Raw genomic sequence first — 54,310 nt, forward strand, 5'->3', positions numbered from 1 at the left:
GCGACGGCCTGCGGCGCCGCCGTCGTGAGGTCGGTCGTCCGCGACGCGAACGCGAACACGGCGCCCATGGCGGACGCGCCGGTGACGAGCCCGAGGTTGCGCGAGAGGGTGAGCACGCCGGAGACGACACCCCGCTCATCGGGGTGGACGCCCGCCATGACGGCGGTGTTGTTGGCCGTCTGGAACACCGCGTAGCCGGCCGTGACGACCGCGAGGGGCACGACGTAGCCGAGGACGCCGGAGGTCTCCGGCGTCAAGGACAGGGCGAGGGCGCCGACCGCCGTCGCGCAGAGCCCGGCGGCGGTCGTGCGCCGGGCGCCGCACCGGTCCACGACGCGGCCGGCCGGTACCCCGGTGAGCGCGGCGACCAGCGGACCGGCCGACAGCACGAGTCCTACGAGGACCGCGTCGAGCCCGAGCGTCCGGGACAGGTAGAAGGGCCCGACCACCAGCGTCGCCATCATCACCGTGGAGACGAGCGCGCTCGTGGCGAGGCCCGCGCGCAGCACGGGATCGCGGAACACCGTCCTGCGGATCAGCGGCGCCGCCGCTCGCGCCTCGGTGCGCACGAAGAGGACGATTCCCAGGGCGGCGGCCCCCAGCAGGGCGAGGTTGAGGGGGCCGAAACGGCCGTGGCCGAGGGTCATGGCCAGCGCGTAGGCCGCGAGCGTGAGCGCCAGCAGCAGGGTCCCCAGGCGGTCGAAGGGGGGTCGACCCGCGCCCGCCGCCCGCTGCCGGTCGGCCGGCAGATGGCGGTGGGCCAGGAGGAAGGTCAGGAGGCCGAGCGGCACGTTGACGAAGAAGATCGCCCGCCAGCCCAGCCCGGAGATGAGGACCCCGCCCAGCGAGGGGCCCAGAGCGGTGCCGACGGCGGACATCGTGCCGAGCAGTCCCATGGCGCTGCCGGCCCGGGCCCGCGGGACGCTCTCCCCGACGAACGCCAGGGTGAGGGCCGTCATGACGGCCGCGCCGAGCCCCTGCGCGGCCCGGGCCGCGATCAGCAGCCAGAGCGTGGGCGCGGCGCCGCACCCCACCGAGGCCACGGTGAACAGCAGGATCCCGCCCAGGAACAGCCGGCGGCGGCCGATCAGATCGCCGAGCCGGCCGACGCTCACGATCAGGGTGGTGATGGCGAGCAGATAGGCGAGGACGATCCACTGGACCTGCGGGAAGGTCGCGGAGAACGCCTGCGCCAGGGTCGGCAGGCCGACGTTCGCGATGCCGGTGCCGAGCGAGGACAGCAGCATCGAGAGCGACAGGGCGGCCAGCGCCCCGCGCACCGCCGGTGCCCGACGCCCGGCCGCCGCGGTGGCGCCGGCGGACCGCTGTCCCCGGGCGGGTCTGGAAACACTGTGTGGGCTCATGGCCGGAGCGTGCGCGCCCCGGCGCTCGTCCGGCAAACCTTGTTGCCGTTTCCGGGACGGCGCGGTGCAATGGCCGCATGGAGAACGACCGCACGCACAAGCCGGCGCCCCACCAGGCGGTACTCGACGAGGTGGCCCCCCGGCTGCGACGGCTGCGCGCCCGGCGGGGCCTCACGCTGGCCGCGCTCTCCGAAACGACGGGCATCTCGAAGAGCACCCTGTCCCGTCTCGAATCCGGACAGCGCCGCCCCAGCCTGGAACTGCTGCTGCCGCTCGCCGGCGCCTACGGCGTGCCCCTGGACGACCTCGTCGGCGCCCCCGAAGTGGGGGACCCGCGGGTGCGGCTGAAGCCCCGCGCCATGCCCGACGGCGGTACGGCCGTCCCGCTCACCCGCACCATGGGCCCCCTCCAGGCCTTCAAGATGCTCATCACCGACCGGGGCACCGAGCCGGACCTCCGTACCCACGAGGGGTACGAGTGGCTGTACGTGCTCGACGGCCGGCTCCGGCTCGTCCTCGCGGACCACGACCTGGTCCTCGGCCCCGGCGAGGCCGCCGAGTTCGACACCCGGCTGCCCCACTGGTTCACGAGCGCGGACGGGCGCCCCGTGGAGATCCTGAGCCTCTTCGGGCGCCAGGGGGAGCGGATGCACCTCCGCGCCAAACCACGCGCGTGACGCAGGCGCACGCTCGGCCACCGGCGCGATTTGGCATCCGATGTGTCAAGAGGGATGAACGGAGCGCGAAATCGCCCTAAGGTGCGCCCGTACGCATGGTCGCGCACGGCTGTTCGGCTGTTTTCGGCCATGGCTCTCCCGGCCGTGCCACACGGCCGTACGCCACACCGAACTGGGGGGTTCATGCGTAGAACCAGAACGTCGGCGGTCGCCCTCGCCCTGTCCCTGGCCGGAACCGGCGCAGCGCTGGGCCTCGGCCTCGTCCCCCAGGCGGCGGCCGTCACCCCGCCCGTCGCCTTCACCGCCGACCCGCTGTCGACCTGGCAGCCCGACGGCGTCGTCTGGGCCCTCGCCGAGGCGGGCGGCCAGGTCTTCGCCGGCGGGACCTTCTCCACCGTCCGTCCGCCCGCGGGCGGCGCCGGCAGCGAGCAGTCGGCCGTGAACTTCGTGGCGCTCGACGCCGCGACCGGCGCCCCGACCTCCTGCAAACTGTCCTTCACCATCGCCGCCGGCAGCGCCACGGTCCGCGCTCTCGCCCTGTCCCCGGACAAGACGACCCTGTACGCGGGCGGCTACTTCGGCGCCGTCAACGGAACGGCCGTGTCCAGCCTGGCCGCCATCGACGTGGCGAGCTGCACGGTGAAGACCGGGTTCCGCCCGGCCTTCGCGGCCACCGTCCGCGCCCTCGCCGTCACCGACGACACCGTCTACGCGGGCGGCGACTTCCTCAGCGTCGCCGGCCGGCCGCGCGAGCGCTTCGCCGCCGTCGACGCGGCCGACGGCGCCCTCAAGCCCTTCACCGCCGACGCCGACGAACCCGGCCGCGCCGTCGAAGTGACTCCGGACGGCCGGAACGTGGTCCTCGGCGGTGACTTCTTCACCGTCAACGGTACGAACACGCACGCGCTGGCCGTCGTCGACGCGACGAGCGGCGCGCTCACCACGTCATACGCCGGCTTCATCGAGACCAACTCCGTCGTCAAGGACATCGCCACCGACGCCACCGGCTTCTACACCGCCAACGAGGGCACCGGCGGCGGCGTCTTCGACGGCCGGATCGCCCTCAACCTCACTGACTTCGGCCAGCGTTGGCGCGACACCTGCCTCGGCGCCACCCAGGCCGTGCTGCCGTACCAGAGCGTGCTCTACAGCGCCTCGCACGCGCACGACTGCTCCAGCGTCGGCGAGTTCCCCGACGGCCAGCGCCACCACCTGCTCGCCCAGCCCACCAGCGGCACCGGCAAGCTGGGCTGGGCCCCCGACACCAACGACGGCATCGGCGAGGGCATCGGCCCGCGCGTGATGACGGTCGGCTCCAAGGGCGGCGTCCAGTACCTGTGGGTCGGCGGGGAGTTCACCACCGTCAACGGCGCGGCGCAGCAGAGCCTGACGCGCTTCGCCTCCACCGGGGACACCGGCGCGCCCACCGTGCCCGTCGCGAGCGCGGTCAGCTTCAGGCCCGGCGAGGTCCAGGTGCGCTGGCGCACCAGCCTCGACCTCGACGACAGCGCGCTGACCTACAGGATCTACCGCAACGGCGCGGCCACGCCCATCGCCACGGTCACCGCCGACTCGCTCTTCTTCAAGCGCCCGCAGGCCTCCTGGACCGACACCACCGCGGCGGCGGGCCAGTCGTACACGTACCGGGTGACGGCCACCGACGCGGCCGGCAACACCAGCGCCCTGTCGGCGACGGCGAGCGTGACCGTCCCGGCCCAGGTGGACGGCTACCCGAACCAGGTCCGCGCCGACGGAGCCCAGCAGTACTGGCGCTACGACGAGGCTGCCCTGCCCTTCGCCGCCGACTCCTCCGTCTCCGGCAACCAGAGCGGCGTGCACCTGAACGCGCCCGCCCTGCGCCAGAGCCCCGGCGCCGTCTCCGGCGCGAGCACGGCGATCGGCTTCAACGGCACCGACACCCAGGTGTACGGGGACAAGCGGCAGACGGTGGGCAGCACCTACACCATCGAGACCTGGTTCAAGACGAACACCACGCGGGGCGGCAAACTCCTCGGCTTCGGCAACAACCAGGCACGCGGCAGCAGTCAGTGCGACAAGCACATCTACATGACCAACGACGGCCGGCTGGTCTACGGCGTCTACACCGGAGCCACCCGCACCGTCACCACCAGCGGCGCGTACAACGACGACCAATGGCACCACGTCGTCGCGAGCCAGGGCCCCGGCGGCATGACCCTGTACGTGGACGGCGCCCAGAAGGGCACCTTGAACGTCACCACCCACGAGAACTTCTCGGGGTACTGGCACGCCGGCGGCGACAGCCTCGGCGGCTGGCCCGACCGCCCGACCAGCGAGTACTGGGCGGGCCGGCTCGACGAGACCGCCGTCTACCCGACCGTCCTCAGCGCCGCGCAGGTCCAGCACCACTACGCCCTCGCCACCGCCCCCGCCGACTCGGTCGTCCAGGTCACCGCCGCGGAGGACACCTACGCCAACGCGGGCGCGCCCGCGACCACCTACGGCACCTCGTCCTCACTGGCGGTGCGCGGCACCTCCTTCTACGCGAGCTACCTGCGCTTCGACCTGCCGGCCGCGCCCGCGGGCACGGTCCTCAAGTCGGCCACCCTCAGCGTGAAGACCAGCACCATGAGCGGCGCCGGTACGGCGGACACCGTCTCGGTCGTCCCGATCACCGGCTCGTGGAGCGAGGGCGGGACCACGTACAACAACCGCCCCGCCCTCGGCGGCCCGGCGCTCGGCGGCTTCGCGGGCATCCCGGACGGCAGCGCGGTGCACACGACCGCCCTCACCACCGCCACGGTCGCGGCGGCGCTCGGCGACGGCTACGGCCTGGCACTGACCAGCAGCGGTACGGACGCCCTGTGGCTGTGGTCCTCCGAAGCACAGGCCAACGAGGGCACACCGCAACTGACACTGACCTTCGGCGCACCCTGACCCGGAGGCAGACCGCGCACGCGGGGGTGCGGGCCGGTCCGGCCCGCACCCCCGCGTGCGTGAAGGGCCCGGCGGACGGTGCGGACGCCACGCGCGCATGGGCCCGGGCCGGCAGGGAACGTGCAGGGCGTGACCGACATCCCCCGCACCGCACCCCGTAGAGGCGGCGGCCCTCCCGCCCCTGCCGCCGCCCTTGTGGCGCGCACCAGCGCCGTGTTGCGGAGTACGGCCGTCCGCGTCTGGACGGACAACCTCGCCGACCACGCGGCCGCCCTCACCTACTACTCCCTCCTGGCGCTGCTGCCCGCGCTCGTCATCGCCGTCTCCCTCGTGGGGCTGCTGGGCGGCGCGACGAGGGACCGGCTGATCACCGACATCACCGCCTACGCCCCCGCGCAGTCGGCGCAGGTGCTCCAGGAGGCGCTCGAAGGCCTCACGGCGGAACACTCGTCGATGTGGGCCCTGCTCGCCAGCGGCGTGGCGAGCGCACTGTGGTCGGCGTGCAGTTACCTGGCGGTGTTCCGCCGCGCCCTGCACACGATGTACCGGGTGCCCGATACGCGACGGCCGCTGCGTGCGGCCCACATGCTGCTCCTCAACGCCGCCCTGCTGCTGACCCTGCTCGTGGTCGCCGCCGCGGGGCTGGTCATGTCCGGGCCACCGGCCCGATGGGCCGCGCGGGCCGCCGGGGGAGGCCCGGACACGATCGCGCTGCTGCGCTGGCCGGTGCTGCTGGTGGTCGTGACCCTCCTGGTGCTGGTCCTCTTCCGCACCGGCCCGGCCCAGACCCGGGGCGTCCGTCGGGGTCTGGCCGGCGGCGTCCTGGCGGCGCTGCTGTGGCTGGCCGCCTCGGCGCTCTTCACGCTCTACACGGAGCTCGACACGTACGGCCGCCTGTACGGTTCGCTGGCCGGCATCGTGGTCTTCGTCGTCTGGCTCTGGTTCGCCAACCTGGCCCTGCTCACCGGCGCCCAGTTCAACGCCGAACGGGCCCGGACGCTCTCGCACCCGGCTGCCTCCGACCAGCTCGCAACTGCTTCGAACAGCTCTAACTACTTCTGACGCCCAGCCCGTCGCGCCCGTTGGGCCTTCCCGGCGAGCGCGGCGGCGGCCAGGACGCCGGCCATCGTGGCCAACACGGTCCGGTTGGCCCGTGCCACCGCCGCGGCCCGGCCGGCCCCGGCCCGCACGGGGGCGAACCTGCCGTCCCCGGCGAAGCGTTGGGCACGGGCTGCCGTGCCGTGCACGCGCCGGGCCGTCCGGACCGCCCGGGCCAGGACGGGATCGGGCGTCCGGGCCTCCACGAGATGGCCGACCTGCACGGCGGTGTCCCGCAGCCGACCGGCGGCCCGCGCGGCCTGCCGGCGGAACTCGGTCGAGGTGGAAGCGTTCTTGCCCTGCGATGTCATCGTCATCGGGGTGCCCTCTCCGTCAGGTTCTCCGTGTTCGGGTGCTGCGCGGGTACCCGCGATCGGGTGACCGACGCGAGTGGAACGGCGGCCCTCGGGGTTTCGGACGCCCCATCGCGGCCACACGCGCAAGAGAGAGACGGACTTCGACGGAAGGAGCACCCCCATGACGACGATGGTCCTGCTGATCGCGCCCTTGGTGTTGGCCCTGCTGCTCGTCCAGCGCAAGGACGGCCACCACCGGGCCCGTCACCGGGCGAGCCGGTTCTGACCCCCGTCCGGCGACGCGCGTCTTCCGAGACGCGTCCGACCCATCCGATCCATCCGATACGTCCGGCCCGTCCGGTCCGGCGTCCCACGAGAGCGCGAGCGAGGTGAGCGCGGTGTCCGTACGTGCCAAGGGGTGGGCCACGTCCTTCCCCGTAGACCGAGGCGTGCGCGAGGCGCGCCGGTGGACCGCGGAACACCTGGACTCCCTGCAGTGGACGACGGACGCCCCCGACACCGCCCACTCCGTCCTGCTGACGGTGTCGGAGCTCGTCACCAACGCGCACATCCACGCCCGCAGCAGCGCCGGACTGGTGCTCACCTGGGACGGGCGGTGCCTGCACGTCAGCGTCGCCGACGGCGACCCGTGCCTGCCCGCCCCGCGCGACCCCTCACGCGAGGCGACCTCCGGGCGGGGACTCGCCATCATCGACGCCCTGGCCGACGAGTGGGACGCCCATTCCTTCCACGGCGGCAAGACGATCACCGCCTGTTTCCACCCCCGGCGCACACCCGCCCCGCACGCGGGGACCGAGGCGTGACGGCGGCCCGTTCGCGTGCGGTGGGGTGAGCTCCGCACACGCGGTCATCCGGATCCGGTCCGTTCGTCCGCGGACGCGGGCCGGCCGGATGTCCCGAGGGCCGGCTCGGGCGCGGCCGCGGAGATCTCGGGCTCCAGCCCCTCCCCGGGTCCGGTCCGGCGGCGCCCGATGTCGGCCCGCCAGGCTTCGAAGACGAGCGTCGTGGCCGTGACCACGACGAGCCCGAGGAGCCAGCCCCCGACGACGTCGCTCACCCAGTGCACGCCCAGCGCCACACGGGTGTAGCCGACGCCGAGCACGCTCGTTACGGCCAGCGCCCAGGGCAGGGGCCGCCAGGCGGGCGGCACCAGCGGGAGCAGGACCAGGAGCAGCACCGCGCAGGACACCATGGCCGTCATGGCGTGCCCGGAGGGGAAGGAGAACCCGGGTGCGTGGGCGACGGGGTCGGGCAGGTGCGGGCGCGCCCGTTCCACCGCGTTCTTCGTCAGGAACCCCAGGAGGGCGCCGGCCGTCGTGGTGACGGCGGCCCAGGCCGCCAGGCGCCACGCGCGGCGCTTCAGGAGCCACACCACCAAGGCGGCCACCAGGAGCCGCATGGTCACCGGGTCCCACACCACGTCCGTGAGGAAGCCCAACACCTCTACCCGCCCCGGGTCTTCGAGGGCGGCACGGTGGAGCCGTTCGGCGGTGTCGCGGTCGAGCCGGTAGAGCGGCGGCCACCGGGATTCGACGAGCACGAGGGCGAGGACGAACGGCACGGTCACGGCGGTCGTCGCCGCCACCGTCAGCAGGAGTCTCGTCCCGAAAGCCGCATCGGGCCCGGAGCGGCCGGCCAGGAAGGCGCGGACCGTGCGACGTCGGGAGCGGGGCGGGCGTTGTGCCATGGGTACGCGGCTTTCGGTCGGGGTCGTTCGGGCGGTGGGCGGCAGGAGGTGGGCGGGGGGCGGTGCGCGGTGGGCGTCAGACTCCGGGGTCCCGCGTGACGGGTTGCCGTACGCCGGCTCGTACGGCCTCCAGCTGGGCGGCGAAGGAGAGGCCCAGGAACAGGGCCACGGAGGTCAAATAGGACCACAGCAGCAGCGAGACGAGGGCGCTGAGGGGCCCGTACACGCTGGTGAAGGAGCTGCTGGCGCCGACGTACAGGCTCAGCGCCCAAGTGGCCGTGATCCACAGTCCCAGGTAGACGACGGCGCCGAAGGCCAGCCAGGTGTAACCCGGTTGGTCGCGGCGCGGTGAAAGGCGGAAGATCGCGCTGGTGGCCAGCACGGCCAGCAGGACCCCGACCGGCCACCGCAGGACGTCACAGGCGTGGATGGCGCTCGGCCCGAGGTGGTAGACCTCGGCGAAGGCGCGGGTGAGGTCGGCGCCGAGGACGGTGATGACGAAGCTGAGCCCCAGCGGAAGCCCCGCGAGGGCCGCCATGACGAGCCCGCGGGAGTACTTGCGCAGGAAGGGCCGGTCGCGTTCGTTGCCGTAGATGCGGTTGGCGCCGCGCTCGACCTGGCACAGGCTCGTGGTGACGTTGACCAGGGAGAAGAGCAGGCCCAGCCAGAGGGCTGCCTGGCCGCCGTCGCCGGCGTGGCGGCGGCTCTCGCGCAACGCCTCGTCGACCACCTCCCGGCTGGGGCCGCTGGTGATCCGTCCGATCGTCAGCTCGGCCACGCGGCCGATGCCCTCCGCGTGGAGGACGCTGGACAGGCCGATGGCGGCGATGGCCAGGGGCACGATGGACAGGACGGTCTGCAGGGCGAGCGCGCGGGAGTGGCTGAAGCCGTCCGCGTAGCGAAAGCGTACGAAGGAGTCGCGGACCAGGCTCCAGCCCCCGTAGCGGCGCAGGGCGGACCAGGCCTCGTCGGCGGACAGTTCCTCGCCGACCACGTCACGTCTCTGCGGTACTCGGCTCGCGGTTCCCATGGGATTCCTGACGGTGTGGGGCACCGGTGCGCGGCGCACCGGCACGGGTTCAGTGGCGGGGGGTACGGGAGGCGTGCACGGGGCTCCGCGGGAGGGAGACGCTCGCGGTGCTTCCCGGGACCCGGGGAAGGAAGATCCGCAGGGCGCCCGGTTCGACCTCGGCGAACAGTCGGGAGCCTTCCGTCATGGTGTCTCCGTCGACCTCGCGGGCCTGCGCGTCGGCGAAGCGGATCTCGATCCGGTGGGCGCTGAAGTACTCCAGGGCCCCTCCGGCCACGGTCCGGCCGCCGGCCGGCGAGGCGTGGGGCGCCGCGTGGAGCTCCGCGTCCGGCGTGCGCGTGCCCCTGCGGACGAGCCGGGAGGCGAGGTGACCGGCGGCGGCGAGCCAGCCGGCCGCGCCGCGGGGGTCGAACAGCACGAGCTCCAGGCGTCCGCTGTCCGGCCGGGCCCGCGGCAGGAGTTCGAGTCCGCCCTGGAGTGCGCCGACGTTGCCGATGACGACCATCCGCGCCCGACGGCGGCGGGCCCGGCCCCCGTCCACCCGTACGGACAGGCGCATGCCCGGGTCTCCCAGGTGCCGGGCGGCGGACAGGGCGTAGGCGGCCCACCCCAGGCGGGACTTGAGCGCGGGCGAGGCGTCGCGGACCGTGGCGGCGTCGAACCCGGCCCCCGTCATCACGGTGAACCGCGTCGACGGGAGGTCGTCGCCCCACACCCGCCCCACGTCGATCGGGAAGACGTCGCCGGCGAGGGCCGTTTCGAGGGCGGCGAGCGGCTCGAGCGGCAGGTGCAGGTTGCGGGCGAGGAGGTTGCCGGTCCCGCAGGGCACGAGGGCCAGCGGCGTGCCGGTGCCGGCCAGCACGTCGGCGCCGGCGCGGACCGTGCCGTCCCCGCCACAGATGACGACCAGGGCGACTCCGGGCTCGGCGCACTCCTCGGCGAGGTCCCCGCAGGGCCGTTCGACGGAGGTGGCGGTCCACCGCTGGTCGTCGTATCCCTGGCGGTGGAGGATCAGGCGCACCCGTTCGGCGAGGTCGTCGCCGCAGCCGTGCGGGTGGCGCACCACGACGGCCCGCAGACCGGAACGCTCCGCGGTGCTCTTCTCGGCAGGCCCGTGAGCGGGCTCGTGGCCGGCCTCGTGGCCGGCCTCGTGGCCGGCTTCGTGGGCGGCCTCCGCACCGTGAGTGCCCTCCGCGTCACGGGTGCGGTCGGACAGGAACGCCGACCCGATGACGAGCAGCGTGGCGATGCCGTTGAGCAGACCGCCCGCCACGTCGGAGGGGTGGTGCATGCCCCGGTACATACGGGACAGCCCGACCGCCGGCGGGACCAGAACCAGGACCGCCGCCGCGACGTACCGCCACGGGCCGCGAACGCGGGTCCACACCAGTGCGGCCAGCCCGCCGTACAGGGCCACGGCGGCGCCGACGTGGCCGGACGGGAAGCTCGACGTGGGCGGCGCGCCGTCCAGCTGGGGCACGTCGGGGCGCGGGCGTTCCACGCACATCGTCACGACGAGGAAGACGGCGGACTGTACGGCGACCGACGCGCCCAGAAAGACCGCGTCGGCGCTGCGCCGGGTGCGTGGCAGCACGAGGAGGGTGATGACGCAGATCAGTGCCACGCCGACGATGCCCTCCGTGGAGGCCATGACGGACAGCCACTGCGTCACGGAGTCCGCCCACGGGGTCCGGTGCCGGGCGAACGCGTCCGTGACCCGGTCCTCCGGCGACACCAGCCGGCGGCCCACGGGTACGGCGGTCACGAACAGGCCCAGTGCCACCATCACGGCGGCCTGGGCCGGTACGAGCCAAAGGAACCGTGGGCGTCTCGCGGCGGTGCCGCTTCGCGTCGTCATGCCAGCCGTGTTGCCCGAGACGGCCCGATGATGCCCGCCACCCAGCGCGTGCCTGAAATGTCCGTTTATCTCCCTATCTCCCATGGGGGTGACGGGGAGTGACTCCAGTCACTTCCAGTGACGTTTGGGACATGGCTTCAGAAGGCCTGGGCAAGGGCGCACGAGCAGCACCACCGCGGGTAGGCCGCGGTGTCGGAATCGGAGGTACAGCGCGTCGTGTCCGAGCAGACGACCATCCACATCGCCGGGGCCTGGCGTTCCGCGGTCTCAGGAGCCACCCGAGAGATCCTCGACCCGGCGGACGCCACGGTCCTCGCCGTCGTCGCCGAGGGGGGCGTCGCCGACACCGACGCGGCCGTCAGCGCCGCCCGCGCCGCCTTCGACGGCGGGGAGTGGCCCGGGACCTCCGTCCAGGAGCGGGCCGCACTGCTGCGCCGCACCGCCGACCTGCTCCACCGCGACCGCGAGATCCTCGGGCTGCTGGAGAGCCGTGACGCGGGCAAGACCCTGGAAGAGGGCCGTGTCGACGTGGACTGCGTCGCCGACGCCTTCCGCTACTTCGCCGACCTCGTCGTCGGCGAGGGCGCCGGCCGGGTGGTCGACGCCGGCACCCCCGACGTCCACAGCGTCGTCGTCCACGAGCCCGTCGGGGTCTGCGCCCTGATCACCCCGTGGAACTATCCGCTCCTCCAGGCCTCCTGGAAGATCGCCCCGGCCCTCGCCGCCGGCAACACCTTCGTGCTCAAGCCCAGCGAGATCACCCCGCTGTCCACGGTGGCCCTCATCGGCCTGCTGGCGGAGGCCGGACTGCCGGCCGGCGTCGCCAACCTCGTCACCGGACCCGGCGACCCCGTCGGCGCGCGCCTCGCCGCCCACCCCGACGTCGACCTCGTCTCCTTCACCGGCGGTCTCACCAGCGGTACGAAGGTGATGCGCGCCGCCGCCGACTCCGTCAAGAAGGTCGCCCTCGAACTCGGAGGCAAGAACCCCAACGTCGTCTTCGCCGACGCCTGCACCACCGAGGAGGGCTTCGACACCGCCGTCGACCAGGCCCTCAACGCCGCCTTCATGCACAGCGGCCAGGTCTGCTCCGCCGGCTCCCGGCTCATCGTCGAGGAGAGCGTCGCCGAGCGCTTCGTCGCCGAACTCGCCCGCCGCGCCGATCGGATCCGCCTCGGCCGCGGCACCGACCCGGACGTGGAGTGCGGACCGCTCGTGTCCGCCGCGCAGCGCGAACGCACCGAGGAGTACGTGGCCTCCGCCCTCGCCGAGGGAGCCGTGCTCCGCTCGGGCGGCCGACGGCCCGACGGGCCCGGCTACTTCTACCGGCCGACCGTGCTCGACGGCTGCCACCGCGGGATGCGCGTCGTACGGGAGGAGGTCTTCGGGCCGGTCCTGACCGTGGAGACCTTCCGTACCGAGGCCGAGGCCGTCGCGCTCGCCAACGACACCGAGTACGGCCTCGCCGGCGCGGTGTGGACCTCCGACCCGGGCCGCGGACGCCGCGTGGCGGGCCGGCTGCGCCACGGCACCGTCTGGATCAACGACTTCCACCCGTACCTCCCGCAGGCGGAGTGGGGCGGCTTCGGCAAGTCCGGCATCGGCCGCGAGCTCGGCCCGTCGGGCCTGGCGGAGTACCGGGAGACCAAGCACGTGTACCAGAACCTCGCCCCGCGCCCCGTGCGCTGGTTCGCGGGCTGAAGGAGGAGCACAGCCATGAACACCCCCACGCAACCCCCCACACAGGAGCAGCGGGAGCAGCAGGAGCAGCAGGAGTACGACTACGTCGTCGTCGGCGGCGGCACCGCCGGCTCGGTGATCGCCTCCCGCCTCACCGAGGACCCGGACGTCACCGTCGCCGTCATCGAGGGCGGCCCCAGCGACGTCGACCGGCCGGACGTGCTCACCCTGCGCCGATGGATGGGCCTGCTCGGCGGCGAACTCGACTACGACTACCCCACCACCGAGCAGCCCCGCGGCAACTCGCACATCCGCCACAGCCGCGCCCGCGTCCTCGGCGGCTGCTCCTCGCACAACACCCTGATCGCCTTCAAGCCGCTGCCGTCCGACTGGGACGAGTGGGAGCAGGCGGGGGCCGAGGGCTGGCACGCGGCCGCCATGGAGCCGTACTTCGACAAGCTCCTCAACAACATCGTCCCGGTGGCCGAGAAGGACCGCAACGCCATCGCGCGGGACTTCGTCGACTCCGCGCAGAGCGCCCTGGGCGTCCCGCGCGTCGAGGGCTTCAACCGCAAGCCCTTCCACGAGGGAGCCGGCTTCTTCGACCTCGCCTACCACCCCGAGGACAACAAGCGCTCCTCCGCGTCGGTGGCCTACCTCCACCCCGTCATGGACGAGCGTCCCAACCTCCGGATCCTCCTGGAGACCTGGGCCCACCGCCTGGAACTCGACGGTTCCCGAGCGCGCGGGGTCCACGTACGCTCCGCGGACGGTACGGAGTCCCTCGTCACCGCACGCCGCGAGGTCCTGGTCTGCGCCGGCGCCGTGGACACCCCGCGGCTGCTGCTGCACTCGGGCATCGGCCCGCGCGCGGACCTGGAAGCCCTCGGCATCCCGCCGGTGCACGACCTGCCCGGCGTGGGGGAGAACCTGCTCGACCACCCCGAGTCGGTGATCGTCTGGGAGACCGACGGCCCGATCCCGGAGAACTCCGCGATGGACAGCGACGCGGGCCTGTTCGTCCGGCGCGACCCCGAATCCGCGGGACCCGACCTGATGTTCCACTTCTACCAGGTCCCCTTCACCGACAACCCCGAGCGCATCGGCTACGAACGCCCCGCGCACGGCGTGTCGATGACCCCCAACATCCCCAAGCCCCGCAGCCGCGGCCGCCTCTACCTGACCAGCGCGGACCCCGAGGTCAAACCGGCCCTGGACTTCCGCTACTTCACGGACGAGGACGACTACGACGGCCGCACCCTGGTGGACGGCATCAAGCTCGCCCGGAAGATCGCCGCGACCGAGCCGCTCGCCGGCTGGCTCAAGCGCGAGGTGTGCCCCGGCCCGGAGATCACCGGCGACGAGGAGCTGAGCGCCTACGCCCGCTCCGTCGCGCACACCGTCTACCACCCGGCCGGCACCTGCCGGATGGGCGCCGTCGACGACCCCGGGGCCGTCGTCGGCCCGGACCTGAAGATCCGCGGCCTCGAAGGCATCCGCATCGCGGACGCCTCCGTCTTCCCGACGATGCCCGCGGTCAACCCGATGATCGGAGTGCTCATGGTCGGCGAAAAGGCTGCCGAACTGCTCGTCCGGGACGGTGGTACCCGATGACCACCCTCCCCACCGCGCCCGCCACCGACCCGGCCGCGTCCCCCGTCTTCTCCGTGGACGGCCTCTGGAAGGTCTTCGGCCCCGACAAGGCCGCCGCGAAGGTCCCGGGCTCCGCCGACGCCGACCTGTCCGCCGCCGAACTGCGCGAGCGCACCGGTTGCACCGCGGCCGTCCGCGACGTCAGCTTCGACGTCCGCAAGGGCGAGGTCTTCGTCGTGATGGGCCTGTCCGGCTCCGGCAAGTCCACCCTCGTGCGCTGCCTCACCCGGCTCATCGAGCCCACCGCCGGACGCCTGGCCATCGACGGCGAGGACGTCCTCGCCATGGACGCCACCCGGCTGCGCGCCCTGCGCCGCCACCGCGCCGCCATGGTCTTCCAGCACTTCGGCCTGCTCCCGCACCGCACCGTCCTCGACAACGTCGCGTACGGACTGGAGATCCAGGGCGTCGGCCGCGGCGACCGCCGGCACAAGGCCGCCGGGCTCGTCGCCAAGGTCGGCCTCGAAGGCCTGGAGGACCGCCGCCCCGGCCAGCTCTCGGGCGGCCAGCAGCAGCGCGTCGGCCTGGCCCGCGCCCTCGCCGCCGACCCCGAAGTCCTCCTGTTCGACGAGCCGTTCAGCGCTCTCGACCCCCTCATCCGGCGCGAGATGCAGGAGGAGGTCGCCCGGCTCCACCACGAAGTGGGCCGCACCATGGTCTTCATCACCCACGACCTCGCCGAGGCCCTGCGCCTGGGCGACCGGATCGCGCTGATGCGCGACGGCCGCATCGTCCAGCTCGGCACCCCCGAGGAGATCGTCGGCTCGCCCGCCGACGACTACGTACGGGACTTCGTCCGCGACGTCCCGCGGGAACAGGTGCTCACCGTCCGCACCGCGATGCGCCCCGCCACCGCCGGCGAGGCCGAACAGGGCCCCGCCCTGAACCCCGCCACCACCGTGTCCGAGGCCATCCACGCCGTCGCCGTCAGCGGCGGTCCGGCCCGCGTGGTCGACCACGGCCGCTGCCTCGGCGTCGTCGACGACGCGGGACTCCTCGCCGTCGTGGCCGGACTCCCCGCCACGACCGGACGGGGGGTGGCGGCATGACCGGCCCGGCCCGCCCCGCGACCCCCGTCGCCGATGCCCGGAGGTCGTGCGCGTGACCGCGACCCCGACCCACGCACCGGACCGCACACCGGCCCGCACCCGCGCCGCCGCGCCTTCGCAAGCCCCGCGGCCCTCCGAGCGGACCACCGGCGCGCCTCCCTCCCGCACCGAGTCCGCTCCCCAGGACCGTCCCCGCGCCCGCCCCCGCAGAGCCCTGCCCGGCCTCGCCGGGCGCCGCGGACTCCTCCCGCCCCTGGGCATCGCCGCCGCCCTGCTGATCCCGCTCGCCCTCGTCTTCCCGGGCGCCGGCAGCTGGCCCGCGGCCCTGGCCGTCGACCTGTCCGGCCCCCTCGGCCGCGCCGGCGACTGGATCATCGACCACCGCGACAACCACTGGCTGTTCCTCTACTTCTTCGGCCACGTCAGCAACGCCGTCGTCGTGTCCGTGCGCGCCGTGTACGTGGTCCTCCTCGCCGCCGGATGGACCGGGGTCACCGCCCTGGCCGCCCTGGTCGCCTGCCGCCTCGCCGGCGTCCGCCTCGCCCTGACCTGCGCCGCCGCCTTCGCCGCCTGCGGACTGCTGGGCATGTGGGTGCCGACCATGCAGACCCTCGCGCTGATGGTCGTCGCCGTCGCCGCCTCCGTCGTGCTCGGCGCCCTGCTGGGCCTCGCCGCGGGACTCTCCCCGCGCGCCGACCGCGTGCTGCGCCCCGTGCTCGACACCATGCAGATCCTGCCCGCCTTCGCCTACCTGCTGCCGATGGTGCTGGTCTTCGGCATCGGCGTGCCCGCCGCCGTCCTCGCCACCGTCGTCTACGCCGCCCCGCCCATGGCCCGCCTCACCGCCCTGGGCCTGCGCGAGGCCGACCCGGGCGTCCTGGAAGCCGCCGCCTCGCTCGGCGCCACCGGCCGCCAGCGGCTGCTGACCGCCCGCCTTCCCCTCGCGCGCCGACCGCTCCTGCTCGGCGTCAACCAGGCCATCATGACCGGCCTGTCCATGGCCGTCATCGCCTCCGTCATCGGCGCGGGCGGCCTCGGCGACCGCGTCTACCAGGCCCTCGCCTCCGTGGACGTCGGCGCGGCCCTCGCCGCCGGCATACCGATCGTGCTGCTCGCGGTGGTGCTGGACCGTACCGCCGACGCCGCCGGCCGCCGCTTCGGCGCCGACCCCGTACCCGCCCGCGAACAGCACCTGCTGCGCCGGGTCTTCTCCGGCTGGTACGGGCGCCTGCTGACCCTCCTCGCCGCCGTGGCCGCCGCGGTCGCCGGCCGCATGGCCGGCAGCTCCCTGTGGCCCGAGTCCTGGACCGTCTCCCTCGCCGACCCCGTGAACTCGGCCGTCGCCTGGATGACCGACCACCTCTACTCCGGCGTACCCGTCGTCGGCGGCACCGCGGACTGGGCCGCCCACTTCACCGGCTGGATCCTCGACCCGCTGCGCGCCGGCCTCCAGGCCGCCCCCTGGTGGCTCCTCCTGCTCGTGGCCTGCGCGCTCGCCCTGCTCGCGGGCACCTGGCGCACCGCGCTCACCGCCGTCCTCGCGCTGGCCGCCGTCGGCGTGCTCGGTGTGTGGGAAGCCTCATTGGACACGCTCTCCCAGGTCCTCGCCGCCCTCGCGGTCACGCTCGTCCTGGGCTTCGCGATCGCCGTGGGAGCCGCCCGCAGCGCCCGCGCCGAGCGGCTGCTGCGGCCCGTCCTCGACCTCTGCCAGACCCTGCCGCAGTTCGTCTACCTCATCCCCGTGGTCGCGCTGTTCGGCGTCGGCCGCGCACCGGCCGCCGCGGCCGCCGTGGTGTACGCGCTGCCGGCCGTCGTCCGGATCGTCGTCCAGGGCCTGCGCGAGGTCGACCCGACCGTCGTGGAATCGGCCCGCTCCCTCGGCGCGACCCGCTCCCAGCTGCTACGGCAGGTCCAACTGCCCCTCGCCCGACCCGCTCTGCTGCTCGCCGTCAACCAGGCGGTCGTCCTGGTCCTCGCCGTCGTCATCATCGGCGGTCTGGTCGGCGGCGGCGCGCTCGGCTACGACGTCGTCCTCGGCCTCGCCCAGGGCGACCTGGCCACCGGCCTGGTGGCCGGCGCCGCGATCGTCTGCCTCGGCCTGCTCCTCGACCGCGTCACCCAGCCCGCGAAGGAGGCCTGACATGCGCGACGCACATCCCCAGCGCCCCCGGCGCTCCCTGCGCCCGCTGCGCCCGCTGCGCTCCGTGAGTCGGCGGCGCGGCGCGGCCGTCCTCGCCGCCGTGACCGGACTCGCCGTCCTCACCGGCTGCGGGGCCGCCGACATGACCCGCCAGTTCTCCCCGTACGCCGCCGCACAGGGCACGAAGACCGTCACCCTCTCCGTCCAGTCGTGGGTCGGCGCCCAGGCGAACACCGCCGTCGCCTCCTACCTCCTCGAACACGAGCTGGGCTACCGCGTGGACACCGTCCAGGTCGACGAGGTCCCCGCCTGGGACGCCCTCAGCCAGGGCCGCGTCGACGCGATCCTGGAGGACTGGGGCCACCCCGAACAGGAGAAGCGCTACGTCGAGGGCAAGAAGACCATCACCCCCGGCGGGGATCTCGGGGTGACGGGCCACATCGGCTGGTTCGTCCCCACGTACTTCGCCGAGGCCCACCCGGACGTCACCGACTGGAAGAACCTCGACAAGTACGCCGACCAGCTGCGCACCCCCGAGAGCCGCGGCAAGGGCCAGGTGATGGACGGCTCCCCGTCCTACGTCACGAACGACAAGGCGCTGGTGAAGAACCTGGGCCTGGACTTCGAAGTGGTCTTCGCCGGCTCCGAGGCCGCCCAGATCACCCAGATCAAGCAGTTCGCGAAGGAGCACAAGCCGTTCCTGACGTACTGGTACGAGCCGCAGTGGCTCTTCGAACGCGTCCCGATGACCGAGGTGAAGCTCCCCGAGTACACCGAGAGCTGCGCGGACGATCCGCAGAAGGTGGCGTGCGCCTACCCGCAGACACCCCTCCAGAAGTACCTCAACACGCGCTTCGCGGAGTCGGGCGGCAAGGCGGCCGCCTTCCTGAAGAAGTTCCGCTGGACCAAGGAGCAGCAGAACGAGGTGTCGCTGATGATCGCCGAGGAGAAGCTGTCGCCGCAGCAGGCGGCGAAGAAGTGGGTGGAGCGGCACGAGGACGTGTGGAAGCCCTGGGTGGAGTGACCCCTTCCGCCGCCCCCGTCCCTCCTGAGAGGGGCGGGGGCTGCGTTCAGGCGTACCGGCTGAACAGGGACTCGATGTATCCCTCCAGCCTTCGGGTCAGGACCTCCGCCGTCAGATCGACGCGTCCCAGCTCACGCCAGGGGCCGGCGACCTTCTCCGCGTCCGGGGCGAAACCCAACGCGTCCAGCACGCCCCAGTAGAGACGGGCGGCGCCGTCCTGCGCCAGGGTTCCGCCCGCGGCGACGTAGCGATCGGCGAAGCGGATGCCCGCGGGAACCCCGTGCAGCAGGGCGAGGGCCGTCGAGCAATGGGCCACGTCCAGGTCGGCCGGCCCCCAGGACGTCTCCACCCAGTCGACGACACCGCTCACCCGAAGGTCACTGCCGGTACCCGTGAAGAGGACGTTGCCGGGGTGGAAGTCCCGGTGCAGGAAGCACCCCTGATGGGCCGGCGGCTCCTGGCGGATGACGTCGACAGCCCGCCGCCAGAGCTCAGCACGCCCGGTGACGGTGGCCGCGGGCACGGTCACTCGTTCGGGAGAGGCCCAGGCCTGGTAGGCGCGAGGCCGCTGTCGCGCGGTGACCGGCAGCCGGTGGATGCGTACCAACTGCCGCGCCAGCAGTTCCGCGCGGTCGTCGGCGCCCTGATCGTCCAGGCGCACGGTCCCCGGCAGCAGGGACATCAACAGGGAGGGGTGATCGCAGTGCTGCGCCGTCGCATCCACCCCGGCGAGCGTGGCCGCCGGCACGTCCGTACCGCCGAGCAGGCGCAGGACGTTCGCCTCGCGGGTCAACAGACCCTCCGCATGGCGACGGTAGAAGGGCTTCACGAAGGAACGCAGGACGAGCGAGCGCCGACCCTCCGGACCGCGGAGGTCCAGACGGCGCATCTCGGAGGTCCAGCCACCGCGCAGCCGCACGGCCCTCTCGATGCGCTCCGCCTCGGGCAGCCCCTTCTCCACCCAGGCGCGCGTCGCGCCCCAGCCCCGACCGTCCCGTTCCGCGCCGAAGTCCTCGGTCGCCCCCGCACCCGAACCCACGGGACCAGACTAGTCGTCACGAGCGGACGCGAACCTGATGACCGACGAGGACCACACGGACGTCGCCAAGGCCTGGGAACAGCGCCTGCTCACCCTGGAGTCGACGGGCCGCACGGGCTTCGGGCTCCACGTACGCGGCTGACCGGCGGGGCGCGTACCCGACGGGGCCGGTCAGCCGAGCGGCAGCCGGGACTCGGCGCGCACCTTGAGGGTGATCTCGGCGATCCTGGCGAGGTCGACGGCCCCGGGCTGCTGCCGTGCGATCTCCGGGGTGAAGACGGCTACCGAGGCGCCGGTGTTCTCGTCCGCCCAGGCGCACATCGGCAGAGTGCTCTTGACGCTTCCCTTCTTCATGGTCAGCACCTCGCACGACACGGTGATGTCGGAACCGGCGGGAGTGACGTCCCGGGCGGGGACCGCCACGGAGGCTCCTTCGGCGTCCTCCGCGCCGGCCAACATCTTCCTGCGGGCACCCTCGGGGTCCTTGAACCGGCCGTACATCCCGGCCATGACGAGGGCGCTCCCCGGACCCGGAACATCAGAGGAGTACTGGGCGACGACCGGCTTCGGATCGCGTATCCCCGCATCGCGGCTGCCCTTGAGCGCCTGCTCGCCCTCGGTGTCCGACAGGTCCTGGGCCAGGGCGTACGTGCCGTCCACCACGGTCTTGGGAACGGTGAGCCGGTACTTCGCCTCGGGGAACCCGCGGCCTCCGCTCGCCACGGCCGACACGACGGAGCCGAACACCACCAGCGAGCCCACGACGATCCCGACCACCATGCCCGTGCGGTTCCTGCGCGGCGGGCCCAACGGGGGCTGACCCCAGGCACCTTGACCGGGGTACGGCTGCTGGTGCGGGTGGGACGAGGGCTGCGGGGCGTGGTACTGCCCACCGTACGGCTGCGGAGGCTGCGGGGCCCCGTACGGGCCGGGGGGGTGCTGGGATGGTGGCATGGTCATGCCTGAACGCTACGTGAGTGTGCGCGCGGGAGCCGATCGACATCCTCCGGCCCCGGTGGGGCCGGTCCGTGGGGCCGACCGCATTCCCCTCGCCCCGCCGTCGCCTCGCGGGCACAATCACCCAGTGGACCTTTCCCCGCTGCTGGCCGCCGTCGCGCGCGGCGACGACCGTACGGTGTTCGACCTCCTCGACGATGTACCGGAGGACGAACTCGGCGGTGACGACGGCGTCGCCCTCCTGGCCGCCGCCGCGTACGCCGAGCGCGACGAGGTCGTCTGGCGGCTCGTCGAGGCGGGCGTCGACGTGACCCGTCCGTGGGCCGGTGGTGTCGACCCGGTGACGTGGGCGGCCGGCCGCGGCGCGTTCCCGGTCCTACAGGCCCTGTTGATCCGTAGCGGTGACCCGCGGGGCGCCGACAGCCCACACCGTCGTGCGCTGCGCGTGGCACAAGCCGCCATCGCATCCGAGGCCGTGGGGGAGGAGCAGGGGCCGCCGCCCGCCCACCGCGCGATCGTGAGCCACCTGGAGGCCGTACTCGGCGTCCACCGCTCGCCGGACGAGCTGATGGCGCGCGCTCTGGTGCACGCGCGCCCGGACCACGACGACTGGTGCGAGTCGCTCCTCCAACTGGGATACCGCGCCGACCAGGAGGTGTTCGGCTGGGCGCGCGACGTCGCAGGCGACCGGTCCTCGCTCGACCGCAGACGCTTCGGGCTCGGTGTGCTGAACTTCATCGGCTTCGGACTCGACTCGCCGTACGACCCGGACGTGCACCGGGAGGACGAGGGGCCACTGCCCTTCCGGCAGGACGCGGCCGCGTTCCTCCGGCCGTTGCTGGACACCGAGAAGGATCCCCACGCCCTGGGCAGCGTCATCGCCGCCTTCACCTCCTACTGCTCCCCGGAGGAGGCCCTGGCCGTCCTGGTCCACGCCGACCACGCCGACCCCGGCGTCCGCCGCTGCGTCGCCTCACCCCTCGCCCACCACAGCCTCCTCGTCACGGCCGACCACCCGGACGTCCTCGCTGCTCTCGTCCGCCTGGCCGAAGACCCCGTACCCGATATCCGGGAGACCGCGCTCTGCGGGCTGGCCATGTCCCACGTCGACACGGCGGAGCTGCGCGCTGTCATGGCGGCCCACTTGGCGGACCCGCACTTCGACGCGAGGCTCGAAGCCGCCGCCGGGCTGGCCCTTCGGGGCGACGAGCGCGGCCACCGGGTACTCGACGAGGTCCGCCGTGGCATCAAGAACCACCGCAGCCCGGGGGCGGGCCGCCTCGGCGACATCCACCACCTGACGCGCGCCCGCGAGGAAAATCGCTGTTCGATCACCGGGGGACGGTGATAGACATCCGGCGTGGAAAAGAATCTTGAGTTCCCCGACCTGCTGCGACTGATCGATGAACGGTCGGCCGCTTTCCGTGCCGCGGTCGCCGCCGCGCCCGATCTCGACATACAGGTGCCGACCTGTCCCGAGTGGACCCTGTTCGATCTGGTGAAGCACCTGGGTGGGGGAGACCGCTTCTGGGCCGCCATAGTCGCCGCGGGGCCTGCCGACGCCGCCCCGGCCGAGGCCACCGCTGCGCGCGCCGCTCTGGAAGTGCCGCGGGAGCTTGAGGCTCTGCTGGCGTGGCTGGCCGAGTCGACGCAGCTTCTGCTGGACGCCCTGCGGGAGGCGGGCCCGGATGCCGGCTGCTGGGCGTGGTGGACTGCGTTGCAGAACCCGCGGACCGCTGGCGGAGTCGCCCGGCACCGCGTCCAGGAGAGCGCGGTGCACACCTACGACGCCCTGCTCGCCGCGGGTGCCCCGCAGCCGCTGCCGACCGAGGTCGCCCTCGACGGTGTCGAGGAGTTCCTGTTCACCTGCGTCGCGTCGCCCTTCGCCTGGCCGCACAAGCCCACGGCCTTCGACTTCCACGCCACCGAGGGCCGCTCCTGGCGGCTCACGGTCGACGGTGACGGCGCACGCTCCACCCGCATCCCCGCGCCCACCGCCGCGACCAGTGAGGGCTCGGACGCAGCCGGCGCCTCCATCCACGGCACGGCCAGCGAGTTGGTCATCTACTTGTACGACCGCATTCCGGCCGAATCCCTGCGCGTGGACGGAGACGCAGGGCTGTTCGACCTGCTCCGCGCCTGGGAACCGGGGCACTAGGACGTAGCGGGGGCGGTCGGCCGCGCCGCAAGCCGTCGGCACGTGGCTCGCCGTCGGCGACGACGCGTACCCCGTCGCCTGCCGCCCCCGCGTACTCTTCTCCCGGCTCCGCGGCCCCCCTGCCCTGGCCGGCGTGGCCAGGCCGCCACCGCCGACGTCACGGCGAGGGTCGCGTCACGCGACGGCGGTCCCCTCCAGCTCGACCATCAGGCCGGGGAGCGCCAATCGCGTCACCCCGAGCATCGTGGAGGCCGGCGCCACCCCGGCGGCTCCCAACCGCCCCGCCAGCACGCCGTAGTGCCGGAAGAGCACATCGACGTCGGTCGTGTAGACGTTCAGCCGTACGAGGTTGGCGAGGGACATGTCGGACGCGGCGAGCACGGCCTCCAGATTGTCGATGCTCAGCGCCAACTGCCCGGCCATGTCGCCGTCGTGCCGGAGCTTGCCGTCGGCGCCCGTCGCGGTCTGCCCCGAGACGTACAGGGTCCGGGTGTGCCCCGAGACGAGCTCACCCTGGTTGAACCCCAGCGCCTGCGACCACGTCACCGGGTTGACCGCTGTTCGCTCCACTGCCACATCAGCTCCATTCGATTCGATGAGTTCCCTTGCCGGCACGTACGTCCACCAGCCGTCCGAACGACCGGCTTTGACGTCGCGTCGACGAGCCTCGCACCGCATCACGACACCTTCTGTCATGTATTCCTCTCACGTCCTCTAACGTTCTCGTATGCGTGCCGACAGGCTGGTCTCCCTGGTCCTGCTCCTTCGTCAACGCGGTCGGCTGACGGCGGACACACTGGCCCGCGAGCTGGACGTGTCCACCCGTACCGTGCTGCGCGACATCGAGGCGCTGTCCGCGGCCGGCGTCCCGGTCTACGCCGAACGCGGCAGGCACGGTGGTTTCGCGCTGTTGCCCGGTTTCCAGACCAAGCTCGCCGGACTGAACCACGACGAGGCGCTCGCCCTGCTGACCGCCGGAGCGGGCCGCGGCGAGCAGGGCTTCGGGCTCGGCCCGGCGCTCGCCTCGGCCATGCGGAAGGTCGTCGACGCGCTCCCCGAAGACCACCGGACCTCCGCGAACGACGCGGCCCGGCGCTTCCTCGTCGACCCGGAGACCGACCTGCTCTCGCGCCGCCGGCCGGTCACCGAGGAGGTGCCCGGCGCCACCATGGTCGAGGTCAGGCGCGCGGTGCTCGCCGGCCACAAGCTGCGCATCCACTACGCGGCCACGGGTCGGGCGCCGCAGTGGCGCACGGTGGACCCGATCGGCCTGGTCACCGTTCGGGACCGGGGCTACCTGCTGGCCACGAGATCCGGCGAGGACCGTACCTACCGGCTGTCGCGGGTGCTGGCAGCCGAGGAACTCCCCGAACCGGCACAGCGGCCCAACGGGGTGGATCTCGACCGGATCTGGCAGGAACGCTCCGCGCGGTTCCTCTCCGGCGGAGACCACCTCACCGTGCTGGTACGGATGAACCCGGCGCGGCGGGAGGAACTGCTGAACACCGCGCTGGCCGTCCGAGCGGAAGAACCCGACGCCGACGGCCGGCTGCGGCTGGAGGTCACCTTCCACGACTTCCGACACGCGGACTGGGCCCTGTGGCAGCTCGGCACGGACGCGGAAGCCCTGGCTCCCCAGTCGCTGCGCACCTCCCTGCGCAACCGAGCCGAGGCGATGGCCACCCGCTACGCACGCTCACCCCGGGAGGCAGACGCGCAGGCACCGCACGCCGACCCCGGCCGGTCCACGGAACCGTCGCGATAGGGTTGCGCGCATGGACGACGAGCGCGGAACAGGGCCAACGGGCTTCAGGTAGCCCGCCAGGAGGTACCTGGCGGTTGCCGCGAACGGAGTTCGTCCCGTGACACGCACCGCTCACCATCTTCCCCCCGCACCCACCCGGAGTGCACACGAGCGCACCTCAGGAGATCCCTGGCGTTCCGTGGTCCTCTACGACCTCAGGTACAGCGCACACACCTTCAGCGTTGCGGCGCGAGAGTCCAGGAAGCCGCAACCCCGTAGGGTGCGCCGCACGGTGGCCGTCTACGCGTTTCCCCGACACCAGCAGGACCGCTCCGTCGCCCGGTGGTCCGCGCAGGAGGAACGCCGGGCGCGACAGCGGCTGCGCGCCCAAGTGGGGACCCTCCTGCGGCTGGTGCGTTCCACCTCCGATGAACTCGCCCTCGATGCCGCGGACATGGTGGACATACCGCCGGCACGGCACCGGCGTAGCTCGCTCTGGCTCGCGTAGTCACCCGTAGCCCGGGCCGGCCGACGCCTCGCGCCTCGGCCGGCTCAGCGGGCCGAGCGGCCCCACCTTCCGCCGTGCACCGGGCCCGGTCAAGTTCCCGCCGGGCGTCACGGCCGGGCATCGGCCTTCCCCGGCGGGTCCCGCTTCCACTCCTGGACGAGGAGTCCGAGTACCACGTCGTCCAGGAACTCGCCCATCACCCAGGCCGAGGACCGCAGCACGCCCTCGCGGACGAAACCGTTGCGCTCGGCGGAGCGGAGCATCGCGGCGTTGTCCGAGAGCGTCTCGATCTGCAGCCGCTGCAGGCCCCGGACGATGAAGCCGTAGTGACACATCACCGCGACCACGTCGGTTCCGTAGCCCTTGCCGCGGGCGGACGGCCGCAGCCCGAGCCCGATGTGCGCGGACCGGTTGTGGAGGTCGATGCCCCACAACGTGGCGTTACCGACGAGCGTGCCGCCGTCCAGCTCCACCACGGAGAACGAGACGTGCCCCTGCTCGTTGTCGTCCACCACGAGCCGCGAGTCCTTGGAGCCGGGCGTGATCGGCCGCCACGGCCGCAGTTCGGACCGCGAGTAGGTGACCACGTCGTCGTGGAGTTCCGTCTGCAGGACCGGGATGTCGTCGTCGTGCCGGGCTCTGAGCCCGACCTTGCTGCCCCTGAGCATGCAAGCTTCCTATCCGACCAGGCGGGCGGGCAGCAAACGATTTCCTCGTCGTCGAAGCGCCGCCCTCGGCCACTGCCTCGGACGACCGGCGAGCCGCGGATCACGGGCGGGCGGTGGGGTGTGCCTCCATCTCCGACTTGAGCTTGCGCAGGGTGGCTCGGATGTTCTTGCGCTGGAACTCGGCGAAGGTGTGTCCGCTCGTCGCGATCCTGTCGAACGTGTTGGCCACCGCGTCGGGCCAGCCGCGCCGGTCGTCGGTCCACGTCTCCGTCACCTCGGTGCCCCCGGGTACGGCGGCGAAACGGTACTCCCAGGTGGCGATCGGGCCGCGCAGCCACGGGCGGCGCAGGCCGATGGCGTGGACCTTGAACCGGAAGAGCTCGTCCGGGTCGGCGGCCGTCACCGTGCAGCGGGTCGTCCAACGGAACGGGCCGCGCTTGTTGCGGCCGTCGAAGACCATCCCGACCCTCGTCGCGGTGCCGGGTCCCTCGGCCGGGGTCGCGCCCAGGTTCTCCGGGCTCCAGCGGCCCATGAGAGCGGGATCGGAAACGTGCTGGTAGACCGTTGACGGGTCGGCCGCGACGATGATGGTGTCGCAAACGCTGAACGTGCGGGGCATGTGGCTCCCTCCTCGGACACGACGGTAGCGGTCGCCGCCCGGCCCGCACCCGGGGCCCCCGCCGCGGCATCCCTCGCAGGTCCCGAGCCGACACCGGCGCAGCCCCACGCAAGGGCGCGAAGCCTTTCCAGGAGCAGGAGCAGGAGCAGGAGCAGGAGCAGGAGCAGGAGCTCTCGTCGTCCGGGCACTCCGGTGAGCCTGCGGTGAGCGTCCGGTGAGCGCCCTCCGCGACTGTCGGGTCATGGCCGGATCCGCCGCGGACCGGCCACCGAACAGGGAGCGACGATGAACGATCTGACCGGCAAGACGGCACTGGTCACCGGCGGCTCGCGGGGCATCGGCCGGGCGGTCGCGCTGCGGCTCGCGGCCGAGGGCGCGCTGGTCGCCGTCCACTACGCAGGCAACGACGAGGCGGCCAAGGAGACCGTGGCACGGATCGAGGAGGCGGGCGGACGGGCGTTCGCGATCCGGGCGAGGTTCGGCGAGGACGGCGCGGTGGACCGGCTGTTCGAGGAACTGGTCGCGGGGCTGGCGGGAGCCGGGCTGGACATCCTCGTCAACAACGCGGGCATCAGCTCGGGCAACCCGATCTCCCAGGTCACCCCCGAGGAGTTCGCCCGACTGCTGGAGATCAACGTCGTCACCCCGTTCTTCGTGATCCAGCGCGCGATGGCGCTGCTGAACGACGGCGGCCGCGTCGTCAACATGGGCTCCACGGCCAGCAGGTTCGCGGTCTCCACCCAGATCGGCTACACGATCACCAAGGCGGCGCTGGAGTCGATGGCGCCGTCGCTGGCCAACGAGCTCGGCCGTCGCGGCATCACGGTGAACACGGTCGCGCCCGGAGCGGTGCGCACCGACATGACGGCGGGCTACACCTCCATCCCCGAGGTGGTCGCCGGGCTGGAGTCCATCACGGCGCTGGGGCGGCTGGGCGAGCCGGAGGACGTCGCGGACGTCGTCGGGTTCCTGGCGGGCCCGCAGGGCCGCTGGGTGACCGGCCAGACCGTCGACGTGTCGGGCGGAACGTTCCTCGGCCCGATCGCCCCGTGACCGTGACCGTGACCGCGGCCCCGTGACCTCGCCCGGTGACCGCCCGCCGCGCCCCTGACCGCCGCCGCCGCGCCGCGCCGTGAATAATCAACCGCCATGAGGTTCGGCATACTTGGCGAGACCCGGGCATGGCACGGCGGCGGCGAGGTCCCGCTGGGCGGTCCGGCACGGCGGGCGCTGCTCGCCCTGCTGCTCGTGCGCCCCGGGAAGGTCGTCTCGGTTGACCGGCTGGCCGAGGAGATCGACCCCGCCGGGACGCGGTCGGCGCATTCGCTCCAGTCCCAGGTGTCCAGGCTCCGGGCCGCACTGGGGGACGGGGCCGCGTTCGAACGCGCCGGGACGGGCTACCGCATCCTCGTGGACCCGGAGGACGTGGACGCCTGCCGGTTCGAGCGGCTGGCCGGAGAGGGCCGTGCGGCGCTGGCCGACGGTGATGCCGGGCGGGCGGTCGTGCTGCTGCGCGAGGCCCTGGAGTTGTGGCGGGGACCGGCGTTGGCCGACGTGCCCGAGAGCGAGACGGCCCAGGCAGCCGCCGTACGGCTGGAGGAGCACCGGCTCGGGGCGCTCGAAGACCGCATCGAGGCCGGCCTCCGACTCGGCGAGCACCGGCCGGCCGTACCGGAGCTGCGCGAACTGGTCGCCCGCCACCCGCTCCGGGAACGCCTGGCGGGGCTCCTGATGCGGGCGCTGTCCGCAGAGGGCGGGCAGGCCGAGGCCCTGGTGATGTTCGAGGAGACCCGGCGGCACCTGGCCGACGAGCTGGGCGCCGACCCCTCGGCCGAGTTGACCGCCCTGCACCGGGAGCTGCTGAGCGCCGACCCGGAGCCGTCGCCCGCCGCGCCCCCCGCGCAGCTGACGAGCTTCGTGGGCCGCGCCGCCGAGGTCGCCGAGGTCGCCGAAATGCTGCGGGTGGCCCGGCTGGTCACCCTGATCGGGCCCGGGGGCGTCGGCAAGACCCGGCTGTCGGTCGAGGCCGCAGGTCTCGTGCGCACCGGCGGCGCCGCGGGCGGCGGGGGCGCGGCGGACCAGGTGTGCTTCGTGGAGCTGGCCCCGTTGCGCGACGGTGCCGGGCTGCCGCAGGCCCTGCTGGCCGCCCTCGGCCTGCGGCAGAACGGGCTCCAGATGGACGGCGGCGCGACCACGCCCGTCGACCGCCTGATCGCGGCGCTGTCCGACCAGGTGCTGCTGCTCGTCCTGGACAACTGCGAGCACCTCGTCGACGAGGTCGCCGGGCTGGCGGCGCGACTGCTGGCGACCTGCCCGCGGCTGCGCGTGCTGGCGACGAGCCGGGAGCCGCTCGGCATCATCGGCGAGCACCTCTTTCCCGTACGGCCGCTCGACGCCGACGCGGCCGTACGGCTGTTCACCGAGCGGGCCGCGGCCGTGCGGCGCGGCTTCGCCGCCGCCCCCGCGACCGTACGGCGGATCTGCGCGGCACTCGACGACCTGCCGTTGGCCATCGAGCTCGCGGCGGCGCGCTCGCGCACCCTGGACATCGACGACCTCGCGGAACGCCTGGACGACCTGCTCGGCGTCGCCCGCGGAAACCGTACGGCCGACGAGCGGCACCGCACCCTGCGCTCGGTGGTCGCGTGGAGCTGGGACCTGCTGTCCGAGGCCGAGCAACGGGCCGCACAGCGGTTCACGGTCTTCGTCGGCGGCGCGACGGCCGAGTCTGCGGCGCGGGTGTGCGGCATCGACGGCGAGACGCTGGAGTCGCTGGCCGACAAGTCGCTGCTCGACACCGCGGACGGCCGCTACCGGATGCTGGAGACGATCCGGGCGTACGGCGCCGAACGGCTCGACGCGGCGGGCGAACACCACTTCGTACGGCGGGCCCATGCCCAGCACCTCCTGGAGCTGGTGCGCACGGCCGATCCGCGTCTGCGGCGGTCCGAGCAACTGGACTGGCTGCCCGTCGTCGCCGCCGAGCACGGTGACCTGCTGGCGGCGCTGCGCTGGGCGGTCCGCGAGCCGGACGTGAAGACGGCCTTCGAGCTGCTCGCCGCCGCGTTCAACTACCTGTGGATCCGGGGCGCGTCCGCGTCCGTCGCGCCGACGGCGATCGAGCTGCTCACGGCCGTCGGCGAGGCGGTCCCCGACGGGCTCGGCGAGGAGTACGCGACGTGCGTGCTGCTCGCCGCGTCGGCGTCGGGCGACGCCGGGGAACAGCTGTGGCAGCTGCACCGCGCCGCGGCCGGCAAGGCGCTGGCGGCCGCGTGGCCCGGCGACCGGCGGGGCCGCTACCCGGTCACGCTGTTGCTGTGGATGATGCGGAACGCGGTCGGGTCCGATCCGCAGGGAGCGTACGAGCTCGTCTCCGCCCAGCGGGACTGCCCCGACCCGTGGGCACGGGCCGCCGCCCACTACGTGTCGGGCTTCGGGCACCTCGGCAAAGGGGACCGGGAGGCCGCCGAGGACGCCTTCGGCCAAGCCCTGGACGGATTCCGTTCCCTCGGTGAGCGCTGGGGCGTCGCCTTGGCCCTGGGCACGCTGGCCGACGCGGCCGGCGCGCGCGGCGACCGGACGCGCGCGATCGCGCTGACCGACGAGGCCCTCGTCCTCACCGGACGGCTCGGCGCCCTGGAGGACAGCGCCGACCTCCTGGTCAACCGGGGCGACCACCTCGCCGGGGACGATCCGGCAGCGGCCCGTACCGACTACGCCGAAGCGGCCGCGCTCGCCCGCCGCGCCGGCAGCTCCACCTACCTGGCGGCGGCCCAGCGCGGCCTCGGCGACCTCGCCCTGGACGAGGGCGACCTCGCCCTGGCGGAACGGCTGTACACCGACGCGCTGGAACGGATCGACCCGCACTGGATCAAGAGCCTCGGGCCGCGGGTACGCACGCTCACGGGCCTCGGCCGCGTCGCCGCGGCCCGGAGCCGGCACGCCGAGGCGCGCAAGCGCTACCGGCAGGCCGCCGAGGTCGCCGACACGGTGGGCGCGCCCGTACCGGAGGTGCTGCGCATGTTGGGGCTGTCGCAGGACGTCGTCGAGTCCGTCCTCAAGGCCGCGGCATCGGGCCGGTGAGGGCGGCGTGCACACCGGGGCGGGCACCGCCTTCCGGCCGCGGTGAGCGCGGGGTGAGCCCGCGGTGAGCGCCCCCCGGCAATCTCCGGGGCATGACGAACCTCAAGGTACTGATCTCCGGCGCCTCCGTCGCCGGCCCCGCGCTCGCCTACTGGCTCCACCGGCACGGCTTCCAGGCCACCATCGTGGAGCGGGCCCCCGCCCTGCGCGACGGCGGCTACGCCGTCGACTTCCGCGGCGAGGCCCACCTGACGGTCCTGCGCCGCATGGGCATCCTGGCCGACCTCGAAGGCGCCCGGACCGGCACGGGCTCGATGTCGTACGTCAACAGCGCGGGCAAGCCGCAGGCCAAGCTGCCGGCGGACCTGTTCGCCGGGGACATCGAGGTGCTCCGCGGAGACCTGGCCCGGATCCTCTACGACGCGACCAAGGAGCACACCGAGTACGTCTTCGGCGACTCCATCACCTCGCTCACCGAAGACGCCCACGGCGTGCACGTGAGCTTCGAGCGCGGCGCGCCGCGCCGGTTCGACCTGGTGATCGGAGCCGACGGGCTGCACTCCCACACGCGCCGCCTGACCTTCGGGCCCGAGGAGCAGTTCGTCAAACACCTCGGCGTGAACTGCGCGATCTTCACCACCGCCAACCACCTCGGCCTCGACCACACGGGGCACGCCTACCGCACCGCGGGCCGGCTCGTCGGCATGTACAGCGCCCGCCACAACACCCAGGCCAAGGCCGTCTTCTACTTCGCCTCCCCGCTACTGGACCTGGACCGTCGTGACGTGGCGCGGCAGCAGGCCGTCCTCACCGAGACCTTCGCGGGCAACGGCTGGGAGAGCGACCGGCTCCTGCACGACATGCGGTACGCCCCCGACTTCTACTTCGACTCGGTCGGCCAGGTCCACATGGACAGCTGGTCCCGCGGCCGCGTCGCCCTGATCGGCGACGCCGCCCACTGCCCGTCCTCGCTGTCGGGCATGGGGTCGGGGCTCGCCCTGGTCGGCGCCTACGTCCTGGCGGGCGAACTGGCCGCCGCGCACGGCGACCACCGCGTCGCGTTCGGCCGGTACGAGCAGGAGATGCGCGAGTACGCCACGGGCTGCCAGAAGATGGGCGACGGCGTCGCCAAGCTCATGGTCCCCGGAAACCGCCTCCTGGCCACGCTCCTCAACCGCTACTACAAGGTCATGCCCTACCTGCCGGGCAAGGACATGGCCGCCAAGATCGCCCGCAAGGCCGCGGAGAACATCACCCTCCGCGACTACCGCGACCTCGCCCGGCGATAGACGTACGGCACGCCGCGCCACGCAGAACGGGCCGACGGGTCGGCCATGAGCGTGCCCATTACCAGCTTCGCCGCCGTGGCCTGGAAGAGGGACTGGCGTCGGGTGGTGTCGCCCGAGCCGAGGGCCGAGAGCCAGACGAGACGCTCCACGCCGGCCGCGGCCATGGCCTCCAGGACGGGACCAGCGGTGCGGGTGGCGAGCGTGGACTTGTAGTCCTTGCCCGGACCCAGGGCGCAGATCAGGGCCTGGCTGCCCCGAGCAGCCCGTTCGACGTCCGCGGCCAAGGCGGCGTCGCCGATGACGACCGTGACGCGTGCGTCGTCGCGCTGCGGCAGCCGGGACGGGTCACGAACCAGTGCGGTGACCCGGTGCCCGGCCGCGAGGGCCTGCTGGAGTACCTGCCGGCCGATGGGGCCCGTCGCGCCGAGGACGGTGAGCTGCACGAAGCGGCCTCTTTCTGCGTGCGGCCGGCCCTTCGGGCGAGGCGCGGCGCCGGGGCGCCCGTACGCGGCGGACCGCGGCGGGCCGGCACACGATGGCACCGGCCGCGAGCGCGATGCGACAAGACGCCCGTGCCGGACCGGTCACGAGCCTAGCGGGGCGGGCCGGCGCGCGGCGGTCGCCGCGACCGCCCTGGCTGCCGTACGCTCCCGGCCGCTCGGCGCTCCCGCGCCGGTGGCCCCTGGGCCGGTGGGCCTGCCGCGGCCCCCTACTGCGGCTTCGGGCCCTTCATCAGCTTGCTGAGCTCTTCCAGGGGACCTTCCTGCATGCCTCGGACGTAGTCCCAGCCGTTGTGGTCGCCGCCTTGGATCTCGTGGATCGTCACCTTGATCGGGCCCTTCCCGAACTGCTGCTGGAATTTCTCCATCCGGTCGCGGCCGCCCTCCTTGGTGCCGTACTGGAAGAGGACGTTCACCTCGGGGCTCTTGGCGTTGATCAGCTTCGGGGCGAGCTTCTCGGGGTTGTTCGCGTCCATTTCCGCCTGGTGGCCCTTCCAGAGCGGGGAGTCAGGGACGATCTCGCCGCCGTTGGCGATGACGGCCCGGAAGCGGTCCGGCCGCTGCAGGAGCTGCTTGAGGCCGACGAAGGCGCCGGAGGAGTTGCCCATGAATGCCCAGCCGTCGCGGGACTTGTAGGTACGGAAGTTGGCGCGGGCGAGGTCGGGTACGTCCTCGCCGATCCAGGTGCCCATCTTGGCCTGGCCGGGGATGTCGGAGCCGTCGTAGTAGTACTTGCTGTCCGGGTTGAGGATCGGCATGACCAGGATGTACGGGAGGCTCTTGCCGGTTGCCGCGCCCTCCGCGATGGCCTTCTGGAGGCCCAGCTTCGGCATGGTCGCCCAGTAGTTGTCGGCGTTCCCGTTGCCTCCGGGCAGCGCGATCATGACGGGGAAGGCGCTCTTCGCGTACTCCGGGCGGTCGTACTCCTTGGGCGTCCACACCCAGACGCTGCCGTCGAAGCCGGACTTGGCGCCCTTCACCCGGGCCTTGGATATGCGGGTGCCGTCGTCCAGCTTGACCGTCTGCTTGAAGTCGGTGAACGGACCGGTGGGGAGGGATATGTCCGGGTCCGCGCTCGGGGTCGAGGCCGGCTTCCCGCCGCCGGTGTCGGCGACCTTGTCCCCGTTCTTGCCCGGTCCGGCAGGGGGCTTCGCGTAGCTGACGGACTCTCCGTTGCCGTCGAACCAGTCCGTCGTCCAGTAGATCAACCCGGCGCCGGCGCCGGCCAGCAGGGCCACGGCCACCGCGGAGCCGATCCACACCTTCTTGCGGGATCGCCTGGGTCGCTGCGGCTGCGGCTGCGAATGCGGCTGCGGGTATTCGTGCACGAACGTTGCTCCGAACGGGGCGGCTGCCCTCGGGTGGGCAGAACGGGTGGGTCCTTCTCTTTGGATGCGCTTCGCGACCCCCAGGTTGCAGAAATATGCAGCAAATGTCATTTAGGTTTCAAATGAGTGGGCCCGTAGCGCTGCCCGCGGCCGCTGCGGAAGGGACCGAAAGGGAGAAAGTGTCACGGCACGCTGGGCGTAAAAGTCGGTGAGTCGCGCCGTCGACGGGTAGAACGGACGCCGGGTGCCTTCCGGCGACGGACGGTGCCCGACCACAGACCAGCCGGGACCCCCGGCGCTATCGAAGGACAAGCAGCATGGCCAGCGGCACCGTGAAGTGGTTCAACGCCGAGAAGGGCTTCGGGTTCATCGCCCAGGACGGCGGCGGCCCGGACGTCTTCGCCCACTATTCCAACATCTCCGGCAACGGATACCGCGAGCTGACCGAAGGCGAGCCGGTCACCTTCGACGTGACCCAGGGCCAGAAGGGCCCCCAGGCCGAGAACATCATCCGCGCCTGACGAACCCGCGACCGAAGAGGAGGGGCCCGGCCGTGCCGGGCCCCTCCTCTCGTCCCGGCCCCCGCCGTCCTGGAGCACAAGACGGAGGTGAGGTCTCCGCGTCAGACTGAGGCTGCTTGGGGGACGGGGACTGCGGGCAGAGCGAGGCGGGCCCCCAGGCGGCAGCGCATCTCCTCGGCGGCCTGACGTACCTCTTCCGAGCGGGTCTCTTCCCGGAGGGCGCCAAGAAGCATCATGACCGCTCGCGCCTCGTCCCCGGTGAGCAGCTTCAGGCGGGTGTCGGTGACGGCGTCCAAGAGCACGCCGAGGAAGTCCTCTTCGTCGATGTCCATGCCGGAACAACGCGGTACCGCACCGCCGGTCACCCCGGAGCCCCCGGTCAGCCCCGGAGGTCGGCCTCCCAGTTGGTGCGCTGGATGCGTACGTCGATCTCACGGATCTCGCGGGTGGCGTCGTCGGCGGCCGAGGTGAGCACGGAGTGGTGCAGGCGCAGGGTCCCTTGGCGCTGTTCGTCGTGCGGTGCTGCCGCGTCGATCACCCTACGTCAGCTCGTGGGCAGGCCCTGGGCGCGAGCCGGAACCAGGGGTGTGGCGATGACCTCGGACCGGCTGCCCGGGCCCGGACGAGGCGACCGTTCGTATGACCGGGGGAGGCTCTTCCGGTGATGGACGGGGGGCTCGCGGGGCGGACGGGGGGTGGGAGGGGTACGTCGTCTTCGCGGTGACGACGCCGAGCACCCTGAGGAGACCAGCGATGTACGCAGCAGTCCGAAGGTACGAAGGCGTGACGACCCGGCCGAAGCCGGACGCCTCGTCGACGAGGGGTTCGTGCCGATCATGCGCCAGGTCCCCGGATTCGTGGCCTACTACTGGGTCGATGCCGGCGGTGGGGTGATGGTGTCGACCAGCGTGTTCCGGGACCGTGCGGGGGCCGAGGAATCCATCGAGAGGGCGGCGGAGTTCGTACGGGAGAACCTCGCCCCGCTCCTCCCCAACCCGCCGCAGGTCACGGCGGGCGAGGTCGTCGCCGCCGCGTAGCGGCGTGGCACGCGCCCCCCGGCTGCGCCGGGGGGGCGAAGGAGGTCCTGGCCCCTGGCGGCAGCTACGAGGCCGCGCACCGTGCGGGCGCGGCGGTTCGGGGTGCTATCCGCATGCGGGTCCCGTCCCACTGCACGGTTTCCGCGGGCAGGATCAGCAGACCGGCCTCGCTGTCGCTCCAGGCCGCACCGATGCGACGCACTTGCACGGCGGCGCCGCCGGCGCCGGCCATGTAGACCGTCGGGTCGACCTCCCAGCCGCGCGCGGCCAGCCACACCTCAAGTCGGTCCATGGCCGAAGCGGCCGCCCCGCGCGGCCACGTGTACGTGTTCTCGCCGTCCATGTTTGTTCCCCCCGTCGTGGTCGGCCCTTCGGCCACGAACGATGGTCTCAGGTGGCACTGACAACGGCCTTTCGATTTCACCGCCGTCCCCGTCCGCCGGGCCGCCTGCCGGCCCTCGGCAGGAGCGTGCCGCGGCCGGCTGCCGCGGCACGCTCCTGCGGGGCGGGCCGGCAAATCACTCTCCCCGATGGAGTGGCTGCCGGTCCGGGTCAGCGGCGGTGGTCGCCCTGGTGTCCGCGGTGGCCCCAGCTCGCGGTGTCGAGGACGCGTCCGCGCTCGTCGCGGAGGGTGGCGGTGTCGCGCTCGTCCCAGATCTGGTGGCGGCGGTCCTGGTAGACGTCGCGGTGGGTGTCGCGTCCGTTGCCGGTGTGGACCTTGACGCTGGAGCGGCCGTCCAGGCGGAGGTGGTCGAAGCGGTAGCGGTTGCCGTCCTGGTCGGTGAGCGTGAAGCCGCGCAGGTTGACGGCGCCCCGGCCGGTGTTCTTCACCTCGACCCATTCGCGGTTCAGCGCGCGGTTGCCGCGGGCGCGGTCGTGGTCGTCGTCGCGGTCGTGGTCGCGCCCGCGGCCGTCGTGCTGGACCTCGCCGATGACGATCGAGGAGTGCGGGCCGTGGTGGCCGCGCCGGTCGTCGTCGTGAGCGGCGGCGGGGACGGCGGCCGCGCCGACCAGGGCGCCGGCGGCCAGGACCGCGGCGAGGAGACGGCGGGTGGCGGGGGAAGCAGACATGCAGATGGCTCCTTGAACAGTCAGCCCGGCCCGGCGTCGTGCGAGCCGGGCGGGCTCCGTGCGGTTCTCGACGTCTGCCGAGGAGCCACACTCTGGCCCGAACCATCGCCAACCGCCACAACCCATGAGATGTGTTTCTCAATGCGGACATGTCCGTAACTCTCGCCTGTAAGGAGCAAGCGTCAAGGCCTGGTTGACGTGAGGGAGGCGGGGTCGGCTGCGGCTCACGCGTTGTCGGAGCAAGGAGGTTTCGGCCACATAAGCAGTTCATTCGCGCCAGGTCGTGCACGGTGCGCCGAACGGGTTCAGGCTCGTGTAACGGGCGCTCCCGCCGTATGAATCCCGTTCAAGCCCGTTCAAGCCCGTGCCATCCCGTCGAATCCCGTGCGCATCGGCCAAGGGGTGGGCGGCCCCCGGGCCGTCATCACCAGGTGGGACACTTGGCTGATGGACGTATCGAGGGCCTCTTGGGTCAACACGACGCACGACTGGTCAGGCCTCGTCGATGCCGCTCATCTGGCGGACATCCGGCGGAGTCCCGCGGAGTTCGCTCCGGACGGACCCTGGCACCTCGTCCTCGAGGTGCTCGCCTACGCCGCCGACGAAGCGTCGAGCAAGGGCGGGGGACGCTGCGTCGTCGTCCTCCATCCCGACGGTTCCCTGTCCGTCCGGGATGACGGACGGGGCACCGACACCCGCGTGGACGAGCACGGCCAGGTCGTGAAGAAGCCCGTCATGGCCACGAAGGACCTCCGGTTCTTCGATTTCCCGCAGGCCGAGACGTTGCCCGACGGCCATCCTCGGCGCGGCATGTCCGTGGTGGCGGCGCTCAGCGAGTGGCTCGCCCACACCAACCGCCGCCTCGACGGGGCCTGGACCCAGCGCTACGAACAGGGCGTGCCCGTCACCGGACTTGAGCCCGTCGACGCCGACGGCACGACCGGGACGCTGGTCCACTTCCGGCCGGACACGTCATGGGGCCCGGTGACCCTGCCTCCGGCCGGCGACCTCGCGCGCCTGGCCGCGCTCTGGCCGCATCTGGAGGTGCAGGTCGACGACAGGCGCGTTGACGCTCCGGAGGCCACGGCCTAGAGCTGGTAGCCGCCGGAGACCTCGATGTCCTGGGCGGTGATCCAGCGGCTCTCGTCGCCGACCAGGGTCGCGATCAGCGAGCCGACGTCGTCGGGCTCGCCGACCCGGCCGAAGGCGGTCTTCGCGGCGAGGGCCGGTACGACCTCGGGGAAGCGGGTGAACGCGTCGTCGGCGAGCCGGGTGCGGGTGGCGCCGGGCGAGACGGCGTTGACGCGGATGCCGCGCGGACTGAACTCCTTGGCCATGTAGCGGGTCAGCACGGTCAGGCCGCCCCTCATCGCCGCGTACGCCGCGTAGCCGGCCTCCAGCCCGGAGGTCGCGGCCGCCGCGCTGCTGCTGACGTTGACGACGGATCCGCCGTCGGCCGTCAGCGGGAGGAGCCGCTGGGTCAGGAAGTACGGGCCCTTGAGCAGGACGCGCGTCAGACGGTCGAAGTCCTCCTCGGTGGTGTCCTCGATCAGCGATGTCTGCGCGATGCCGGCGTTGTTGACCAGGTGGTCGAAGGTGTCGCGGCTCCAGGTGGTGCGGAGCGCCTCGGCCACGCGATCGCGGAAGCCGTCGAAGCGGGCGCTGTCTCCGAGGCCCAGGTGCAGCGCGACGGCCGTGCCGCCCGCCTGCTCGATGGCGGCCTCGGCGTCCGCGGCGCCCTGCTGGTTGCGGCCGTAGGTGAGGATCACTCCGATCCCGCGTTCGGCGATCCGGAGGGCGGCGCTCTGCCCGATGCCGGAGCTGGCGCCCGTGACGACGGCGACCTGCATGAGGGTCCTCCTGGGAGTGCGTGGGGATGCGGTATCCCCATTGGACGCCTCTGACCTGCTGTTCCAGTAGCACGATCGTCCGGGAGACGTGCCTGATCCTCCCGAGCGCGGGAGGGGGAGCCCGGTCCTGTGCTGCACTGGAACCATGGATCTGGAGGAGCTGCGGAGCCTGCTCGCCCGGCACGCGCGCCCGGACGCGACCACGGCCGTCGACGGGGTGCTCGTATCGAAGGTCGACAGGTCGGAGGCGCCGGAGCCGGCGACCACCGGCACCGTGCTCGCGGTCATCGCGCAGGGCACCAAGCGGCTGGCGCTGGGGGACCGGGTCCTGGAGTACGGCGCCGGGCAGTACCTCGTGGCCTCCGTCGACCTGCCGGTCACCGGCCGGTTCCTGCGCGTCGGCCCGGACTGCCCGGCCCTGGGCTTCGGCCTGGTGCTGGAGCCGTCCGACATCGCCGAACTGCTGCTGCTCGCGGGTCCCGGTGACGTACCCCGGGCGGGCGACGGCGCCGTGCCGGCCCTCGCCGACAGCGGCCTGAGTCAGGGGGCGCGGGCGGTGGCGTGGATCCGCAGCCACTACGCCGAGCCGTTCCGGGTCGAGGACCTGGCACAGCTGTCCGGCATGAGCCAGTCCGCCTTCTACCGCAACTTCCAGGCCGTGACCGCGATGAGCCCGCTCCGGTTCCAGAAGCAGATCCGGCTCCAGGAAGCACGGTTGCTGCTGGCCGCCGGCCCGGGTGACGTCACGGGGGTCGCCCACCGTGTCGGGTACGACAGCCCGTCGCAGTTCAGCCGTGAGTACCGGCGGCAGTTCGGTGCGCCGCCCAGCAAGGACGCCGCCCGCGTACGGCTCATGGACGCCCGTCGGCCTTCTGTTACCGGGCCATGACACTCCAACACTTTTGAACACGCTCAACAGTCGCTAAATTCTTGAACATGATCAAAATTGGGTACGAGTCGTGGGTGAGCGATTTCCAGGCCGAGCGGGAGCGCCGGGCGGTTCAGGGCGATCCCGACTGGGGGAAGGGCGCGCGGCTGCCGGCCGAAATCGTCCGCAGCGTCCAGAAGTTCCAGGTCGGCGAGGACGGCGACGGCGCCGCACTCTCGGGCAAGGCCGATCTCGCAGGTGACGCGGTCTACTCCGAGGCGGTCCGGCTCTTCATCGCCGAGGAGCAGAACCACGCGCGGATGCTGAAGCTCCTGCTGGCAGCCGGGGGAGAGGGCACCCTCGACGGGCACTGGACCGACGCGGCCTTCGTCCGGGTGCGGCGGCTGCTCGGACTACGGGTGGAACTGCTGGTGTTGATGATCGCCGAGGTGGTGTCGCTGGGGTACTACCGGGCCCTGCGCGACGGCGCCGCCGACCCGCTGGCCTCCGAGGTCGCGGGTCGGATCCTGGCGGACGAGGAGCGGCACGTTCCGTTCCACTGCCTGCGCCTGCGGGAGGGCCTCGCCGGGCTGCCCCGACCTGCCCGCCGGGCGGTGACGATCGGATGGCGCGGACTGCTGGCCGGCGCCGCCGTCCTGGTCGCGGTCGATCACGGGCCGGCCTTGCGGACCCTGGGGGTGGGTCGCGGTGCCTTCGTCGCGCAGACCCTGCGCTCCTCCGCGTGGATGGCCCGCGCCATGTCGGGCGGCCCGGTTCCCGCACCGGCGGGGGTGGGCGCCGGAGTGTGACCTCCGCCGCCGGTTTGCCCGGCTCAATCTGGAGGCATCTCTAAATTGAGAAGAGTCTCTAATTTTTGCAGGAAGGCGGGGCGCCCGTGCCGACCGAGCGCGCACAGACACCCCGAGGAGGCCTGCGCGAGCAGCACAAGGCCCGCAGGCGGGCCCGGATCCTCGACGCGACGCGCGAACTGCTCCGGGAGGGACCGGAATCGGTGATCGGCACCGAGCGGATCGCCGAGCGGGCGGAGGTCGCCCCGGCCACCGTCTACAACCTGATCGGGCCGCGGGAGAAGATCTGGCAGGCCCTCGCCGACGCCTTCATGGACGAACTCGAGGTCCGGCTCGCGGCGCTGGGATCCGCTGACCCCCGGGACGTCGTCAGATCCACCGTCCAGCTGTTCGTCGGCGACCCGGTCGTGTCCCGTCGTATGGTGCGCGGCTGGGAGGAAAGCGGCCTCGTACTGGACCGCGGTCCGCTGGTCCGGCTCCGCCGGGCGATGGCGGACGCACGGACACGGGGCCTCCTGCGCGCCGACGTCGACACCGACGCGCTGGCCACCGCGGTGAGCACCTCGTGCGTGGGTGCGCTGCACCAGTGGGTCGCCACCCTGATCGACGACGACGAGTTCCTCGCGAACGCCCTGTTCGCCTTGGAGGTCGCGCTCGCCGCGGCGGCCGCGGAGCCCTACCGCGATCAACTGCTGGCGCCGCTGCGCACGCGGGGCGCGGTATGACGGCCGGCGCGGCGCCACGGCGCCGGGACTTCGTGGGACACGGCGGGATCCGGCTCGCGGCGGACGTGTGGGGCGCGCAGTCCGCTCCCCCTCTCGTCCTCCTGCACGGCGGCGGCCAGACGCGGCACGCCTGGGACCGGACCGGCCCCCGGCTGGCCGCGCTGGGATGGCGGGTCATCGCACCGGACCTGCGCGGGCACGGCACCAGCGGCTGGTCGGCCGACGGGGACTACGCCCTCGACCTGTTCGCCGAGGACGTCCGGGCGATCGTCGCCCGGCTCGACGGCCGGCCGGTGCTCGTCGGTGCCTCGCTCGGGGGCCTGGCTTCGCTGCTCGCCGCCGGAGAGGCGCCGCAGGCGGCGATCCGCGCCCTGGTGCTCGTCGACGTCGCCCATCGCCCCGATCCCCGCGGGTTTCGCCGGATCGTCGCGTTCATGCGCGGCCATCCGGACGGATTCGCCGACGTCGGCGAGGCGGCCGCCGCGGTGTCCGCCCATCTGCCGCACCGACCGAGGCGGGCCGACCCCGAGGGGCTACGGACGAACCTGCGGCGTCACGGCGGCCGCTGGGTGTGGCACTGGGACCCCCGGATGCCGGACAGCTTCGAGGGCCGGATGGACCCGCCGGGCATGGCCGAGCGCCTCCTCGACGCCGCGCGTCACGCCGACGTGCCGACCCTGCTCGTCCGCGGCGGGATCAGCGACGTGGTGCGCGCGGACGTGGCCGAGGAGTTCTGTGCCAGGGTTCCCCTCGCACGGCGCGTCGACGTCCTCGGCGCCGGGCACATGGTGGCCGGCGATCGGAACGACCACTTCCTCGACGCGATCGTCCCCTTCCTGGAAACCGTGGGACGGACGCTACTCGGGGACTGACAAGCCCAGTTCACGCAGGCGGGGCAGGCAGATCTCGAGGCACTGCTCCACCGACGCGGCATCAGTGCGCACGAGGACGTCGTCACGCAAGGGGGCGCCACTGGCCACCAACGTCCAGGGCCGCCGCCTTTCCGCCATCCGCTCGGCATCGGCCTTGAACAGCACGGTGACGCCCTGTTCGGCCAGTGCTTCCATGATCGCGACAATGTCCACTGGTGACTCCTCAAGTTGATCGAACACACCGCGGTGAACCTATCCGCCAGACGACGGACGCGCGGTCCCACCCGTCTCACCCGTGTTCCGACTGGGCGTAGAGCCTGCCGGCGAGGGCGCCGAGGGCCGTGCCGTAGCTGTGGGAGTCGGCGCTGCTGACGTTCACGGCGACGACGGTGCCCATGCCCACCGGATCGAGGTCCACGAGGTACGGGCCGCCGCTCGAACCGACGCCCATGACACAGGGGATCCGGAAGAGGTTCGGTGCGCGCCACGGCCGGGTGCCGGGGCCCTCGCAATGCAGCACCCGGCTCGTATAGGGGTATCCGAACTGGTGGGTCGGGTTCGCCGGTTCGGCGCCGAAGGCGATCCTCTGGGATCCGACCACCGCCGAGACGGTCCGTCCGTCCGCGGCGCGGTTCATCTCCAGCATCGCCACATCGTTGCCGTCGCTCTGCCAGTCCTCGGCCATGTGCACCCTGCGCACGGTGAACCCGCCGTAGGGGCTCTGCCCGTCCCGGTAGCCGGGAACGAAGTACAGGTTCTCGTCCCATGTCGCCGTCCGCGAGGACCCGTCGGCGAGGCTCGTGCGCACGCAGTGGGCGGCGGTCACGACGGTGGTCGTGCCGACGACCGTCGCGGTGCAGGCCGCGTCCCGCCCGCCCGTGCCGTAGATGCGGCCGACGGTCAGGGCGATGGCGCCCCCCGTGTCCCATTCCGGCTGCGGGAAGTGCGCGGACCGGTCGCTGTTCGCCATCCGGGCGACCCCCTGGCTCACCCAGTACTGCTCGACCTGCTGCTGCTCGGCCGCGCTGAGCGCCGCGTCATGGGCCAGGACCTTCTGCTCCGCCGCCCCGGCCTCGCCTGTCTTCGCCGTGCGCGAGTACGGTCCGCATCCGGCGACCGATACGAGCAGCACCCCTGCCGCCGCCCAGCCGCGAGCCCGTCTGAATGCCATGTGCTGCGCCCCCCAAGATCAGCTCAGGCTACTTCAGGGCGCGGGCGGCTCGGGAAGAGCGCGGGTCAGGGGTCTACCGGTTCCGGTCCCGGTCCCGTCTGCGGCGCTTACGGTTGCGGATGCAGGCCGGGGCCGTGGGGTGGGCCGGCCAGGGGAGTGGGGGAGAGGTCGGTGGGTTCCTCGCCGGCCTCCAGGAGGGTGTCGGCGGCACCGACGATGAGGGGGTCGGGGTGGCCCACCGCCGCCTCGTCCTTCCCGTCGTAGTCGATGCGCGACAAGAGGCTGCGCATCGCCTCCAGCCGGCCCCGCCGCTTGTCGTTGCTCTTGACCACCGTCCACGGGGCGTGCTCCGTGTCGGTCGAGCGGAGCATCGCGACCTTCGCGGCGGTGTACGCGTCCCACCGGTCCAAGGAGGCCAGGTCCGTGGGTGACAGCTTCCACTGCCGCACCGGATCGACCTGGCGTATCGCGAAGCGGGTGCGCTGCTCGGCGCGGGAGACCGAGAACCAGAACTTCACCAGCAGGATCCCGTCCTCCACGAGCATGGACTCGAAGGTCGGACACTGGCGCAGGAACAGTTCGTACTGCTCCTGGGAGCAGAAGCCCATGACCTTCTCGACGCCGGCGCGGTTGTACCAGGAACGGTCGAAGAAGACGATCTCACCGGCCGTCGGCAGATGGGCGACGTAGCGCTGGAAGTACCACTGGCCCTCCTCCCGCTCGGTCGGCTTGTCCAGAGCGACGATCCGTGCCCCACGGGGATTGAGCCGCTCGGTGAACCGCTGGATCGTGCCGCCCTTGCCCGCCGCGTCCCTGCCCTCGCAGATCACCACCAGCCGCGCCCGGGTGTCCTTCACCCAGTGCTGCAGCTTCAGGAGCTCGATCTGCAGGATCCGCTTGGTGCGCTCGTACTCCTTCCGTCGGATCTTGCGGTCGTACGGGTAGTTCTGCTGCCAGGTGCGCAGCGGCGCGCCCGCCGAGTCCAGCAGCACGGGCTGTTCCGGCCGGCGGTCGTCCACTCTCAGCCCCGTCAGCAGGTCCTCCTCGACCTCCGGCGGCTGGAACTCGTGGTCCTTCATGCGTGGCCCCTACCCATCCGATACGCCCCGATGTCCGTGTCCGCGAAACGTATTCACCGAGGTATTCATGGCTGCATACTCTGAGGTGTGGCAGACAGTGACGCGAAGATCCACCCGGCAGCCGAGGGCCGGACTGCGGCCGGCCCGGATCGGGCGGCCTGATCTTGCAGCTGCACATCGACATCCGCTGGCTCCTGGACCGGCAGGAGGAGCTCCTCGGCAACGAGCTGGGAGTGTCGGACTACTCCGGTCTGGTGGCCGCGGTCGCGCGGCACCGGGTGAACACCCCGGCGCTGGCGGCCGACGAGCCGGACGCGTACTGGCGGTCGGCGGCGCTGCTGGAACAGATCGTGCTGCTGCGCCCGCTGCCGGCCAGGAACGAGTACTTCGGCTACGGCGTGGCGGTGGCCTACATCCGGGCCAGCGGCCAGGACGTGGACACCGCCTTCGCACCCTGGCGCGACCTGATCACCGACATCCGTACCTTGCGCCTGAGCGTGTACGACGTCGCCGACCGCCTGCGCTCCATGCGTCGTCCGAGGTCCTGATCGAGTCCGTCGAGGCCCTCGAGGCAGTAGACGACCTGCGGATACGCGAGCGTGGTGGCCGTACGCGTCAACGGGAACCCGTGAGCGAGGCCGCGACCGACCTGGCGTGGTCCGCCGTACGCGCCGCGGCCGTTTCGACGGGGCGGCGGACGGCACGGACCGGGTGCCGGTGGTCGAGTGCGTGCCGGGAGCGGTAGGCCAGCGACGGCTTGCCGTGCGTGTCCGCGGCGGCGATGAGGAGCGCTCCCAGTGCGGACAGGTCGGTCAGGAACTGAGCGCGCTGCCGCGCGCGCTCCTCCGGGTCCTCCACCGTCCAGAAAGCGTGTGCGGCGAGGGTGGTCGGTACCAGCGTGGTCGCGAGCGTGAGCGCGGCCAGGCGCGGGGCGCGCCCCGTCGCGAACAGCAGGCCCGCCGCGGCCTGGATCGCGCCGGTGGCACGCACGAGGCGCAACGGATCCCCGGCAAGGGCGGGCACGCGCTTCCCGACCGCCCGGACGACGGGCCGGACGACGGGTTGGGCCACTTCCGCCACGGCCTCGGGGCGGCGCAGGGTGCGTAGCCCTCCGGTGACGAAGGGAGCGGCGAGCAAGGGACGGGCGAGCTTTCGTACGACAGCCATGTCCCGCTGATGCCCCGTCCCGGCGCGTTCACCCGGTCCGAGAGCCGAACGCGTCGGTCGCGGTCCGGACCGTGCCGCGTGATCGTTTGTCTGATCTCGGCCCCCTGAACGGGTGAGGGTCCTGGCAGACTTCCTGGTCATGAGCGGAAACGAGACGGGTCGGAGCGGCAGGAGCATCGGCGCCGGTGTGACTTTCGGGTTGCTGGCCGCGTGGGCGCTGCACGACGCGGAAGAAGTGGTCGCCGTGCCGGGCTGGACGCAGGCCCGGGCGCCTCGGTTACGGGCGCGGTTCCCGGGGGTGCCGGAGGGGATATGGCGGCAGTTGGAGTCCATCGACCGGCGTGAGTTCACGTTCGCGGTCGCCGGGATGGGCGTGGTGGTTGCCGCGGCGGCTGCCGACGGGCACCGTACCGGCGGGCGCTCCGCCTTCTACCAGGCCGCCCTGAACGGGTTCGGGCTGCACGGTCTGGTGCACCTGGCGCAGGCCGCCGTCGTACGCGGGTACACGCCGGGCTCCGTCACCTCGCCCCTGGTGGTGATCCCCTTCACGCTCTGGGCCCGCGGCCGGCTGCGGAACGCGGGGGTCCTGCGCCCTGCGCGCCCCCTTGACGCCGTGCAGGGCCTGGCGCTCGCCGCGGCAGCCACGGCCGGGACCCATGTGCTGACGCGACGGCTGCTGCGCGGGGCTCGCACGACGTCCCGCACGTGATCACAGGGGAGCCGGTTCGAACGGTTCGAACGGTTCGCACGGTTCGAGCACCGACGCCCTGCCGCGGGCCGAGGGACGCGCGAGCTGAAGGGATCTCAGAATTCCCCTTCGAGCCCCGTGACGGCCGGAGGCCCCAGGGGCGCGTCCTTCTCGGAAAACCCCAGCTCCTCAAGGGCGTCGGCCAGCAGGCGGACGGCTTGGGCCTCCGCCGTGGCCCGGTCCGCGGCCTCGATTTCGAGCCGGGCGGAAAAGGTTCCGCCCTCGTGGACGGTGAGCAGTTCCACGTCCTCGGCCTCGCTCAAGTCCGTGTGGTGCGAAGCCAGCCTCCTCGCCAGCTTGGAGCGGGCTGCGTCGTCGACGTCCCTCAGGAACGTGCCGGGCACGGTGATGACATAGGTGGACACTGCTGCCTCCTGTAGGTGGGCGAAGGGCTGCGTTGTGAATGCCCCAGTCTCGCGCTTCAAACCTCCCCAAGCCCGGCACATCGGCCTGCCGGGTGTCGCCGCGCGGCGCACGCCCCGGGACGGGCGCCCGCAATCAGTGGCGCCTGCACTGAATAGAGCTGCCGGTTCCGGCCAGGAGCGAGGCGTGAGGATCCGGACGAATTGGATGGAGGAACGACGATGAACTGGCGCCAAGAGGCCGCCTGTAGGTGGGAAGATCCCGATCTCTTCTTCCCGGTGGGCTCCAGCGGCCCGGCCCTCGTCCAGATCGAGGAGGCCAAGGCGGTGTGCCGCCGCTGCCCGGTCCAGGAGCCTTGCCTCCAGTGGGCCCTCGAAGGAGGTCAGGACTTCGGTGTGTGCGGCGGCATGAGCGAGGAGGAACGCCGCGCGGCCAAGCGGCGCGCCGCCCGGGCCGCCGCCCGCGGACGATCGGCCGGCTGACCCGTGGCCGGCAGCGGACGGCCGGCTCGCCCCGCGCGGGTTGCGCCGGTTTCGGCGCCGACGGGCCGGGAGCGGGCGCGACCCGGAACGCGACCCAGACCGCGCCCGAGACCGCGCCTCAGAACACGTGGCTGATCCGCTTGCCCCGGATCAGCGTTTCCAACTCGGTTTCCGACAGCGGGTGCAGGGTGTCCAGGAGGTGGCGCAGCCCGGCTTCGTCGAGGGACTGGCTGCTGACCTCGACCTCCTCGTTCCCGTGGCGGCGGGTGAGGGTGACCACGCGGGGTGAGTCGCGTACGGCGCGCATCTCGCCGTGCGCGTCGACCGTGCAGGCCACCGCCTCGTCGGCGGGTTCGGGGCATCGTGGCGTCGGCGTGAGCGCCGAGCGCACGACCAGGCCCGCGTGCCCCAGATCGGACCCCTCCACGACGGGACGGTAGTCAACGAGGAAGCCGGTGGGTTCGACCTGGGCGTGGGCCACCCGCATGCCCGGTGGCGCGTCGCCCAGGTACAGCAGCTGCGGATGTTCCCGGTACCGGGTGAGCTGCGCCTCGTGCCGGCGTTCCTGTACCCGCGCCGGGCCGGCGAAGCCCCCGTAGGCCACCGCAGTCGCGAGGGCGGCCGCCGCCCCGACCCGCACCCACCGGTTCGGCACGAAGAACGCCGCCGCCACGGCGTACGGCACCCCCGTCAGGGCCAGGCGGGTGCCGGCGCTCCCCAGGGGAACGTCCTGGTCGTAGGCGAGCAGGCCCGCCAGGACGCCGAGCGTTCCGAGGACGAAGACCAGTACGGCCCAGCCGAGCCGCTGACGCCCGGAGCCGCACAGCGGGACCACGGTCCGTGCCGGTATGCCCGCCGTGGCCAGCAAACCCACCGCCAGCGGCAACCCCAACGCGAGGACGCCGACCAGCCCACCGGCTCCACCATCCCAGGCCGCGAACAGCAGCCCGACGCCGAGCGCCGGCACCACGGCCGCCGTCACGGCCCAGACCAGTGAGAGATGCAGGGCCGTCAACGCCCCTCGGTCACTTTTCACAGCCCGGAGCCTGTCAGCCGGGGCCGCGGCGCGCATGAGTCCCCGTACTCAGAACCGCCCCACGGTCTGCGACAGTTCCCCCGCCACGCGGCGTGGAGCGTCCCGTCAGGTCCTGGCCCCACGGGCGATGCGGTACAGCACGTTCGGACGCAGCGGCCCTTCCGGCACCGTGGGGTCGTCGAAGTCGTCAGCCGGATTCCGCGTCATTCCGATGCGGCGCATCACCGCCTGTGAGCGGTGGTTCGTAGCCGTCGTCACGGCCAGGATCTCCGGAAGTCCCAGAGTGTCGAACCCGTGGGCGAGGACCGCCCGCGCGGCCTCGGAGGCGTAGCCGTGGCCCCACGCCGAGCGGGCGAGCCGCCAGCCGATCTCCACCCCGGTGAACGGCATGCCGTCATCCACCTGGTCCAAGCCCGCGAAGCCGATGAACTCACCCGTCGCCCGCACCTCGACCGCCGACCACCCGTAGCCCCGTTGGTCGAACTCGGCCTGGAACCGCGCCACGGAGGCATCGCTCCGCTCACGGGTCAGCAGGTCGCCCAGGTGCTCCCGTACCTCGGGATCGGCGTTCATCGCCGCCCAGGGTTCGAGATCGGAGTCACGCCATCGACGGACGGTGAGGCGAGCGGTACGCAGTTCGGTCATGCTGCCCAGCCAACGCGAAGCCCAGGCCCCGGGGCAATCCGTTTCTGGAGACGAGACGGCCACCGCCCCGCGGGCGCGCGGCGACCTCCCGTGGGGAGCCGGGAGGACGACGGCCCGGAGGAACCGGAGCCACACCATAGGCACGGGGCCGGACGGGCCGATAGGCATATGACACGAGAGATTCCGGATCCAGTCGGCGACGCCGCCGCGGGACCGGTTTGTCACTCGTCACCCACCCCCTACGTGCACGGCCGGCGCCCCCGAGCAGCCCGCGGTGAGGTGCGCAGGGGCGGTCTAGCGGCAGCGTCCGGAGAGCCAGGGGGTGAGCGAGGCGCCCAGGATGCGCTCCTTGTAGGTCTCGTCGCCGGGAAGGGGGACGTAGAGCCGGTAGCCCGGCGGGAAGAACCGGCCTTGTACGAAGGCGAGTCCGCTGTAGACCGACGTCAGGAACGGTGGGACGGAGTTTCGGGGGACGTCGTGGAACTCCACCCCGTCCACAGTGATCGTCGCGTCGTCGTCCGGGAAGATCCGGACGCTGACCGTGGGGCTGCCGCCCAGTTCCACGAACGCCTCGTGCGGCAGCGAGCCGTCGGGGTCGACGACGGAGAACAGCGGCGCGGAAGTCCTGCGGGACGTCTGGTCGGCGCCGATGTCGTCGGTGACGGCCATGGCCAGCCCGTACTCGGCCGCGATGGCCCGAATCGCGGCGACGGCCGATTCGGTCGTCGGCAGGTGGGGGGTACGTCATGATCCAGATGATGCCCTACGGGGCCTCGACCGCGGCCGCGGTCCGAGGAGTGCAGGCTGTCACCCGTTCGGGTGCGGCGGGCGTCCTTCCTCCCTTGGCGCGCGGGCGCCGTGGGCCAACGTTCCCGCCGGGGGGCCCGGGTGGGCGATCATGTGTGGGGTGGTGGGTTCGGCTCGGGTGCGGAAGGTACGGCAATGGAGGCTGCGCGGGAGGCGGAGTTCGTGACGGTCGCGGGTCTGGTCGCGGCGGTGGCGCAGGGGCAGAGCGGCGCGCTGTGGCGGCTGGAGGACGTCGACCGGCAGTTGGACGCGAACCTGGTGCGCCACCTGCCCGGGACCGGCGGCGCGCCGCACACCGAGGACGAGGTCGACGTGATGCTGGTCGTCCTCGGGGGCGGCGGCATCCTCACCCTCGACGGTGCCCAGTCCCAACTGTCCCCCGGATTCCTCGGCGTGCTGCCGCGCGGCACTTCCCGGGCGCTGCTGGCCGGATCCGAAGGACTGCTCGTCCTGACCGTGCACCGCAGGCGCCGCGGCATGCGCATCGGACGGACCGCTCCCGCCGCCGCCCCCCGACCGTGCGAGCTGCACCTGGTGTGCGGCCACTGCCACCGGCACGCGATCGAGGCGGACGCCCGCTACTGCAGCGCCTGCGGCACGGCCCTGCCGTCCGAGAACCCGACGGGGCAGGTCGGCGAAGGCGGCAGAGGGCAGGCGCGGGGGCGGTAAGTGCGGCCAGGGCCAGGGCCGAAGTCGGAAGGGCTGGCGGGGTCCTGGTGCGTAGCGTCGCGTCATCCGTCGGCTGGCCTGGCCCGGTTCCAGGGTCGCCCCGCCACTCGGGCCGGCTCGACACGAGGACGCTCCGGAGGCGGCGCCAACCGCCGTGCGTATCAGGCGCGTTCGCGCTCTGCGCCCCCAGTGCATGTCTGGAGCGAACCACCGTCAACCACACCCCGTGCGGCGCCTCCGCGGCGGCGGCCATCGGCCTGTGCCGGGACTGACGGCGGCACGACTTCATGGCGCGGAGCGGAGTCCGGAAGGCCGACCTGCCGGAACGGGGAAGGCCTGGGCGCGGGTGCATGCCGACATGCACGGCACGCGCATGCGCCGCAGGCGCCCGGTCGTCGACCACCTGGCCGGATTCCTCACCGCGCACGACCGCGTCACGCCCTGCGACCTGCAACTGCTCATGAGGGCACTGGAGTCCTCGGCCTGCGGGGAGCCGGGGCCGAAGCTCCTGGTGGCCCTACCCGACTCGGGCGCCGCCCCCGGCAGCCGGTCCGCGCCCCGCATGACCGGGGAACTCGCCTGCCCATGCGGCTCCAACTGCCGCTGCACGGAAGGTGAACAGACCCGCGCCGGCGCGCCCGTAGGTGCTCCGGCTCCGCCGGTGACGACTCGCCTCCGCATCAACATCCGGGGTGCCCAGCACGCTTGCTTCCAACGGGGCGTCAGGGGAGCGGCGCACTCTAAACATCACTCAACGTGTTTATCGCAGCCGGTATTGGAAACGCTGAGTAGCTACAGGAAGTAAGGGTCAACGCGAAAGGCGGGAATCATGTCCGTGAGCATCGGAATCATCCTCGTTGTGGTGACGGCGGTCATCGCTGCGATCGCGCTCGCCCCGGCGGTGGCACCCGCGGAACCCGACCAGGCCGTAGCCCGGTCCGGTGATGAGGACGCACGCAGGACCGGCCGGAGCCGACGCCCTCGCCGCCGGCTGCACCACATTCCGCCGCAGCAGACGGGCGACCGTCGGCGAAGCTTCGGCTGACCGGCGGTCGGCGCCCGGCCCTGTCCAGGGCGGGGCGGGGCAGTTCCGGACGGTGGGCCCGCGGTCATCGCGGGCCCACCAGGCCGGGGTTACCTCGTCGCGCCGAAGACCGGGGGCGCCAGAGGGCAGTGGATCAGGGTTCTGGGGGTTGTCATCAGAGGTGGCGGGGCAGGGCGGCGGTTGCGCGGCTCAGCCCGTTCCCAGTGCAGCAGGAGGACCGCCGCGAGTATCGGGGTGCAGGTCAGGAGTATGAAGGTCATGACCCCGCCTGCGCCGTCCGTGAGGCGGTCCGGGATGCCTGTCCTGTCATGGCGGCGGCCGCCCCCAGGAGGCGCCGTACGGCCGGGGAGCAGTGGGCGAGCCTGAGGCGACGCCCGTGGCGGGGCCACCAGTCGAGGACGGCCAGGAAGCCGGAGTCGGCGAAGGTGACCTCGGAGGTGTCCAGCACGAGGCCGCTGTAGCCGTCGTCGGCCGCCGAGGCCAGCAGCGCCCGCAGCGGGGCGGCACTGAAGTGGTCGATCTCCCCGCTGAGGCGGACGATCAAGGTGGCGCCGAGGGTGGTGCAGGAGCGGATCTCTATGACGCCGGGCGCGGTGTCAGCGCCCGAGTCGTGCACGGTGGGAGGGGCCAGGGGCGCGAGAGTGGCGGGCAGTATCGGGGCGGTGCTTGAGGTACTCACGTCCCCGTCAACGCGTCCCACCCGGGGTCGGGAAACGAGCCGTGCGGTCCATTCACCCCATGTGACCAGCATCGATCCCCCACAGGAGGCAAGCTTTCACCCGGATGAGGCGTCAGGCGCCGGCGGTTCCGCTCAGTCTTCGGGGAGGATACGGCCGTCCTCGTCGAGGGGGAGGTGGATGCGCGCGGGGTCCTGACTGTTGGTGTCGGAGGGGCGCGGGCCCTCAGGGCCGTCGGGCCCCCAGCGCAGCAGGCGGCGGGTGCGGGCGATCCGGTACACGGTGTCCTGGAACTCCAGGTGGTTGACGCGCCCGGCCCGCAGGGTGTCGGCGGCCTCGGCGTACGCGGCCAGCTCCGCGGGCCGAGGGGCGGGCGACGCCCCGTCCTTCGCCGTCCACGTACGGGCATCGGCCTGCGGGCCGGCGTCGCCGGGGATGTGGCCGTGCATGCGCGGCCACATCCACGTCAGGGCGAACTCCAGCGACCTGCGGGCTTCGTGCGCGCTCGCGTGCGGGCCGCTGACCGGCCTCCAGCCGCGGGCGGCGCCCTGTTCCACGACGGTGAACGTGGGCGGCAGCAGCAGTACGTCCGGGTGCGTGTCCAGGGCCCGCTGCGCGTCTGTGCGCACCTCTTCGGGGAACCGTTCGCCGGTGTAACACAGGCTTCGAAGCGCCAGTCGCTCCACGGCCTGGGTGGGCGTGACGGGTGCGTCCGGGTCCAGGAGCAGGTCGTCGTCGACCCCCGGCCCCTTGGCGGCGCGGTCCCAGTCGGGGGAGAGCGGATCGGGATCGGTGGGACGCGGCTGTTCGATGCCGTCCGGGCCCGCGCCCGCGTACTCCTCGGCGCGTACGACCCGGTACCGGGTCCCCGCCACCTCGAGTTCGTCGACGCGCTCGCTCTCCAGCCGGGCGACCGCCGCCAGCAGTGCACGCCGTTCCGCCCTGTCGCGCGCATCGTCCTTCGCGCGGAACCACAGCCGCGAGTTCAGCCCGTCACGCGCCTGCTGCGGGCAGCCGTCCGTGACCGCGACCACCACCCGCCACCGCGGATCGTCCCCGGCGCTCTGCTCCGCCACCCCGAACAACGGGCCGCGCACCACCACGCTGGCGGTACGCGCCACGGCGTCGACCGCGTCGGCCTCCACCGCGGCTTCCACCGGTTCCACGGGCACCCGTACCACCATCGGTCGGGACCCGCCCGGCCCCACATCGCCACGGTCCATGCGGCCATCCTGCCGATTGCGGTACGGCACCGTCCCTGATTCACCGATTCCCGTCCGGGCGGGCGCGGGATCGACTATGCGGGGGACCCCAGAGCGTACGTGAAGGAGTAGGCGACGGAGGTTTCGCCGTGGCGGTACGTGAATCCCCCCGAGCCCGTCAGGCCGGCGAGGTCCCCGGTGGCGGAGCCGGGCACGACCTCGAAGCGGCAGACGGTGCCGCCGGCGTCGAAGGTGCCGCGCTCCTCCAGGACGAAGCCGCCCTTGCGGCCGTCGACGCTGCCGGTCACCAGTTCCATGCCGCTGTAGCTGCCGACGTTCTCCCCGGTGTAGGCGATCGTGTAGGCGCAGGCGGTCTCGGCGGCCTCGATCCCGCCGGTGAACGCGTTGGTGACGCGGGCGTGGGCGAGCCGCGGGAGGGCTTCCGCGGATCCGACGGGGGTCTCCTCCCAGTTGGCGAAGGTGAAGCGGCCACCGGTCTCCAGGGGCGCGGGGGCGGGCGTGGGCGTGGGCATGGGCGTGGGCATGGGCGTGGGCATGGCTGTCCTATCGGTCGGGTCGGTGGGTCAAACGCGCTGGTCCGCACGGCGGTTGATCGTGCTGTGCCCCAGGCTGGCAGGGGTACCTGACACCTTCTGTCAGGTATGGCTGACAATGGGATCCATGCGCGCCGACCGGCTCCTCTCCCTCCTCCTGCTGCTGCAGAATCGCGGCCGGATGACCGCGCCCGAGCTCGCCGCCGAGCTGGAAGTGTCCTTGCGCACGGTCTACCGGGACGTCGAGGCACTCGGCGCCTCCGGCGTCCCCGTCCTCGCCGACCGGGGGCCGGCCGGCGGGTACCGGCTGGCCGAGGGCTACCGCACCCGCCTCACCGGCCTCACCGACGCCCAGGCGGGCTCCCTCTTCCTGGCCGGCGCCCCCGGACCCGCGCGGGAACTGGGCCTCGGCGCCGACCTGGCCGCCGCCCAGCTGAAGCTCCAGGCCGCACTGCCCGCCGCGCTCGCCGGACGGGCCCGGCGGATCCAGGACCGCTTCCACCTCGACGCGCCCGCCTGGTTCCGGGAGGCCGACCCCGTCCCGCACCTCGCGCAGATCGCCCAGGCCGTGTGGGACCAGCGCGTCCTGCGCGCCCACTACCGCCGCTGGCGCGGCGAGGTGCGGCGCGAACTGCACCCGCTCGGCCTGGTGCTCAAGGCGGGCATCTGGTACCTGGTGGCCGAGGCCGACGGCGGCTCCGTACGGACCTACCGGGTGGCCCGGTTCCTGGCCGTGGACACCGGGACGGAGGGGTTCGAACGGCCCGTCGGCTTCGAACTCGCCGCGTACTGGCAGGAGTCCACCCGTCGCCTGGACGCCGTACTCCACCAGCAGACTGCGGAGCTGCGCCTGTCCCCGCGCGGACAGCGGCTGCTGCCCATGCAGTTCGGGGCGGCGGCCGACCGGGCACTGGCCGAGGCCGGCCCGGTCGACGCGGACGGCTGGGTCCGGGTGCTCCTGCCCGTCGAGTCGGCGGAGATCGCCGTAGGCGACCTGCTCAGGCTGGGCGCCGAGGCCGAACTGCTCGGCCCGCCCGAACTGCGCCGCGCCCTCGCCGAAACGGTGGCCACACTGGCCGAACGCTACGCCTGACGTACCGGCATCCGTTCGATCCCGGAGGGGAATTCTGCCGGTGCGAAGCCGGCCGCGGTCGGCCTTGTCGAACGGCCACGGGCCCCGGCGGATCGAGGCTATGGTGGGCCACGCGTGGGGTTGGTGCGGCCTGGTTCCCGTCAACTACCCCTACTTCGTGCAGTGGGAAGGGTTGGCTGGTGACCGACTATCAATGCGGGTCGTGCTCCTACGGCAGCAACGATCTCGATGAGCTTCGACAGCACGCGCAGCGGACGGGGCACGTCGGTATCCGCGACAAGGACGGCCCGCTGGAAGAGGCCGGGCCAAGCGAACGCAAGGGCGGCAAAGGCAGGGTCTTGGCGGAGGTCGCCATCGGCGCTCTGGCGGCCACCGCTGTAGGGGTGCTCGCCTGGAAGAACCACAAGCTGACGGCTGAGAACGACGAACTGAC

Annotated in this window: 57 protein-coding genes and 1 pseudogene (2 of these 58 running past the window's edge); 30 read left to right on the forward strand and 28 right to left on the reverse strand. The window is 72.7% G+C overall.

Annotated features, from left to right (window positions below):
* Nucleotides 1-1,364, reverse strand: the 5' portion of a protein-coding gene (locus tag ACFYP3_RS02625; RefSeq protein WP_388825568.1) for an MFS transporter. Its footprint begins 109 nt before the window's first position; only the first 1,364 of its 1,473 coding nucleotides appear in the window; the start codon lies at nt 1,362-1,364; its stop codon lies off the left edge, out of view.
* Between the two features lie 77 nt (nt 1,365-1,441).
* On the opposite strand from ACFYP3_RS02625, the gene ACFYP3_RS02630 reads away from it, so the two are divergent.
* From ACFYP3_RS02630 to ACFYP3_RS02640, 3 genes are all read left to right on the forward strand, one after another.
* Nucleotides 1,442-2,041, forward strand: coding sequence for a helix-turn-helix domain-containing protein (locus ACFYP3_RS02630; protein ID WP_388825571.1), 600 nt, complete (start codon nt 1,442-1,444; stop codon nt 2,039-2,041).
* Nucleotides 2,042-2,224: 183 nt separating this feature from the next.
* On the forward strand, nt 2,225-4,957 hold the full coding sequence (locus ACFYP3_RS02635) for a DNRLRE domain-containing protein (RefSeq protein WP_388825574.1): 2,733 nt from the start codon (nt 2,225-2,227) through the stop codon (nt 4,955-4,957).
* Between the two features lie 129 nt (nt 4,958-5,086).
* A complete protein-coding gene (locus ACFYP3_RS02640; protein ID WP_388825577.1) occupies nt 5,087-6,019 on the forward strand; it encodes a YihY/virulence factor BrkB family protein in 933 nt (310 codons plus the stop codon).
* Here the strand turns inward: ACFYP3_RS02640 and ACFYP3_RS02645 are convergent.
* Nucleotides 6,010-6,372, reverse strand: coding sequence for a hypothetical protein (locus ACFYP3_RS02645; RefSeq protein ID WP_388825580.1), 363 nt, complete (start codon nt 6,370-6,372; stop codon nt 6,010-6,012). The genes ACFYP3_RS02640 and ACFYP3_RS02645 overlap by 10 nt on opposite strands.
* 377 nt (nt 6,373-6,749) lie before the next feature.
* Here ACFYP3_RS02645 and ACFYP3_RS02650 point away from each other — a divergent pair, with 377 nt between their 5' ends.
* Entirely contained in the window at nt 6,750-7,175 is a 426-nt protein-coding gene (locus ACFYP3_RS02650; RefSeq protein WP_388825583.1) for an ATP-binding protein, read from the forward strand.
* A 44-nt stretch (nt 7,176-7,219) separates the two neighbouring features.
* Here the strand turns inward: ACFYP3_RS02650 and ACFYP3_RS02655 are convergent, their stop codons facing one another.
* The 3 genes from ACFYP3_RS02655 to ACFYP3_RS02665 all read right to left on the reverse strand — a co-directional run bounded on the left by ACFYP3_RS02655 (nt 7,220) and on the right by ACFYP3_RS02665 (nt 10,947).
* On the reverse strand, nt 7,220-8,059 hold the full coding sequence (locus ACFYP3_RS02655; RefSeq protein WP_388825586.1) for a phosphatase PAP2 family protein: 840 nt from the start codon (nt 8,057-8,059) through the stop codon (nt 7,220-7,222).
* A 76-nt stretch (nt 8,060-8,135) separates the two neighbouring features.
* Nucleotides 8,136-9,089: a YihY/virulence factor BrkB family protein gene (locus tag ACFYP3_RS02660; RefSeq protein WP_388825589.1), complete on the reverse strand. Its 954-nt coding sequence runs from the start codon at nt 9,087-9,089 to the stop codon at nt 8,136-8,138.
* A 49-nt stretch (nt 9,090-9,138) separates the two neighbouring features.
* Nucleotides 9,139-10,947 (reverse strand): diacylglycerol kinase family protein, encoded by a 1,809-nt coding sequence (locus ACFYP3_RS02665; protein ID WP_388825592.1) that lies wholly within the window; start codon nt 10,945-10,947, stop codon nt 9,139-9,141.
* A gap of 216 nt (nt 10,948-11,163) precedes the next feature.
* On the opposite strand from ACFYP3_RS02665, the gene ACFYP3_RS02670 reads away from it, so the two are divergent.
* From ACFYP3_RS02670 to ACFYP3_RS02690, 5 genes are all read left to right on the forward strand, one after another.
* The gene (locus ACFYP3_RS02670) at nt 11,164-12,648 is read left to right on the forward strand and encodes an aldehyde dehydrogenase family protein (RefSeq protein WP_388825595.1); all 1,485 of its coding nucleotides are present in this window, start codon (nt 11,164-11,166) and stop codon (nt 12,646-12,648) included.
* A 15-nt stretch (nt 12,649-12,663) separates the two neighbouring features.
* Nucleotides 12,664-14,241 (forward strand): GMC family oxidoreductase, encoded by a 1,578-nt coding sequence (locus tag ACFYP3_RS02675; RefSeq protein ID WP_388825598.1) that lies wholly within the window; start codon nt 12,664-12,666, stop codon nt 14,239-14,241.
* Complete coding sequence (locus ACFYP3_RS02680) at nt 14,238-15,329, forward strand: glycine betaine/L-proline ABC transporter ATP-binding protein (protein ID WP_388825601.1); 1,092 nt, start codon at nt 14,238-14,240, stop codon at nt 15,327-15,329. The genes ACFYP3_RS02675 and ACFYP3_RS02680 overlap by 4 nt, the downstream gene beginning before the upstream one ends.
* Before the next feature lie 214 nt (nt 15,330-15,543).
* Nucleotides 15,544-17,469 (forward strand): ABC transporter permease subunit, encoded by a 1,926-nt coding sequence (locus ACFYP3_RS02685; protein ID WP_388826085.1) that lies wholly within the window; start codon nt 15,544-15,546, stop codon nt 17,467-17,469.
* 142 nt (nt 17,470-17,611) lie between these two features.
* Nucleotides 17,612-18,493, forward strand: coding sequence for an ABC transporter substrate-binding protein (locus ACFYP3_RS02690; protein WP_388826087.1), 882 nt, complete (start codon nt 17,612-17,614; stop codon nt 18,491-18,493).
* A gap of 46 nt (nt 18,494-18,539) precedes the next feature.
* Here the strand turns inward: ACFYP3_RS02690 and ACFYP3_RS02695 are convergent, their stop codons facing one another.
* Nucleotides 18,540-19,532: a phosphotransferase family protein gene (locus ACFYP3_RS02695; RefSeq protein ID WP_388825604.1), complete on the reverse strand. Its 993-nt coding sequence runs from the start codon at nt 19,530-19,532 to the stop codon at nt 18,540-18,542.
* Nucleotides 19,533-19,569: 37 nt separating this feature from the next.
* On the opposite strand from ACFYP3_RS02695, the pseudogene ACFYP3_RS02700 reads away from it, so the two are divergent.
* Nucleotides 19,570-19,674: pseudogene (locus ACFYP3_RS02700) on the forward strand (flavodoxin family protein); the annotation flags it as partial.
* A 29-nt stretch (nt 19,675-19,703) separates the two neighbouring features.
* Here the strand turns inward: ACFYP3_RS02700 and ACFYP3_RS02705 are convergent.
* Nucleotides 19,704-20,492 carry a hypothetical protein gene (locus ACFYP3_RS02705; protein WP_388825607.1) on the reverse strand — a complete coding sequence of 263 codons (789 nt, stop codon included), beginning with the start codon at nt 20,490-20,492 and terminating at the stop codon, nt 19,704-19,706.
* 124 nt (nt 20,493-20,616) lie between these two features.
* Between ACFYP3_RS02705 and ACFYP3_RS02710 the strand changes: the two genes are divergently transcribed.
* Both ACFYP3_RS02710 and ACFYP3_RS02715 read left to right on the forward strand, forming a co-directional pair.
* Nucleotides 20,617-21,837, forward strand: coding sequence for a hypothetical protein (locus ACFYP3_RS02710; protein ID WP_388825610.1), 1,221 nt, complete (start codon nt 20,617-20,619; stop codon nt 21,835-21,837).
* Nucleotides 21,838-21,849: 12 nt separating this feature from the next.
* Nucleotides 21,850-22,647, forward strand: coding sequence for a maleylpyruvate isomerase family mycothiol-dependent enzyme (locus ACFYP3_RS02715; protein ID WP_388825613.1), 798 nt, complete (start codon nt 21,850-21,852; stop codon nt 22,645-22,647).
* 174 nt (nt 22,648-22,821) lie between these two features.
* Here ACFYP3_RS02715 and ACFYP3_RS02720 read toward each other — a convergent pair whose 3' ends face one another.
* Nucleotides 22,822-23,217, reverse strand: a complete 396-nt coding sequence (locus tag ACFYP3_RS02720; RefSeq protein ID WP_388825616.1) for a RidA family protein — start codon at nt 23,215-23,217, stop codon at nt 22,822-22,824.
* A 157-nt stretch (nt 23,218-23,374) separates the two neighbouring features.
* Between ACFYP3_RS02720 and ACFYP3_RS02725 the strand changes: the two genes are divergently transcribed.
* Nucleotides 23,375-24,412 carry a helix-turn-helix transcriptional regulator gene (locus ACFYP3_RS02725; protein ID WP_388825619.1) on the forward strand — a complete coding sequence of 346 codons (1,038 nt, stop codon included), beginning with the start codon at nt 23,375-23,377 and terminating at the stop codon, nt 24,410-24,412.
* Between the two features lie 259 nt (nt 24,413-24,671).
* On the forward strand, nt 24,672-24,899 hold the full coding sequence (locus tag ACFYP3_RS02730) for a hypothetical protein (RefSeq protein WP_388825622.1): 228 nt from the start codon (nt 24,672-24,674) through the stop codon (nt 24,897-24,899).
* 107 nt (nt 24,900-25,006) lie between these two features.
* On the opposite strand, the gene ACFYP3_RS02735 is transcribed toward ACFYP3_RS02730, so the two are convergent.
* Together ACFYP3_RS02735 and ACFYP3_RS02740 are read right to left on the reverse strand one after the other, a co-directional pair.
* A complete protein-coding gene (locus ACFYP3_RS02735; RefSeq protein WP_388825625.1) occupies nt 25,007-25,567 on the reverse strand; it encodes a GNAT family N-acetyltransferase in 561 nt (186 codons plus the stop codon).
* Nucleotides 25,568-25,667: 100 nt separating this feature from the next.
* Nucleotides 25,668-26,186, reverse strand: a complete 519-nt coding sequence (locus tag ACFYP3_RS02740) for an SRPBCC family protein (RefSeq protein ID WP_388825628.1) — start codon at nt 26,184-26,186, stop codon at nt 25,668-25,670.
* Nucleotides 26,187-26,471: 285 nt separating this feature from the next.
* Here ACFYP3_RS02740 and ACFYP3_RS02745 point away from each other — a divergent pair, with 285 nt between their 5' ends.
* From ACFYP3_RS02745 to ACFYP3_RS02755, 3 genes are all read left to right on the forward strand, one after another.
* A complete protein-coding gene (locus ACFYP3_RS02745) occupies nt 26,472-27,239 on the forward strand; it encodes an SDR family NAD(P)-dependent oxidoreductase (protein ID WP_388825631.1) in 768 nt (255 codons plus the stop codon).
* A 96-nt stretch (nt 27,240-27,335) separates the two neighbouring features.
* Nucleotides 27,336-30,269, forward strand: a complete 2,934-nt coding sequence (locus tag ACFYP3_RS02750) for a BTAD domain-containing putative transcriptional regulator (RefSeq protein ID WP_388825634.1) — start codon at nt 27,336-27,338, stop codon at nt 30,267-30,269.
* A 92-nt stretch (nt 30,270-30,361) separates the two neighbouring features.
* Nucleotides 30,362-31,558: an FAD-dependent monooxygenase gene (locus ACFYP3_RS02755; RefSeq protein ID WP_388825637.1), complete on the forward strand. Its 1,197-nt coding sequence runs from the start codon at nt 30,362-30,364 to the stop codon at nt 31,556-31,558.
* Here the strand turns inward: ACFYP3_RS02755 and ACFYP3_RS02760 are convergent.
* Nucleotides 31,534-32,001, reverse strand: coding sequence for an NAD(P)-dependent oxidoreductase (locus tag ACFYP3_RS02760; RefSeq protein WP_388825640.1), 468 nt, complete (start codon nt 31,999-32,001; stop codon nt 31,534-31,536). The genes ACFYP3_RS02755 and ACFYP3_RS02760 overlap by 25 nt on opposite strands.
* 266 nt (nt 32,002-32,267) lie before the next feature.
* Nucleotides 32,268-33,386: an alpha/beta hydrolase gene (locus ACFYP3_RS02765; RefSeq protein WP_388825643.1), complete on the reverse strand. Its 1,119-nt coding sequence runs from the start codon at nt 33,384-33,386 to the stop codon at nt 32,268-32,270.
* Between the two features lie 317 nt (nt 33,387-33,703).
* Between ACFYP3_RS02765 and ACFYP3_RS02770 the strand changes: the two genes are divergently transcribed.
* Nucleotides 33,704-33,907 carry a cold-shock protein gene (locus ACFYP3_RS02770; protein ID WP_388825646.1) on the forward strand — a complete coding sequence of 68 codons (204 nt, stop codon included), beginning with the start codon at nt 33,704-33,706 and terminating at the stop codon, nt 33,905-33,907.
* 101 nt (nt 33,908-34,008) lie between these two features.
* Here ACFYP3_RS02770 and ACFYP3_RS02775 read toward each other — a convergent pair whose 3' ends face one another.
* Together ACFYP3_RS02775 and ACFYP3_RS02780 are read right to left on the reverse strand one after the other, a co-directional pair.
* Nucleotides 34,009-34,239 carry a hypothetical protein gene (locus tag ACFYP3_RS02775; protein ID WP_388825649.1) on the reverse strand — a complete coding sequence of 77 codons (231 nt, stop codon included), beginning with the start codon at nt 34,237-34,239 and terminating at the stop codon, nt 34,009-34,011.
* A gap of 47 nt (nt 34,240-34,286) precedes the next feature.
* Entirely contained in the window at nt 34,287-34,445 is a 159-nt protein-coding gene (locus ACFYP3_RS02780) for a hypothetical protein (RefSeq protein ID WP_388825652.1), read from the reverse strand.
* Between the two features lie 157 nt (nt 34,446-34,602).
* On the opposite strand from ACFYP3_RS02780, the gene ACFYP3_RS02785 reads away from it, so the two are divergent.
* Nucleotides 34,603-34,944: a hypothetical protein gene (locus ACFYP3_RS02785; RefSeq protein ID WP_388825654.1), complete on the forward strand. Its 342-nt coding sequence runs from the start codon at nt 34,603-34,605 to the stop codon at nt 34,942-34,944.
* Between the two features lie 64 nt (nt 34,945-35,008).
* Here the strand turns inward: ACFYP3_RS02785 and ACFYP3_RS02790 are convergent, their stop codons facing one another.
* Nucleotides 35,009-35,287, reverse strand: coding sequence for a hypothetical protein (locus ACFYP3_RS02790; RefSeq protein WP_388825657.1), 279 nt, complete (start codon nt 35,285-35,287; stop codon nt 35,009-35,011).
* Between the two features lie 209 nt (nt 35,288-35,496).
* Nucleotides 35,497-36,015 carry a lamin tail domain-containing protein gene (locus ACFYP3_RS02795; RefSeq protein WP_388825660.1) on the reverse strand — a complete coding sequence of 173 codons (519 nt, stop codon included), beginning with the start codon at nt 36,013-36,015 and terminating at the stop codon, nt 35,497-35,499.
* A 447-nt stretch (nt 36,016-36,462) separates the two neighbouring features.
* On the opposite strand from ACFYP3_RS02795, the gene ACFYP3_RS02800 reads away from it, so the two are divergent.
* Nucleotides 36,463-37,107 (forward strand): ATP-binding protein, encoded by a 645-nt coding sequence (locus ACFYP3_RS02800; protein WP_388825663.1) that lies wholly within the window; start codon nt 36,463-36,465, stop codon nt 37,105-37,107.
* Here the strand turns inward: ACFYP3_RS02800 and ACFYP3_RS02805 are convergent.
* Nucleotides 37,104-37,865 carry an SDR family NAD(P)-dependent oxidoreductase gene (locus ACFYP3_RS02805; protein WP_388825666.1) on the reverse strand — a complete coding sequence of 254 codons (762 nt, stop codon included), beginning with the start codon at nt 37,863-37,865 and terminating at the stop codon, nt 37,104-37,106. The genes ACFYP3_RS02800 and ACFYP3_RS02805 overlap by 4 nt on opposite strands.
* Before the next feature lie 145 nt (nt 37,866-38,010).
* Here ACFYP3_RS02805 and ACFYP3_RS02810 point away from each other — a divergent pair, with 145 nt between their 5' ends.
* The 4 genes from ACFYP3_RS02810 (at nt 38,011) to ACFYP3_RS02825 (ending at nt 41,139) form a co-directional block, all read left to right on the forward strand.
* Nucleotides 38,011-38,754, forward strand: a complete 744-nt coding sequence (locus ACFYP3_RS02810; RefSeq protein WP_388825669.1) for an AraC family transcriptional regulator N-terminal domain-containing protein — start codon at nt 38,011-38,013, stop codon at nt 38,752-38,754.
* Between the two features lie 47 nt (nt 38,755-38,801).
* A complete protein-coding gene (locus ACFYP3_RS02815; RefSeq protein ID WP_388825672.1) occupies nt 38,802-39,542 on the forward strand; it encodes a ferritin-like domain-containing protein in 741 nt (246 codons plus the stop codon).
* 86 nt (nt 39,543-39,628) lie between these two features.
* Nucleotides 39,629-40,267 carry a TetR/AcrR family transcriptional regulator gene (locus ACFYP3_RS02820; protein ID WP_388825675.1) on the forward strand — a complete coding sequence of 213 codons (639 nt, stop codon included), beginning with the start codon at nt 39,629-39,631 and terminating at the stop codon, nt 40,265-40,267.
* Nucleotides 40,264-41,139 carry an alpha/beta fold hydrolase gene (locus ACFYP3_RS02825; protein WP_388825678.1) on the forward strand — a complete coding sequence of 292 codons (876 nt, stop codon included), beginning with the start codon at nt 40,264-40,266 and terminating at the stop codon, nt 41,137-41,139. The genes ACFYP3_RS02820 and ACFYP3_RS02825 overlap by 4 nt, the downstream gene beginning before the upstream one ends.
* Here ACFYP3_RS02825 and ACFYP3_RS02830 read toward each other — a convergent pair.
* From ACFYP3_RS02830 to ppk2, 3 genes are all read right to left on the reverse strand, one after another.
* Nucleotides 41,125-41,352: a hypothetical protein gene (locus tag ACFYP3_RS02830; RefSeq protein ID WP_388825681.1), complete on the reverse strand. Its 228-nt coding sequence runs from the start codon at nt 41,350-41,352 to the stop codon at nt 41,125-41,127. The two genes, ACFYP3_RS02825 and ACFYP3_RS02830, sit on opposite strands and share 15 nt — an antisense overlap.
* Nucleotides 41,353-41,428: 76 nt before the next feature.
* Entirely contained in the window at nt 41,429-42,310 is an 882-nt protein-coding gene (locus tag ACFYP3_RS02835; RefSeq protein ID WP_388825684.1) for a trypsin-like serine peptidase, read from the reverse strand.
* Nucleotides 42,311-42,417: 107 nt separating this feature from the next.
* The gene (gene ppk2 / locus ACFYP3_RS02840) at nt 42,418-43,389 is read right to left on the reverse strand and encodes a polyphosphate kinase 2 (protein WP_388825687.1); all 972 of its coding nucleotides are present in this window, start codon (nt 43,387-43,389) and stop codon (nt 42,418-42,420) included.
* A gap of 164 nt (nt 43,390-43,553) precedes the next feature.
* Here ppk2 and ACFYP3_RS02845 point away from each other — a divergent pair, with 164 nt between their 5' ends.
* On the forward strand, nt 43,554-43,937 hold the full coding sequence (locus ACFYP3_RS02845; protein WP_388825690.1) for a toxin Doc: 384 nt from the start codon (nt 43,554-43,556) through the stop codon (nt 43,935-43,937).
* A 67-nt stretch (nt 43,938-44,004) separates the two neighbouring features.
* On the opposite strand, the gene ACFYP3_RS02850 is transcribed toward ACFYP3_RS02845, so the two are convergent.
* A complete protein-coding gene (locus ACFYP3_RS02850; protein WP_388825693.1) occupies nt 44,005-44,556 on the reverse strand; it encodes a DoxX family membrane protein in 552 nt (183 codons plus the stop codon).
* Between the two features lie 139 nt (nt 44,557-44,695).
* On the opposite strand from ACFYP3_RS02850, the gene ACFYP3_RS02855 reads away from it, so the two are divergent.
* Nucleotides 44,696-45,265 (forward strand): HXXEE domain-containing protein, encoded by a 570-nt coding sequence (locus tag ACFYP3_RS02855; protein ID WP_388825696.1) that lies wholly within the window; start codon nt 44,696-44,698, stop codon nt 45,263-45,265.
* Nucleotides 45,266-45,360: 95 nt separating this feature from the next.
* Here ACFYP3_RS02855 and ACFYP3_RS02860 read toward each other — a convergent pair whose 3' ends face one another.
* Nucleotides 45,361-45,669 carry a hypothetical protein gene (locus ACFYP3_RS02860; RefSeq protein WP_388825699.1) on the reverse strand — a complete coding sequence of 103 codons (309 nt, stop codon included), beginning with the start codon at nt 45,667-45,669 and terminating at the stop codon, nt 45,361-45,363.
* 219 nt (nt 45,670-45,888) lie between these two features.
* Here ACFYP3_RS02860 and ACFYP3_RS02865 point away from each other — a divergent pair, with 219 nt between their 5' ends.
* Complete coding sequence (locus ACFYP3_RS02865) at nt 45,889-46,149, forward strand: WhiB family transcriptional regulator (RefSeq protein ID WP_388825702.1); 261 nt, start codon at nt 45,889-45,891, stop codon at nt 46,147-46,149.
* 118 nt (nt 46,150-46,267) lie between these two features.
* On the opposite strand, the gene ACFYP3_RS02870 is transcribed toward ACFYP3_RS02865, so the two are convergent.
* The 3 genes from ACFYP3_RS02870 to ACFYP3_RS02880 form a co-directional block, all read right to left on the reverse strand.
* Nucleotides 46,268-47,185, reverse strand: a complete 918-nt coding sequence (locus tag ACFYP3_RS02870) for a hypothetical protein (protein ID WP_388825705.1) — start codon at nt 47,183-47,185, stop codon at nt 46,268-46,270.
* Between the two features lie 105 nt (nt 47,186-47,290).
* Nucleotides 47,291-47,830, reverse strand: coding sequence for a GNAT family N-acetyltransferase (locus ACFYP3_RS02875; RefSeq protein WP_388825708.1), 540 nt, complete (start codon nt 47,828-47,830; stop codon nt 47,291-47,293).
* A gap of 294 nt (nt 47,831-48,124) precedes the next feature.
* Nucleotides 48,125-48,499 (reverse strand): hypothetical protein, encoded by a 375-nt coding sequence (locus ACFYP3_RS02880; protein ID WP_388825711.1) that lies wholly within the window; start codon nt 48,497-48,499, stop codon nt 48,125-48,127.
* Between the two features lie 273 nt (nt 48,500-48,772).
* Here ACFYP3_RS02880 and ACFYP3_RS02885 point away from each other — a divergent pair, with 273 nt between their 5' ends.
* The gene (locus ACFYP3_RS02885; protein ID WP_388825714.1) at nt 48,773-49,306 is read left to right on the forward strand and encodes a hypothetical protein; all 534 of its coding nucleotides are present in this window, start codon (nt 48,773-48,775) and stop codon (nt 49,304-49,306) included.
* A gap of 1,301 nt (nt 49,307-50,607) precedes the next feature.
* Here ACFYP3_RS02885 and ACFYP3_RS02890 read toward each other — a convergent pair.
* The 3 genes from ACFYP3_RS02890 to ACFYP3_RS02900 form a co-directional block, all read right to left on the reverse strand.
* Nucleotides 50,608-51,030, reverse strand: coding sequence for an STAS domain-containing protein (locus ACFYP3_RS02890; RefSeq protein ID WP_388825717.1), 423 nt, complete (start codon nt 51,028-51,030; stop codon nt 50,608-50,610).
* A gap of 132 nt (nt 51,031-51,162) precedes the next feature.
* A complete protein-coding gene (locus tag ACFYP3_RS02895; protein WP_388825720.1) occupies nt 51,163-52,251 on the reverse strand; it encodes a DUF5954 family protein in 1,089 nt (362 codons plus the stop codon).
* Between the two features lie 74 nt (nt 52,252-52,325).
* A complete protein-coding gene (locus ACFYP3_RS02900; protein ID WP_388825722.1) occupies nt 52,326-52,763 on the reverse strand; it encodes a DUF3224 domain-containing protein in 438 nt (145 codons plus the stop codon).
* 148 nt (nt 52,764-52,911) lie between these two features.
* Here ACFYP3_RS02900 and ACFYP3_RS02905 point away from each other — a divergent pair, with 148 nt between their 5' ends.
* Both ACFYP3_RS02905 and ACFYP3_RS02910 read left to right on the forward strand, forming a co-directional pair.
* Nucleotides 52,912-53,877: a helix-turn-helix transcriptional regulator gene (locus tag ACFYP3_RS02905; RefSeq protein WP_388825725.1), complete on the forward strand. Its 966-nt coding sequence runs from the start codon at nt 52,912-52,914 to the stop codon at nt 53,875-53,877.
* A gap of 179 nt (nt 53,878-54,056) precedes the next feature.
* A protein-coding gene (locus ACFYP3_RS02910) for a hypothetical protein (RefSeq protein ID WP_388825728.1) crosses the window boundary here: on the forward strand, nt 54,057-54,310 show its 5' portion. Its footprint extends 133 nt past the window's final position; 254 of the gene's 387 nt are visible here — the first part of the coding sequence; its start codon is at nt 54,057-54,059; its stop codon lies off the right edge, out of view.

The sequence above is a fragment of the Streptomyces sp. NPDC005533 genome (assembly GCF_042871845.1).
GTDB lineage: Bacteria > Actinomycetota > Actinomycetes > Streptomycetales > Streptomycetaceae > Streptomyces.

What these genes read in the sequence shown, in the direction of transcription:
- ACFYP3_RS02630 (WP_388825571.1), top strand. Translation starts at nt 1,442, where the DNA reads ATGGAGAACGACCGCACGCACAAGCCGGCGCCCCACCAGGCGGTACTC.
- ACFYP3_RS02635 (WP_388825574.1), top strand. Translation starts at nt 2,225, where the DNA reads ATGCGTAGAACCAGAACGTCGGCGGTCGCCCTCGCCCTGTCCCTGGCC.
- ACFYP3_RS02645 (WP_388825580.1), bottom strand. Translation starts at nt 6,372, where the DNA reads ATGACGATGACATCGCAGGGCAAGAACGCTTCCACCTCGACCGAGTTC.
- ACFYP3_RS02655 (WP_388825586.1), bottom strand. Translation starts at nt 8,059, where the DNA reads ATGGCACAACGCCCGCCCCGCTCCCGACGTCGCACGGTCCGCGCCTTC.
- ACFYP3_RS02660 (WP_388825589.1), bottom strand. Translation starts at nt 9,089, where the DNA reads ATGGGAACCGCGAGCCGAGTACCGCAGAGACGTGACGTGGTCGGCGAG.
- ACFYP3_RS02665 (WP_388825592.1), bottom strand. Translation starts at nt 10,947, where the DNA reads ATGACGACGCGAAGCGGCACCGCCGCGAGACGCCCACGGTTCCTTTGG.
- ACFYP3_RS02675 (WP_388825598.1), top strand. Translation starts at nt 12,664, where the DNA reads ATGAACACCCCCACGCAACCCCCCACACAGGAGCAGCGGGAGCAGCAG.
- ACFYP3_RS02680 (WP_388825601.1), top strand. Translation starts at nt 14,238, where the DNA reads ATGACCACCCTCCCCACCGCGCCCGCCACCGACCCGGCCGCGTCCCCC.
- ACFYP3_RS02690 (WP_388826087.1), top strand. Translation starts at nt 17,612, where the DNA reads ATGACCCGCCAGTTCTCCCCGTACGCCGCCGCACAGGGCACGAAGACC.
- ACFYP3_RS02705 (WP_388825607.1), bottom strand. Translation starts at nt 20,492, where the DNA reads ATGACCATGCCACCATCCCAGCACCCCCCCGGCCCGTACGGGGCCCCG.
- ACFYP3_RS02725 (WP_388825619.1), top strand. Translation starts at nt 23,375, where the DNA reads ATGCGTGCCGACAGGCTGGTCTCCCTGGTCCTGCTCCTTCGTCAACGC.
- ACFYP3_RS02735 (WP_388825625.1), bottom strand. Translation starts at nt 25,567, where the DNA reads ATGCTCAGGGGCAGCAAGGTCGGGCTCAGAGCCCGGCACGACGACGAC.
- ACFYP3_RS02740 (WP_388825628.1), bottom strand. Translation starts at nt 26,186, where the DNA reads ATGCCCCGCACGTTCAGCGTTTGCGACACCATCATCGTCGCGGCCGAC.
- ACFYP3_RS02745 (WP_388825631.1), top strand. Translation starts at nt 26,472, where the DNA reads ATGAACGATCTGACCGGCAAGACGGCACTGGTCACCGGCGGCTCGCGG.
- ACFYP3_RS02750 (WP_388825634.1), top strand. Translation starts at nt 27,336, where the DNA reads ATGAGGTTCGGCATACTTGGCGAGACCCGGGCATGGCACGGCGGCGGC.
- ACFYP3_RS02755 (WP_388825637.1), top strand. Translation starts at nt 30,362, where the DNA reads ATGACGAACCTCAAGGTACTGATCTCCGGCGCCTCCGTCGCCGGCCCC.
- ACFYP3_RS02770 (WP_388825646.1), top strand. Translation starts at nt 33,704, where the DNA reads ATGGCCAGCGGCACCGTGAAGTGGTTCAACGCCGAGAAGGGCTTCGGG.
- ACFYP3_RS02775 (WP_388825649.1), bottom strand. Translation starts at nt 34,239, where the DNA reads ATGGACATCGACGAAGAGGACTTCCTCGGCGTGCTCTTGGACGCCGTC.
- ACFYP3_RS02790 (WP_388825657.1), bottom strand. Translation starts at nt 35,287, where the DNA reads ATGGACGGCGAGAACACGTACACGTGGCCGCGCGGGGCGGCCGCTTCG.
- ACFYP3_RS02795 (WP_388825660.1), bottom strand. Translation starts at nt 36,015, where the DNA reads ATGTCTGCTTCCCCCGCCACCCGCCGTCTCCTCGCCGCGGTCCTGGCC.
- ACFYP3_RS02800 (WP_388825663.1), top strand. Translation starts at nt 36,463, where the DNA reads ATGGACGTATCGAGGGCCTCTTGGGTCAACACGACGCACGACTGGTCA.
- ACFYP3_RS02805 (WP_388825666.1), bottom strand. Translation starts at nt 37,865, where the DNA reads ATGCAGGTCGCCGTCGTCACGGGCGCCAGCTCCGGCATCGGGCAGAGC.
- ACFYP3_RS02810 (WP_388825669.1), top strand. Translation starts at nt 38,011, where the DNA reads ATGGATCTGGAGGAGCTGCGGAGCCTGCTCGCCCGGCACGCGCGCCCG.
- ACFYP3_RS02815 (WP_388825672.1), top strand. Translation starts at nt 38,802, where the DNA reads ATGATCAAAATTGGGTACGAGTCGTGGGTGAGCGATTTCCAGGCCGAG.
- ACFYP3_RS02825 (WP_388825678.1), top strand. Translation starts at nt 40,264, where the DNA reads ATGACGGCCGGCGCGGCGCCACGGCGCCGGGACTTCGTGGGACACGGC.
- ACFYP3_RS02835 (WP_388825684.1), bottom strand. Translation starts at nt 42,310, where the DNA reads ATGGCATTCAGACGGGCTCGCGGCTGGGCGGCGGCAGGGGTGCTGCTC.
- ppk2 (WP_388825687.1), bottom strand. Translation starts at nt 43,389, where the DNA reads ATGAAGGACCACGAGTTCCAGCCGCCGGAGGTCGAGGAGGACCTGCTG.
- ACFYP3_RS02850 (WP_388825693.1), bottom strand. Translation starts at nt 44,556, where the DNA reads ATGGCTGTCGTACGAAAGCTCGCCCGTCCCTTGCTCGCCGCTCCCTTC.
- ACFYP3_RS02855 (WP_388825696.1), top strand. Translation starts at nt 44,696, where the DNA reads ATGAGCGGAAACGAGACGGGTCGGAGCGGCAGGAGCATCGGCGCCGGT.
- ACFYP3_RS02865 (WP_388825702.1), top strand. Translation starts at nt 45,889, where the DNA reads ATGAACTGGCGCCAAGAGGCCGCCTGTAGGTGGGAAGATCCCGATCTC.
- ACFYP3_RS02875 (WP_388825708.1), bottom strand. Translation starts at nt 47,830, where the DNA reads ATGACCGAACTGCGTACCGCTCGCCTCACCGTCCGTCGATGGCGTGAC.
- ACFYP3_RS02880 (WP_388825711.1), bottom strand. Translation starts at nt 48,499, where the DNA reads ATGGCCGTCACCGACGACATCGGCGCCGACCAGACGTCCCGCAGGACT.
- ACFYP3_RS02885 (WP_388825714.1), top strand. Translation starts at nt 48,773, where the DNA reads ATGGAGGCTGCGCGGGAGGCGGAGTTCGTGACGGTCGCGGGTCTGGTC.
- ACFYP3_RS02895 (WP_388825720.1), bottom strand. Translation starts at nt 52,251, where the DNA reads ATGGACCGTGGCGATGTGGGGCCGGGCGGGTCCCGACCGATGGTGGTA.
- ACFYP3_RS02900 (WP_388825722.1), bottom strand. Translation starts at nt 52,763, where the DNA reads ATGCCCACGCCCACGCCCGCCCCCGCGCCCCTGGAGACCGGTGGCCGC.
- ACFYP3_RS02905 (WP_388825725.1), top strand. Translation starts at nt 52,912, where the DNA reads ATGCGCGCCGACCGGCTCCTCTCCCTCCTCCTGCTGCTGCAGAATCGC.